At 57.6% G+C, this 51,360-nt stretch carries 43 protein-coding genes, 5 tRNA genes and 1 pseudogene; 20 read left to right on the plus strand and 29 right to left on the minus strand.

The window, feature by feature from the left end:
* Nucleotides 1–184: hypothetical protein (locus ACTQ40_RS07930; RefSeq protein WP_441563771.1), on the minus strand; the 184-nt coding region annotated here is incomplete at its 3' end.
* Nucleotides 185–807: 623 nt separating this feature from the next.
* Here ACTQ40_RS07930 and ACTQ40_RS07935 point away from each other — a divergent pair.
* The 5 genes from ACTQ40_RS07935 (at nucleotide 808) to ACTQ40_RS07955 (ending at nucleotide 3,983) form a co-directional block, all read left to right on the plus strand.
* Entirely contained in the window at nucleotides 808–2,034 is a 1,227-nt protein-coding gene (locus ACTQ40_RS07935) for a tyrosine-type recombinase/integrase (RefSeq protein WP_154516856.1), read from the plus strand.
* Between the two features lie 177 nt (nucleotides 2,035–2,211).
* Nucleotides 2,212–2,406, plus strand: a complete 195-nt coding sequence (locus ACTQ40_RS07940; protein ID WP_154516854.1) for a hypothetical protein — start codon at nucleotides 2,212–2,214, stop codon at nucleotides 2,404–2,406.
* 424 nt (nucleotides 2,407–2,830) lie between these two features.
* The gene (locus ACTQ40_RS07945; protein WP_441563773.1) at nucleotides 2,831–3,070 is read left to right on the plus strand and encodes a helix-turn-helix domain-containing protein; all 240 of its coding nucleotides are present in this window, start codon (nucleotides 2,831–2,833) and stop codon (nucleotides 3,068–3,070) included.
* Entirely contained in the window at nucleotides 3,070–3,492 is a 423-nt protein-coding gene (locus ACTQ40_RS07950) for a hypothetical protein (RefSeq protein ID WP_154516849.1), read from the plus strand. The genes ACTQ40_RS07945 and ACTQ40_RS07950 overlap by 1 nt, the downstream gene beginning before the upstream one ends.
* A gap of 2 nt (nucleotides 3,493–3,494) precedes the next feature.
* Nucleotides 3,495–3,983 carry a hypothetical protein gene (locus ACTQ40_RS07955; RefSeq protein WP_154516847.1) on the plus strand — a complete coding sequence of 163 codons (489 nt, stop codon included), beginning with the start codon at nucleotides 3,495–3,497 and terminating at the stop codon, nucleotides 3,981–3,983.
* A gap of 170 nt (nucleotides 3,984–4,153) precedes the next feature.
* Here ACTQ40_RS07955 and ACTQ40_RS07960 read toward each other — a convergent pair whose 3' ends face one another.
* The 4 genes from ACTQ40_RS07960 to istA form a co-directional block, all read right to left on the minus strand.
* Nucleotides 4,154–4,312, minus strand: a complete 159-nt coding sequence (locus tag ACTQ40_RS07960; RefSeq protein WP_441563774.1) for a hypothetical protein — start codon at nucleotides 4,310–4,312, stop codon at nucleotides 4,154–4,156.
* Between the two features lie 461 nt (nucleotides 4,313–4,773).
* A complete protein-coding gene (locus ACTQ40_RS07965) occupies nucleotides 4,774–6,261 on the minus strand; it encodes an ATP-binding cassette domain-containing protein (protein ID WP_154516842.1) in 1,488 nt (495 codons plus the stop codon).
* Nucleotides 6,262–6,609: 348 nt separating this feature from the next.
* A complete protein-coding gene (gene istB / locus ACTQ40_RS07970; protein WP_154516839.1) occupies nucleotides 6,610–7,386 on the minus strand; it encodes an IS21-like element helper ATPase IstB in 777 nt (258 codons plus the stop codon).
* On the minus strand, nucleotides 7,379–8,620 hold the full coding sequence (gene istA, locus ACTQ40_RS07975; protein ID WP_441547966.1) for an IS21 family transposase: 1,242 nt from the start codon (nucleotides 8,618–8,620) through the stop codon (nucleotides 7,379–7,381). The genes istB and istA overlap by 8 nt, the downstream gene beginning before the upstream one ends.
* Nucleotides 8,621–8,788: 168 nt before the next feature.
* On the opposite strand from istA, the gene ACTQ40_RS07980 reads away from it, so the two are divergent.
* Nucleotides 8,789–9,184, plus strand: a complete 396-nt coding sequence (locus ACTQ40_RS07980; protein ID WP_441563812.1) for a type I restriction endonuclease subunit R, EcoR124 family — start codon at nucleotides 8,789–8,791, stop codon at nucleotides 9,182–9,184.
* Nucleotides 9,185–10,546: 1,362 nt separating this feature from the next.
* Here the strand turns inward: ACTQ40_RS07980 and ACTQ40_RS07985 are convergent.
* From ACTQ40_RS07985 to ACTQ40_RS08030, 10 genes are all read right to left on the minus strand, one after another.
* Nucleotides 10,547–10,622: transfer RNA gene (locus ACTQ40_RS07985), tRNA-Lys, on the minus strand.
* Nucleotides 10,623–10,650: 28 nt separating this feature from the next.
* Nucleotides 10,651–11,931 (minus strand): aminopeptidase, encoded by a 1,281-nt coding sequence (locus ACTQ40_RS07990; RefSeq protein WP_441563776.1) that lies wholly within the window; start codon nucleotides 11,929–11,931, stop codon nucleotides 10,651–10,653.
* A 93-nt stretch (nucleotides 11,932–12,024) separates the two neighbouring features.
* Nucleotides 12,025–12,600: a hypothetical protein gene (locus ACTQ40_RS07995; RefSeq protein WP_441563777.1), complete on the minus strand. Its 576-nt coding sequence runs from the start codon at nucleotides 12,598–12,600 to the stop codon at nucleotides 12,025–12,027.
* The gene (locus tag ACTQ40_RS08000) at nucleotides 12,601–13,479 is read right to left on the minus strand and encodes a phosphoribosylaminoimidazolesuccinocarboxamide synthase (protein WP_154516897.1); all 879 of its coding nucleotides are present in this window, start codon (nucleotides 13,477–13,479) and stop codon (nucleotides 12,601–12,603) included.
* Between the two features lie 118 nt (nucleotides 13,480–13,597).
* Complete coding sequence (locus ACTQ40_RS08005; protein ID WP_441563778.1) at nucleotides 13,598–15,163, minus strand: sensor histidine kinase; 1,566 nt, start codon at nucleotides 15,161–15,163, stop codon at nucleotides 13,598–13,600.
* Nucleotides 15,164–15,174: 11 nt separating this feature from the next.
* Complete coding sequence (locus ACTQ40_RS08010) at nucleotides 15,175–15,897, minus strand: response regulator transcription factor (protein WP_006236208.1); 723 nt, start codon at nucleotides 15,895–15,897, stop codon at nucleotides 15,175–15,177.
* A 152-nt stretch (nucleotides 15,898–16,049) separates the two neighbouring features.
* Nucleotides 16,050–17,213, minus strand: coding sequence for a hypothetical protein (locus ACTQ40_RS08015; RefSeq protein WP_427794048.1), 1,164 nt, complete (start codon nucleotides 17,211–17,213; stop codon nucleotides 16,050–16,052).
* Between the two features lie 47 nt (nucleotides 17,214–17,260).
* On the minus strand, nucleotides 17,261–17,524 hold the full coding sequence (locus ACTQ40_RS08020) for a TIGR03905 family TSCPD domain-containing protein (RefSeq protein WP_441563780.1): 264 nt from the start codon (nucleotides 17,522–17,524) through the stop codon (nucleotides 17,261–17,263).
* A gap of 129 nt (nucleotides 17,525–17,653) precedes the next feature.
* The gene (gene purB, locus ACTQ40_RS08025; RefSeq protein WP_441563782.1) at nucleotides 17,654–19,000 is read right to left on the minus strand and encodes an adenylosuccinate lyase; all 1,347 of its coding nucleotides are present in this window, start codon (nucleotides 18,998–19,000) and stop codon (nucleotides 17,654–17,656) included.
* A 194-nt stretch (nucleotides 19,001–19,194) separates the two neighbouring features.
* Nucleotides 19,195–19,269, minus strand: a tRNA-Gly gene (locus ACTQ40_RS08030).
* A 298-nt stretch (nucleotides 19,270–19,567) separates the two neighbouring features.
* Between ACTQ40_RS08030 and ACTQ40_RS08035 the strand changes: the two genes are divergently transcribed.
* A complete protein-coding gene (locus ACTQ40_RS08035) occupies nucleotides 19,568–22,999 on the plus strand; it encodes a SpaA isopeptide-forming pilin-related protein (protein WP_441563784.1) in 3,432 nt (1,143 codons plus the stop codon).
* Nucleotides 23,000–23,061: 62 nt separating this feature from the next.
* On the opposite strand, the gene ACTQ40_RS08040 is transcribed toward ACTQ40_RS08035, so the two are convergent.
* A complete protein-coding gene (locus ACTQ40_RS08040) occupies nucleotides 23,062–23,280 on the minus strand; it encodes a hypothetical protein (RefSeq protein ID WP_427729007.1) in 219 nt (72 codons plus the stop codon).
* 20 nt (nucleotides 23,281–23,300) lie between these two features.
* Complete coding sequence (locus tag ACTQ40_RS08045) at nucleotides 23,301–26,411, minus strand: hypothetical protein (protein ID WP_441563786.1); 3,111 nt, start codon at nucleotides 26,409–26,411, stop codon at nucleotides 23,301–23,303.
* A gap of 198 nt (nucleotides 26,412–26,609) precedes the next feature.
* On the opposite strand from ACTQ40_RS08045, the gene ACTQ40_RS08050 reads away from it, so the two are divergent.
* Both ACTQ40_RS08050 and ACTQ40_RS08055 read left to right on the plus strand, forming a co-directional pair.
* Nucleotides 26,610–27,632, plus strand: coding sequence for a helix-turn-helix transcriptional regulator (locus ACTQ40_RS08050; protein ID WP_441563788.1), 1,023 nt, complete (start codon nucleotides 26,610–26,612; stop codon nucleotides 27,630–27,632).
* Nucleotides 27,619–28,536, plus strand: coding sequence for a helix-turn-helix transcriptional regulator (locus tag ACTQ40_RS08055; protein WP_441563790.1), 918 nt, complete (start codon nucleotides 27,619–27,621; stop codon nucleotides 28,534–28,536). The genes ACTQ40_RS08050 and ACTQ40_RS08055 overlap by 14 nt, the downstream gene beginning before the upstream one ends.
* Here the strand turns inward: ACTQ40_RS08055 and ACTQ40_RS08060 are convergent.
* Together ACTQ40_RS08060 and ACTQ40_RS08065 are read right to left on the minus strand one after the other, a co-directional pair.
* Nucleotides 28,533–31,427 (minus strand): helicase C-terminal domain-containing protein, encoded by a 2,895-nt coding sequence (locus ACTQ40_RS08060; protein ID WP_441563792.1) that lies wholly within the window; start codon nucleotides 31,425–31,427, stop codon nucleotides 28,533–28,535. The two genes, ACTQ40_RS08055 and ACTQ40_RS08060, sit on opposite strands and share 4 nt — an antisense overlap.
* Nucleotides 31,421–32,386 carry a D-alanine--D-alanine ligase family protein gene (locus ACTQ40_RS08065; protein ID WP_427748142.1) on the minus strand — a complete coding sequence of 322 codons (966 nt, stop codon included), beginning with the start codon at nucleotides 32,384–32,386 and terminating at the stop codon, nucleotides 31,421–31,423. Before ACTQ40_RS08065 ends, ACTQ40_RS08060 begins: the two co-directional genes overlap by 7 nt.
* 85 nt (nucleotides 32,387–32,471) lie before the next feature.
* On the opposite strand from ACTQ40_RS08065, the gene rlmN reads away from it, so the two are divergent.
* Entirely contained in the window at nucleotides 32,472–33,524 is a 1,053-nt protein-coding gene (rlmN, locus tag ACTQ40_RS08070; protein WP_154516799.1) for a 23S rRNA (adenine(2503)-C(2))-methyltransferase RlmN, read from the plus strand.
* A 192-nt stretch (nucleotides 33,525–33,716) separates the two neighbouring features.
* Here the strand turns inward: rlmN and ACTQ40_RS08075 are convergent, their stop codons facing one another.
* From ACTQ40_RS08075 to rpmH, 9 genes are all read right to left on the minus strand, one after another.
* Nucleotides 33,717–33,971 carry a hypothetical protein gene (locus ACTQ40_RS08075; RefSeq protein WP_441563794.1) on the minus strand — a complete coding sequence of 85 codons (255 nt, stop codon included), beginning with the start codon at nucleotides 33,969–33,971 and terminating at the stop codon, nucleotides 33,717–33,719.
* Nucleotides 33,961–34,839, minus strand: coding sequence for a ParB/RepB/Spo0J family partition protein (locus tag ACTQ40_RS08080; RefSeq protein ID WP_441563796.1), 879 nt, complete (start codon nucleotides 34,837–34,839; stop codon nucleotides 33,961–33,963). The genes ACTQ40_RS08075 and ACTQ40_RS08080 overlap by 11 nt, the downstream gene beginning before the upstream one ends.
* A gap of 19 nt (nucleotides 34,840–34,858) precedes the next feature.
* A complete protein-coding gene (locus ACTQ40_RS08085) occupies nucleotides 34,859–35,659 on the minus strand; it encodes a ParA family protein (protein ID WP_441563798.1) in 801 nt (266 codons plus the stop codon).
* Nucleotides 35,660–35,789: 130 nt separating this feature from the next.
* A complete protein-coding gene (gene rsmG / locus ACTQ40_RS08090; protein ID WP_441563800.1) occupies nucleotides 35,790–36,527 on the minus strand; it encodes a 16S rRNA (guanine(527)-N(7))-methyltransferase RsmG in 738 nt (245 codons plus the stop codon).
* Between the two features lie 96 nt (nucleotides 36,528–36,623).
* Nucleotides 36,624–37,193, minus strand: a complete 570-nt coding sequence (locus tag ACTQ40_RS08095) for a Jag family protein (protein WP_154516793.1) — start codon at nucleotides 37,191–37,193, stop codon at nucleotides 36,624–36,626.
* A gap of 44 nt (nucleotides 37,194–37,237) precedes the next feature.
* Nucleotides 37,238–38,008: a YidC/Oxa1 family membrane protein insertase gene (locus ACTQ40_RS08100; RefSeq protein WP_427717906.1), complete on the minus strand. Its 771-nt coding sequence runs from the start codon at nucleotides 38,006–38,008 to the stop codon at nucleotides 37,238–37,240.
* 29 nt (nucleotides 38,009–38,037) lie between these two features.
* Nucleotides 38,038–38,262, minus strand: a complete 225-nt coding sequence (gene yidD, locus ACTQ40_RS08105) for a membrane protein insertion efficiency factor YidD (RefSeq protein ID WP_154516787.1) — start codon at nucleotides 38,260–38,262, stop codon at nucleotides 38,038–38,040.
* The gene (gene rnpA / locus ACTQ40_RS08110; RefSeq protein ID WP_154516785.1) at nucleotides 38,259–38,597 is read right to left on the minus strand and encodes a ribonuclease P protein component; all 339 of its coding nucleotides are present in this window, start codon (nucleotides 38,595–38,597) and stop codon (nucleotides 38,259–38,261) included. Before rnpA ends, yidD begins: the two co-directional genes overlap by 4 nt.
* A gap of 20 nt (nucleotides 38,598–38,617) precedes the next feature.
* Nucleotides 38,618–38,752, minus strand: coding sequence for a 50S ribosomal protein L34 (gene rpmH / locus ACTQ40_RS08115; protein WP_019127408.1), 135 nt, complete (start codon nucleotides 38,750–38,752; stop codon nucleotides 38,618–38,620).
* Between the two features lie 345 nt (nucleotides 38,753–39,097).
* Here rpmH and ACTQ40_RS08120 point away from each other — a divergent pair, with 345 nt between their 5' ends.
* From ACTQ40_RS08120 to ACTQ40_RS08165, 10 genes are all read left to right on the plus strand, one after another.
* Complete coding sequence (locus ACTQ40_RS08120; protein ID WP_441563802.1) at nucleotides 39,098–40,474, plus strand: ATP-binding protein; 1,377 nt, start codon at nucleotides 39,098–39,100, stop codon at nucleotides 40,472–40,474.
* A gap of 15 nt (nucleotides 40,475–40,489) precedes the next feature.
* Nucleotides 40,490–42,151, plus strand: coding sequence for a DnaA ATPase domain-containing protein (locus tag ACTQ40_RS08125; RefSeq protein ID WP_441563804.1), 1,662 nt, complete (start codon nucleotides 40,490–40,492; stop codon nucleotides 42,149–42,151).
* 238 nt (nucleotides 42,152–42,389) lie between these two features.
* On the plus strand, nucleotides 42,390–43,493 hold the full coding sequence (dnaN, locus tag ACTQ40_RS08130) for a DNA polymerase III subunit beta (protein ID WP_427748154.1): 1,104 nt from the start codon (nucleotides 42,390–42,392) through the stop codon (nucleotides 43,491–43,493).
* 9 nt (nucleotides 43,494–43,502) lie between these two features.
* Entirely contained in the window at nucleotides 43,503–44,609 is a 1,107-nt protein-coding gene (gene recF / locus ACTQ40_RS08135) for a DNA replication/repair protein RecF (RefSeq protein ID WP_441563806.1), read from the plus strand.
* Nucleotides 44,596–45,159 (plus strand): DciA family protein, encoded by a 564-nt coding sequence (locus ACTQ40_RS08140; protein ID WP_441563808.1) that lies wholly within the window; start codon nucleotides 44,596–44,598, stop codon nucleotides 45,157–45,159. The genes recF and ACTQ40_RS08140 overlap by 14 nt, the downstream gene beginning before the upstream one ends.
* A 104-nt stretch (nucleotides 45,160–45,263) precedes the next feature.
* The gene (gene gyrB, locus ACTQ40_RS08145; protein WP_441563810.1) at nucleotides 45,264–47,294 is read left to right on the plus strand and encodes a DNA topoisomerase (ATP-hydrolyzing) subunit B; all 2,031 of its coding nucleotides are present in this window, start codon (nucleotides 45,264–45,266) and stop codon (nucleotides 47,292–47,294) included.
* Between the two features lie 185 nt (nucleotides 47,295–47,479).
* Nucleotides 47,480–50,191, plus strand: a complete 2,712-nt coding sequence (gyrA, locus tag ACTQ40_RS08150) for a DNA gyrase subunit A (RefSeq protein WP_441563814.1) — start codon at nucleotides 47,480–47,482, stop codon at nucleotides 50,189–50,191.
* A gap of 300 nt (nucleotides 50,192–50,491) precedes the next feature.
* Nucleotides 50,492–50,568: transfer RNA gene (locus ACTQ40_RS08155), tRNA-Ile, on the plus strand.
* A gap of 67 nt (nucleotides 50,569–50,635) precedes the next feature.
* Nucleotides 50,636–50,711, plus strand: a tRNA-Ala gene (locus ACTQ40_RS08160).
* A 4-nt stretch (nucleotides 50,712–50,715) separates the two neighbouring features.
* Nucleotides 50,716–50,792, plus strand: a tRNA-Ile gene (locus ACTQ40_RS08165).
* Nucleotides 50,793–51,178: 386 nt separating this feature from the next.
* Here ACTQ40_RS08165 and ACTQ40_RS08170 read toward each other — a convergent pair.
* Nucleotides 51,179–51,360: pseudogene (locus ACTQ40_RS08170) on the minus strand (IS30 family transposase); the annotation flags it as partial.

The raw sequence follows: 51,360 nt of genomic DNA on the forward strand, positions 1-51,360 counted from the left end.
TGCGACACATCTGGTGTGTCCATCCTCGCAGTATCCGGTTCTCAAGGTGCACGCCTGCGCCGGTTCCCGGTCCGACCGGGCCGCGCGGCAAGGAGATATATTGCCAGACCGGAGGGGCCCGCGGGGCGGGAATCACGCACTCCATATTTTGTTCACAAATAAATTGATCCTTCAGCTGTTCCACTGAAGTCATATCTGAAGCATCGGCTTCTGGTATTGGCGATGACCAGCTGGTTTATAGGTGTTGAGGTATCGGTCATCTCTGGTGCGCTACTTTACTCTAACGGCATCTGGTTTTGGTTTCCTGTCGGTAAAAGGCTGGTTTTGGCCGCCAGGCGTCCTTATATATAGAGAAGATCGGGTTCGAACCCGTGCACCGGCAACAAAAAAGCGGCCGGCATCCGCCAGTCGCTTTTCTATTCTATGGTGGGCCGTCAGGGGTTCGGGCCCGCTGCGCGGGCGGCCGCTTCGGCGCCTCCGCGCCTCGCGCGCTGCGCTGGCAAACGCTGACGCGTTTCCTCAGCTCCGCGCCCTTTCGGGTTCGAACCCGTGCACCGGCAACAAAAAAGCGGCCGGCATCCGCCAGTCGCTTTTCTATTCTATGGTGGGCCGTCAGGGGTTCGAACCCTGGACCTTGGGATTAAAAGCGGAATATCGTTTGATTTTAGAATTGAGCAGTGCTACCTTACACCCACTCTGACCTGCGGTTTCATTAGACTGAAGGGACTGCAAGGACAGGGCTATTCCAATCACAATCGGTACACCCCGCGGTACACGCGGGGGTACATCCGCAATCGTGGAGGCCCCGTGAAACCCAAGCGCTACTACACCTCGTCCTGTCTCATCCCGTACCGCTGCGGCGGATGGCGCGGACGTCTGAAATTCAAGAAACAAGACGGAACATATGGGCAGGTCAGCAAGGTCATGGCCGCCAAATCGAAACGTGCAGCTCAGGCCGAGTTGAAGGAATGGCGCGAAGAGATGGAAGATCTTGCACAGAAGAAACTTAAACTTGGCAGCATGGCCCATAAGACAGTGAAAGACCTGCTAGACGGCTATATCGACATGCTCAGTGCATCCGGCTCAATTGAGTCCTCAACCGTCTACGACTACCGCGGTGCCGCGCGACTCGTTGAGCGCAGAATCGGCGGTATTGAGTTCGATTCGCTGGATGTAACAGCAGCTCAAAACTGGATTAACTGGGCCGTTGAGGAGGGCTACAAGCCATCCACCATCCGCAAGAGCGTGACATTGCTCAAGGCCGCCTACCGCGACGCCGTCGGCAGGCTCCGCGTGATCGACTACTCCCCCGTTGACTGCGTTCGCGTGCCCAAGGCCCGTCACCGTGAGCCCAATGCGCTGGACGAGCGCGAGCGCGGACGGCTGCTCACATTCCTCTCCATTGCTCGCGACTGCCCCGAAAACGTGGGGATCTACCTCGCACTTCTCACAGGCATGAGGCGCGGAGAACTACTCGCTCTGAGATGGCGAAACGTTGACTTCGAGCAGAGGATACTCCACGTCAAAGCATCTATCGGCTTCGGCGAAAACGGCCATTACGAGAAAGAGCCAAAAAACGGCGGGAGCCGGAGGAGCATTCCCATGCCGGATGAAGTCGTGGGGATCCTTACACGCCGCTTAACTTCAGCACGCGCCGAGTGCTTTAAGGCAGGCGTGCCATTCGAGCAATCGATGTTCGTGTTGGGCGGCCCTGACGGCGAGTTCATGGCCCCCGAGCGCCTGTCGCGTCACTGGGCCGTCACGGTTCGACAGTTAGGGCTGGTGGGCTCGGAGGGCGAGCCGCCCAAGTTCCACGACCTGCGTCACACGTTCGCCACCGCAGCGATCCTCGCGGGGACGGACATCAAGTCCGTGTCCTCGCTCCTGGGCCACGCCAACGCTGCCATGACGCTCAACATCTACACGGGCGTCAACCCTCAAGCAAAGCGAACGGCAATGGATGCTGTGGCGGCAACGATGACGGCGGCACCGCCTGCGACTGAAATCTTGGAACTACGAGCGGTCGGAAAATAGGGCTATGCGGCGTCCAGATACTGTTTTTTTGGCCCGTAAAAACATGAGCCGTCCTTCGGTGCCGACCCTTCTTTTTCAAGGCCGAAAATCGGCTCTGATTTGAGCAAAAGACCAGCTAGACAGCTGTTTCTTATAGAGACTATTCAGACTATTCAGACAATGAAACGGAGGTGAACCATGCTCGAATTCAGGATAAGCGGCGAAACTGCCGAGGTCGGTTGCCTGGCAGACCAGCTGGAGAGGGCGGGCTATGTCGTCAGGCGCTCGAAGCCCTATCGCAACAGGGACGAGGAAGGTTGTCGGATCTATCTCGAACTGGATGAGGACAAGGTCATGGGCTGGATGCTTGCCAACCTTGAAAAGCATCCCTAGACGACCCCACACAATGCCCGCCTTTCGGCTAAGGCGAAAGGCGGGCCCGAGTACGGAAACCCACCGTTTAGAGCGGGACAGACTTAATCGGGCGAAATGACCGTAAGGGTAGGTTTTTGAAATACGCAAGAGTCGTACGCTGCCGTACAAAACTGCGTTTTGCCCGTCCGCGTACGCGCCGAAACCTACGGTTCGGCGCTTGTTAGGGCTCTGCCCTAAAACCCGGCGCCCTGCAGGGCGAAACCCTCGTTCTCATAACCACAGATTTAAGAAAGCAATATGCCCCATGCTCGGGCTTGTCACCATTTGGCACCGCGTGGCACCAAATGGGTCCGCACTGGGGTTACAAGCGACTTAGTCTTTTATTAACGGCAAAAGCCGTCCAGTCTTGTGAGCCCAGAACGGGCCAGAAAGGAGCGCGACTATGCGCAAATCAGAGCAGGCCATCGTTGAGCGGTTCCGCGCGGGGGGCTACACCTCGCTACCGCTACTTATCACACCGAGCACTGCTGAAGCCGCCGTTGGGATCAGCGCCAAACATCTAATCCGCATGGTCGAGCGCAGCGACATTCGCGGAGTGCAAATCGGCCGTTGCTGGAAGATCAATCGCGATGACCTGCTGAGCGTCTGCGGCCTGCGCGACAGTAATAAAGGCGCAGCATAATGACTCGTTCGATAAGTGATGACGAAGCAATCGAAGCGGCATGGGATGCGCAGCTGCCCTCGCTGCGAATTGAGCTGCCGATAACAAACACCCTCGAACTCAAACAACTGTATGCAGCTCGCGGTGACAGAACATACGCAGATATAGGCGTATGGCTCGCAATGTGCTCGCTCGCATCATCGACTTCAGGTCACTCATTGCCAGCAGACAACGAGCTGCTCGCATTGCAGCTTTATGGATCGCGCGGCAAATCGACCATCGCGGCCGAACATGTAAATGCGCTGGCCGCAGCAGGGCTCGTTTTTGTGGGCACTGACGGATTACTGTATTTACCAGCAATCGAGTCTGAATTTGTTAGGCACGGAAAAATGATCGTCGGCGGCACCCGTGGCGGGCGTCCTAAAAAGAAACGGAGGCGATAATCATGGATGAAGATCCGCCTAAAAAAGCAGCGCCGCCGGAAGTAGTAGCTCCGGCGGCGCCAAGCACCACGAAGAGTGCGATTAGCATTAAAAATACTATATCACGTGAACGGTTTACACAGCTCAGCGGCTCTGAACCACCACAAATCTGCGCCGCTGCAAGTGAAGCCGAATTATCGGCAAGAGCACGGCTCCGCGCCGACAAAAGCAATCGTTGGCTGTACCTCGTTGCACGGGGGAAACTCGAGTTAGAGCTCATGCTCGAGATACTGCGTTACGAGCGCATCGGTACCCGCAAGGGATACCCCATTTGTGGGCTCAAAAAGTCCAATCAGGACTTGGCCGCGTTCTTTGCCGTTGGAAACGACAGCATGTCCCGAACGAAGAACGCACTATTACGGCGCGGTCTAATCGACGCAGTCGATGGAGTCCTGCAACTGCGGTACGCTGCTGTCCTCAAAGCCGCCAAGGCTAAAGGTTGGAATCAATAAAGGACTCGGTAAAACAGAGGCTCCCACCCATTCCGAGCGGGAGCCTCTTCCCGAAGTGCTCCGGTCGTATTATCAAGAGCAGGGCGAAGCCGAATCGACCGAAGAGCGAAATGGCGCGGAGCAAATTCGCACCTGGTTCCATGAAGCCAGTCCATCTATCCGCTTCGGGCCTATTTCGTGGCGCCGCAGCCAGAGCAGCGGTAGCCGGTGAGGACCTGCTTGGTCCCGGTCTGTACCTGATATGTCTCCTGATGCGTCACTGCTTCATGGTGAACGGTTGTGTAATCATCCACGGTGTAGTACGAAACGGGCGTTCCAGCCATTGCCATTTTCTTGCAGTAAGCAGCAAGAGCGGCATTGTCGTAGAAAACCGTACCATCTGAACAGACAGCATGCGAGCCACTTAGAACCTGCTCGTCCCATGCGTCCTGGTCTACAACAGTTCGAGTGCGGGTCTCGTATACGGGGTCGTTGCGGTACTGCGCCTGCCACGTATGCTCATGGGACGGCTTGCCGGAGGAGCCGGAAGAGGGCTTGGAGTCGGATTTTGACGGCGCGGAGTCGGATTTTATTATGTAATGGCTTAGTGTTATTGAAGACTTACTTACTCACTGTAATCATGTTAGCACACCGACCAAGGGTTTCTATGAGTCCTTATTTGTTCCACCCTTTGGCAATAGTCGCTGTCGTCACGAGCAAGCCGCTTGCGACTACCCACGCGGAGTTAAACAATAATTGCAAACTGAAGCTGCAAATCCACCCGACAAGGCTCTTTTATAAAACCCATTGTTTAGACGACCAGCAATCTCATCAGGCTCTCACCTTGAATAGTTTCCCAGCCAATCTGCGTGACTGCCTCCGACAGCTGTCTATCATGCGTAACCAACAGTAACGCGCCAGAGAAACCGCTCAGCATCTCCTGCAGCGCCTCAATAGAACCCACATCAAGATGATTCGTCGGCTCGTCGAGTACGAGGAGGTTGGGATTCGTAACAAGCTGTTCAGCAAGCATGAGTTTGCGGAGTTCGCCAGGACTCAAATCGTCGCCATCGAGCAGTTTGTCAGGGTCGGAGTTCAACCGCGCCACGATGGAGAGGATGCGACCTTTCGTCTCCTGGTCCTGGTCTCGGAGATGCCTCAGTGCTCGCTCGCGTTCCTCTGGCCCGACGTCCTGGGGAACGTACGCAACTTTGACATTGTCGGGGACAGATTCGATGACGCTTCGTACCACCAGGCTCTTTCCCGTTCCGTTCGCACCGGTCAACACCACGTGATCCGTTGGCGAGATCCAGAGCTCCGGCACATCTATCGAGAACTCGCCAGCAGACAGTCGCGATGCCTCCAAGTGCGCCACGCAACTTGAGCGCGCAGCGACGCCGAACTCGCCGATACGATGGTCGTATCTTTTCGAGACGGTTTTCTCAGAAAGCTCTGCCTCGGCCTTTGCGAGCCGCCCGCTCATTTTGGACGAGAGCTTCCCTGCAACGCCGTCCTTTCCAGAGACTATGGCGCGTCCGATCTTCTCCCGAGCGTCGCTGTCTTTTTTGCTCAAGCCGCGCTTGCTTCGCTTGCCCTTCTGACGTGCCGCCTCTTCGCTCCTGCGCTGGGCTTCTGCCTTCAGGCGCTTAGCTTCACGAGAGGCTTGCTCGCGATCCCTCATCGCAGAGGCGCGTTCGCTCGCCGCCTGGTCGCTTGCCTTCGAGTACCCGCCGGGGCGCATGGTCCAACGCGTGCCCTCGCACATGAGGCTCTGGCCCACAAGGCCATCGAGCAGATCCCTATCGTGCGAGATGAGGATGCCGATGCCGCTGAAGGAGGCCAGCGCCTCCTTCACGATGTCGCGCGTGGCGGCATCGAGGTCGTTGGTCGGCTCATCCATGATGAGGACATCTGGCTGTGCATAGAGGGCGCACGCGATCTGGAACCGCTTCTGCTGACCGCCCGAGAGCGTGTCGTAGCGCCAGAACCAGTCGTCTTCGATGCGGAGCAGCGCCCTTGCCCGTTGCGCCTCCTTGCCCCAATCCGATGCGAGATCGAAGAGCTTGTCTGGCTCTTGGGTCGAGTCTTGCTCGCAATACGACGCGAACAGATTCGGGCTCACCGTCCCGGAATCGGGTGTAATAACGCGGGCGGCGATACGGGCGAGCGTGCTCTTCCCGCATCCGTTGTCGCCGATGATGCCCGTCCATCCCGATGGGAACGTGGCGCTGACGTCTTCGATGGCTGGCGATGCCGTACCGGGGTAGGTATAGCTGATGTGAGTGAGATTCAGTTGCATGGCGAGCTCCTTTGAGAGGAGGTCGCGCAGGGGTCAGGCACGCGATGTATGGATTTGGAACGAGAAGGCACTGAAGCGATGCGGCACCCTGAAGCGCGACCGGATGTACAGAATGGTCGTATGGGGTACCCGAAACGGGCATCGCTAGTTCTTCATCTAACCTGACCTAACTCGAAGCGGCGCTTGCCAAAGGCCCCGCTGGATGATTGATATCTAGGATTATAGCATGGTAATTGATAATGTCAATATAGTTTGTGCCACATTCACCAACATATCGCGCCGGTTGCACCAACATATATGCGCCATGTGCACCAACGCGTTTTCACCGGTTTCGGCGCGCCCGCCGACTCATTCCTCCCTCTTCTTCTCCGCGGGCAGGTCCTTAAGCCTGTAGGACCTGCCCGTGATCTTTATCATGCTGCAGTGGTGGCAGACCCTGTCGGCGATGGCGCTCGCCGCGACCTCGTCGCCGAACACCTTGGCCCAGCCCCCGATGCCCACGTTGGTGGTGATGATGGTGGACCGCTGCTCGTACCGGGTGCTGACCAGCTGGAACAGCAGGTCGGCGCCGCCCTCGTCGATGTTCAGGTAGCCCAGCTCGTCGATTATCAGCAGCTTCGAGTGGGCGTAGTACTTGAGCCTCTTCTTCAGGATCCCCCTGGACTGGGCGTCCCTCAGGTCGTCGACCAGGCGCGCGCAGTCCATGAACCGCACCTCCCTCCCGGCCCTCACCGCCTCGACGCCCAACGCGATCGCCAGGTGCGTCTTGCCGACCCCCGGGCTGCCCACGAGCAGGACGTTCTCGGCGCGATCGACGAACCGCAGGGTCGCCAGCTCCTCGACCTTCGGCCTCGGCACCGAGGGCTGGAACGACCAGTCGAAGTCCGCCAGGGACTTGACGTACGGGAAGCCCGATGACCTGAGCCTCTGCCTCAGGATACGCTGCTCCCTCGACCTCACCTCGGCGGAGGTCATCTCCGCCAGCGCCGACACGAACTCCATGTCGCCCTCCGAAACCATCCTCATGTAGTCGGGCAGCGATGCCGCCATCTGGTCCAGTTTCAGGGTGGCCAGGTTTCGCTGCGCCCTGACGTAGGGGCTCGCCTCCGCGATCGCGCTATCCATCGACTTCCCCCATTTCCTCCAGGAGCCTGAGGTTCTCCATGGCCGCCTCCCTGATGTCCGCGTCCGCGTAGCGGGATTTCCCCTCCAGCGCCTCCATGTAGTGCTCGTCTGTATAATTGAACCTGCCGGTGCCCTGCGACGCATCGTGGACGGCGACGAGCTCTCCGGCGACGGTGACCCTGATCTGCCCGCCCGGCATGGTGATCACCCTGGCCTTCTTCCCGATGCACCTGCGGGGCACGGACCACTCCCTGCCCGCGGCCCTGACCAGCATGGTCGGGGGCACCGTCTGGGTCCTGACGTCCCCGGCCATCTGCTCCAGCAGCGCCATGTTGCCCACCGGCCGCAGGTGCTCCTTCTCCCTCATGAACAGGACCGCCGGCGGCAGCCCCGTGGTCTCGTTCGGCTCCGCGTTGGACCTGGCCTCTATGTGGGCGATTATGCCGATGAGGTCGTCCTCGTCCTCGAAGTCGCCGTCGTAGACGGAGAGCCTGCCCAGGAAGCGGTTCGCGCTCTCGTCCTTGCCCTTCGTCTCCGGCGAGCCGGGCTTGCAGAGGTGCAGCTCGAACCCCGCCTCCCTGGCGAACCGCAGCACCCGCGGGCTCTTGACGCGCCTGCGCCCCTCGAAGCCGACTATCGCCGACATGTTGTCGGTGAGCCACTCCTCGGCGATGCCCCCGTAGAACGATATCGCGGAGATCCAGCATGCGAGCAGGTCGTCCCTGGTCCTTCCCCTCGTGTAGACGAACCTGTGCATCCTGGAGTACCCCAGGGTGGCGGAGAAGACGTTGAACTCGAACACCTCGCCGTGCCTGCTCACCATGCGCAGGTCCTCCTTCCAGTCGAACTGCAGCTGGCGGCCCATCGGGGTCTCGTATCGGGGATGGGCATCCTGCTCGGCCCCTCCGTCGAAGCGCACGTCGTGCTTGCGGCAGTAGTGCGTGAAGGCGTTGTAGCCGGGCAGGGACGGCCCCTTGCACCGATGCAGCAGGTACTCGTGCACCGCCTTCTTGGTGGCGCCGGGCATCGCGGCCTTCTGCGCGATCAGGTCGCCGTGCTTGTCGAAGCCGCTGGGGCGCCTGCACCTCCCGTCGTCGACATCCCCTCCCTCGTTCCAATACCGTGAGACGGTGTGGCGATCGAGGCCGTATCGCCTTCCGATCTCGCTGAAGTTGGGCTTCAGCCCGAGCTGCCTGTACATGTTCAGCTCGCCCATGATGTTCCTCTCTTCCAATCCCGCTCCTTCCCGCCAGACAGATATCGAGGCGGGAAGAGCATATTCCCATTGGTCAAATCGGCAGAAATACGTTGGTGCGATCGGCGCAACTGCGTTGGTGCGATTGGCGCTGTATGTTGGCATAACTGGCGGGATTTATATTGGCATTAACACAAGTCCGAGCTCATCGAGCGGTTCCTCGAGATCGCCGGCTTCGGGGAGGCGGACGCCCAGTTCGACATCGACCCGGCCGCGCCCGAGTCCGAGCGCCACGACGCCGTCGAGCGCAACTGGCGCAAGTTCGTGGCCGACTCCATGGAGGACGAGATATCCGGCATCATCGAGGCCGAGAGGCTGAAGGCCGAGCCGACGCGCGACCTCATGCACGAGGCGTTCGAGGTCGGCGGCGTGCCGCAGGAGGGCACCGCCGTGACGAGGGTCATGCCGCCCGGCTCGCGCTTCGGCGCGAAGGCCGAGGCGAGGGACAGACAACGCCACCGCGTGGCCGACCTGCTGTCCGGGTTCTACCGCAAGTACCGAAGCCTGACGGCCCACTACCCAATCGAGCTTCCCGAGGATTAGAAAGACAGCATGTAGGCCCTAATGATTCGCATTATCTCGAATCATTAGGGCCTATTCCTGAGTTCAAGAAATCATGACTATATTCTAGGAAGGACATCTGCCTTAATCAAAATGCTCTCCTGCAAACTAAAACGCTGCGGTATCGATCACCGCCAATCGCGGAAGAGCATGTCACCAAAGTGATAACAGAGTCGGACCCAGCGGAATCTGACTTCGCGCTAGCGTGCTCGGACAAAGAATTAAGCCAGGCCTTGAAGTCTGGCTCTCCAGCAAAGTCAAATCGTAGAAGCAAATCAAATTTTTTAGGCACTCTCAAGCCGAACAACGGCCTATAGCGAGTGGTATTGCCATTTGCGTTCGTGAATGTCACGGCTCCAATATTTGCAAAACAATCCGTCCGATAACAATTCTGGAGCTCGGTAAAGCCAAGGTTTCCATATCCCATGTTATGGGCGTACACGAGCATATTCGTACTTGATGGCGATGAGCCTTCAGCTAAAAACGGACACCCGGAGAATGACGGCAAGCGATCGAAACCGTGATTGAGGTAGAGCCCGTTAAGGTCACCCTGGCGGCATGAGACAACGGGCGTTGAGATCGAGGTCCTTTCGACCGTAAGCCAACCGGCATAGTCCGGGTTCTCATCTTTTAGAGACGCGCCGCCGTCTGCTTGCGCTTTCTGCTCAGCCGCATTTGCGACATGTTGCGAGCTCCTGCTTGATGCGACTGCACCAACGGCACAGACAATATGGACGCAAGGGCTTTTTCCTTCCAAAAAAACAGGGTTAGAAATTGACCTCATGTCAATTTCTAACCCTAGAAAGGATTGGCTTCATGTCAATAAAAATTGACTTCATGTCAATTTCGGTTGACCTCATGTCAATTTAAACCCACCCTCAAAAGGGGGCATCCAATTCCGCATATCCGCAGGTAAACAAGTTGCAAAATTGACATGAAGTCAATTCCCCTTTTATATAGATATATAAGTTATAGAAATAGGTGTGGGCTGCCGAATCGTCATGAAGCCCGCCCCACCACAGAGCCACTCGGTTGACCCTTCAATCCGCGCTCGAAGCTCGCGTTCAACGCCCTTCCAACAGCCTGGAGCTAGGCATGGAGCCCCTACGGCTATCGAAAGCGCGCAGAACGCTCGCACTCGCTCGGGCCGTCCCCTGCCCCCTCGGACGGATGGACGGACGCATCAACAATGATCCATCCGTCCGACCATCGGGACGCTATACCCCTCTACAGACAGCCCAGAATTATGGAATCCACGTGATTTGAGGGGTACCGTTTTGGGTACTCGTGGGGTACACAAAGAAAAAGGTCAGAGACAACACCGTCTCTGACCTGCGAAAACTATGGTGGGCCGTCAGGGGTTCGAACCCTGGACCTTGGGATTAAAAGTCCCCTGCTCTGCCAGCTGAGCTAACGGCCCGCGGATGGCATTGTACCACGGTCTGAGACTATTCCCAACTCCATTGGCCGTTCTGGAAAATCACAATTTCACGTCCATCAGGTGTAATGCCCGTAATATCGATGTCGTCCGTGCCAATCATAAAGTCAACGTGCGTGCTCGAAACGTTGACGCCATGCTCCAGAAGTTCCTCTTTGGACATGTCATACCCGCTTTCGATGCACTCGGGAAAACCGACACCCAACGCAAGGTGACAGCTGGCGTTCTCGTCATAGAGTGTGTCGTAGAATAGAATGCCGCTTTCACGAATCGGTGTGTTCTTGGAAATAAGCGCGACCTCGCCCAGATGAGCAGCACCTTCATCGGTTTCAATAATGCTCGCAAGCGTTGCCTTACCCACGCGAGCGTCATAGTCCACTACGCGGCCGTTCTCGAACTTAATCCAAAAATCGTCAACCTTATTGCCGTGGTGAATGAGCGGCATAGCCGAGTACACGATGCCGTCGGCGCGCATACGATCGGGCGAGGTGAAGACCTCCTCGGTGGGAATGTTGGGGAAGAAAGGGTGACCGTCGGGAGTTTTTCCCTTGCCGCCGGCCCACTCATGGCCTTTCGTCATTCCAATCGTCAGATCAGTTCCATTCGAAGCGGTGTAGTGCAGGCAATCAAATTGATTATCGTTTAGGAAGCGCAGGTTCTTTTCGAATGTGGCGTCATGGAGCTCCCAGTCGCTCTCCGGGTCCTGGCCATCAGCACGAGCGGTGTGCAGAATCGCATTCCACAGCTTATAGACTGCAACCTCATCGGCGTCTCCCGGGAATACCTCGCGCGCCCAAGCAGCGACCGGAGCGCCGGCGATGCACCACGGGTTAATGTTGTAGTCCAGTCCACGGCGGAAGACCTTACACTGCATGTTCCTCGCCTTAGAAGCTGCGGCAGGCTTAGCGGGATCGATGCCCTTGAGGGCAGCAGGGTCCGTGCCCTCAATAAAGATAAAGCAGGCTCCGTCCTGAGCCAACGAATCCAGCTGCATGCGCTTCCACTCGGGAGTCTGCTCAAAATAGCTTTTCTCGACATGCTCGTAGGTAAGCCTCGTCACGGCATCGTCAGCCCAGATGACCGTCACGTGACCGGCACCGGCGTCATAAGCCTCCGCAACCACCACGCGCGCAAATGACGCGCACTCGACGGGAGACTGAACGACGACCTCCTGACCGGGCTTAACGTTGACGCCCTTGCGGACAACGAGACGCGCATAATTTCTAATCTTGGGCTCCAGGGACTTCATACCCTCCAGAGCCTCTTCGACCGTCAGGGCAGCTCGAATCATGTGCCACTCCATCTATCTACAGGACAGTAAAAAGGCGCGCCGCAAAAAACGACGCGCCTTATATCTTAGCGATATCTATAGGTTGTAACGCTACTACTTCTTCTTGGAGGCCTTCTTGTCCTCATTGGCAGCCGAGCGCTCGATGATAGCGTTGAGCTTGTTATCGGACATGCCCTCGGCCTGCGCGCGATACATATTACGCAAGGGACGGATGCGCACGAAGTCGTAGATGAAGTCACCCAGAATGACGATGTAGGACAAAACAATGCCGGCCATCTGGACGGGGCTGGACACCATGCCAGCGGGAGCGAAGTACAGCGAAGACCAAATGGCCACGACGAGCACCATGCCGATAGTAAGCACGGCCCACCAGATGCGGCGGCGCTTGGTGTAGTCCTCATCCTGCTTGAGAAGGATACTCGACACCGTGTAGATGCGGTCCTCCTTGGCGCGCCGCTTAGCCTTGCGGGCGCGCTTCTCCTCTTTAGAGAGGCCCTCGAGGCTCTCGCCCTTCTCGATCTCCTTGCGGCGTGCCTTGGATGATGCCGGCACGACGCGAACAGAACTCGCTGCCTGACGAGCTGGCTTGGCGGATGCGGCGGACTTGCGCGCAACCCCGGTAACCTCGTGGGATTGCGTGCGCTTGTTCGTGGCGCTGCGGGTACTCACTTACGCGTTCTCCTTCATGCTTGTAAACTGGGAGCCCGTGATGATCTGGAAGGCCTCGCGATAGCGCTCGGACGTGCCATCGATGACCTCGGCGGGCAGATGCGGGGTCTCCCCCGTCATATCCCAGTTGGCCTTGAGCCAATTGCGGACGAATTGCTTGTCGTAGCTAGGCTGAATCTTACCCTCCTCGTAGCTGGCGGCAGGCCAGAAACGGCTGGAGTCGGGCGTGAGGCACTCGTCGATCAGCGTGACCTTGCCATCGATGACACCAAACTCAAACTTGGTGTCGGCAATGATGATGCCACGGGTCGCTGCATACTCGGCGGCAGCTTTGTAGATCTTAAGAGACAGATCTCGGATCTGCGTGGCGATGTCCTCGCCAACGATCTCGCAGCAACGCTCAAACGAGATATTCTCGTCGTGATCACCGATCTCGGCCTTCGTGGACGGGGTGAACAGCGGCTCGGGGAGCTTGGAGGCCTCGGTCAGGCCCTCAGGCAGCTGGATGCCGCAGACGGTGCCGTTCTCGTCGTAGGTCTTCTTGCCCGAACCGGTCAGATAGCCGCGGACGATGCACTCGATAGGAATCGTCTGGGCCTTCTTAACCAGCATGGCGCGGCCTGCGAGATAGTCACGATACTCGGCAAACTCCTTGGGGAAATCCGCCGGATCGATGGAGACGAGGTGATTGGGGACGATATCGGCAAACTTGTCGAACCAGAACGCCGAGATACGGTTGAGCACCTCTCCCTTAAACGGAATTTCGTCGGGAAGAATAAAGTCGAACGCAGAAATGCGATCGGTGGCGACCATCAACAGGTTTTCGCCGGCATCGTAGATATCACGAACCTTGCCACGGGAATCCGGACGACGCTCCATCGTTGTCACGTGAGTCACTCCTTACCTAAATACGATAGAAATGCGGGTTCTTTCCCGCACGTTTTCGCAAACTCGGAGCGGCAGGGACGCGGCCCCTCCTTCACCGAATAGCGAAAAGCTAGTGCTCCATTGTAGTAGATGCCGCGTCCGCCGTGTGCTCGCGGGGCAGATGAATCGTAAAAGTCGTACCCTTTCCAAGCTCCGACTCCACGGATATGTAGCCATGGTGACGCTCGACGATCTGTTTAGTTACGGCGAGGCCGACGCCCAGGCCGCCAGCTTCGCGGGCGCGGCTGGCATCGGCGCGCCAAAATCGTCCGAAGATACGCGACAGATCGTCCTTGGCAATACCGATACCGGTATCCGAAACGGCAATACTGACATGCTTGCGGTCACTGAGCACCGACACTACGACCCAACCGCCCTCGGGGGTGTAGCGCATGGCGTTGCTCATGAGGTTGATGACGCATTGCGTGATCATGTCGGGATCGGCCTCGACGACATCGTCGTGCCCCTGGGTTTCATCTGCAAAGCGAAGGCGAAGGTCACGGTCGGCAAACAGACGCTCCTGGCCGTTCACAATCGATCGCACGAACGGAACCATGTCCACCGGTTCGAGATTGAGCGGAGCCGTGCTGTTTTCCATACGCGATAGGTCGAGCATCTGCTGCACCAAACGAGCGAGGCGACGCGTCTCGGAAGCGACCGTCTCCAGATGCTCGTCGTCGGTGGGGTACACGCCGTCTTGCATGGCCTCGACCGTTGCAAGCATGGCCATGAGCGGTGTACGAAGCTCGTGTGCGACATCCGAGGTCAGGCGCTTTTCGTGCTTCATATCTTTCTCGAGCGAGGTGGCCATCTCGTCAAAGGTCTCACCCAGCTGATCGATTTCGTCATCGCCGCGCAAGCCCGTACGAGCAGACAGATCGCCGTCGCGAATTTGCTTGGCTGTGCTCGTAATACGATGAATCGGCTTGGTAAGCATGCGCGACACGAGCGATCCGATAACGACCGAGATGCAGATTGCAACAACCGCGGCAAGAACCATGGCGTTAAAGGTCTTCTCCCTAAATGCAGAATCTGCCTTAGTGAGCAGAGCGTCGGAGCCGATAGCCCATAGCTTTACCTGTCCGACATGCTCGCCAGAGGACGTAACGATTTCGACGTTGGCAACGCTATCGGAGTCGGTGGGCGCTGACGAGACCGGGCTATGCGAGGCCTTTTTACCGCTCGAGCTGCTCGACGGCAATTCGCTCTCGCGCACATCGGCGGTCGCACTTGCCGAAGGCCATGAGTCGTCATAAACGACAACGCCCTTTTTGTTGACGACCTGCATACCCAGGTCGTCGGACACCAAGCTCGATGTCGCGACCGTGCGCAGCTCGCCCGCAGTCCAATTGCCGTTTTCCTCATACGACGTCGCAAGCTTTTCGGCAGCAGAATTGGCGATCTCGACGATATTGGAGCGCGTGTAATCCGAAAAGACGGTGCCCCACACAACGGAGACAACGCCCACCAGCACCAATACCGTCATGAGCGATGTCAGGGCAAAAGCCAAAGCCATACGCGAGGGATAGCTCATCGCCGGCCGTGAATCGGAACGAGGCGTGTTCCAACTTGCCTTGGAACCCGCCTCGTTCTCCTGCTTGTGCTTTTGTCCGATTTCAAAGCGCGCAGGTGTCATATGTGATTTACCTATTTCTCGTCCGACTTATCGGTCTTGGCCGGAGCCTCGAAGCGATAACCGACGCCGTGAACGGTATAGAGCCACTTAGGCTTCTTGGGGTCGTCGCCCAGCTTGGCGCGAAGGTTCTTCACATGGCTGTCGATGGTGCGCTCGTAGCCCTCAAAGTCGTAGCCGAGCACCTTCTCGACCAGTTCCATACGGTTATAGACGCGACCGGGATGGCGAGCAAGCGTGGTGAGCAGCTTAAACTCGGAAGCGGTCAAATCGACTTCCTTGCCCTCGACCAAGATCTTGTGGCCCGAGATATCGATGACCAGATCGCCAAAGTCGAGTACCTCAACGGCGGGCTCGTCTGCCTGGTGAGCACGACGGAATAGGGCTCGAACGCGGGCGACGAGCTCGCGCGGCGAGAACGGCTTGATCAGGTAGTCGTCGGCACCAAGCTCGAGGCCGATGATGCGATCCTCGATCTCGCCCTTGGCGGTAAGCATGATGATGGGCACATCCGAGGTATCGCGGATAGTGCGGCAAACGCGCTCGCCGGGAATCTTGGGGAGCATAAGGTCGAGCACAACCAGGTCGAACTGGTGCTTCTCGAACTCCTCGATCGCAGACTGGCCATCGCCAACGCCAACAACCCAGTAGCCCTCGCGCTCGAGATAGGCAGCGACAGCGTCACGGATCGCCTTCTCGTCCTCGACCAGCAGAATCTTTTTTGCATCTGAAGCCATAACACGGCCCCCCTGTCTCAATTAGCTAAGAACAAGCCCATTTTAACGCACCCGAGCCCACCGGGCATCGCATGGGCGCGACAGCTCGGCGGGCGGTACTCACGGTTACAATGGGCTTATTCCCCCGTCGACGCCTTTTTAACCCCTCGGCGCTAAAGAGAGAACAGGCGAGCGGTAACCGTCTCGGGAATTCCTTGGCTATTGCGCACCGTGGCATAGGTTAAAAACGTATTCGATTTTCCCGCCGTAGCTGGATAATCGCCATATTCGAGAGCGCGGTCGGGCGACAGCAGCGAACCATAGGTTTTAGCGGAGGTATCGATCAGAAAATGCGACGCCTGAACCTTAACCAGATATTTGCCCTTCCTGCCGGCGGCGCACGCAAGCGGTTCGCGCGATAGAAATTGATACGGGCCGCCCTCGTTACCAATGTAGGTACCCATATTGCCCAGGCCGCCCACGCCGGCATAGGTCGCCTCAATGGAGAACACAAACGTATCGCCCATATATACGGCCTCGAAAGGTGACACCGACGAAGGAAGGACCAGCTGAGCCCTCTTGGTATTGTTGCCGTCCGTCAGGTCGATCGCCGTCATGCCGTAATAGACGCCCTCGTCATTGCGCACGCGGGGCGAGATAGTCAGGATGCCATCGCTCACGCGCGGTGCAGACGCAAAGCGGCCTGTCGACTTCCAGATTGCCTCCGCTTTAGATTCATCGAGCGAACGGCGGTAGCAATATGAATCGCTGCCGGTCTTATTGCCACCGGTCGAAGGCATCTTGTACCAGATGACCGACGAGTCAAAGGCGGTAAACAGCGGAGGGTCGTAATCCTCACCGCCGCGATCAAGCTCAACGGCATTACCAGTAAGCGCCGCGCCCGACAGGGTTTGCGCATAGAGCTTCCACGACGAATTCGCGTAGTTCATCTCAACCCACGCAAACACGCTATCGGTGGCGCGAACGTCGTAAAACGCATAACCGGAACCCTCGACAGGATCGTCAATCAACGTAGTGAGTGAGCCGTCCCCCATGTTGAACACGCCAAGCGTGTTGGCATGCAGCGCAGATGCGGGCGCCATCATCGCCGCAGCGTAACCGCCATCGCAGTAGTACAGCAGCGTCCCCAATGGCAACGTCCACGACGCCGTCGGCTTAAGATCAATGTCGACGGCCTCATACTCTTCGGTAATCGAGACGATCTTGGAATCATCTTTGATAACCTGCGGCTCACCGGCAGCATCATCGCTGGTGCCCGTTTTTTTCGAGCACCCCGCAAGCAGCGTGGCAGCACTCGCGGCAGCACCACCCAACACAAATCCTCGGCGCGTTACCCCATTCTTAACGCGATCAAAAATACTCATTAGGCAATCTCGGCACGCGCGGCCTCGATGGCACGCGTAAGCTGGTCGGCACAGGAGGTCTTTTTCATGCCGCACGTATTGCCGGCCAACACCTCAATCACGCGATCGGAAGAAACACCTTCGACCAATTTAGAGATGGCCTTGAGGTTGCCGTTGCAGCCGCCGGTAAACTCAACGCCCAGCACTTTGCTGCCGTCATCGGAAAGATTGAGGTGAATATTGCGAGTACACACGCCCTGGGGCTTGTAATCAAACGAAATCATGCGATCTCCTTCTCAGAATGTCATTCGAGACGACTATTATCCCCGTCTTTCCTTAAATGCAACGAGGCGCTTTACCGGCAACACACATTACCAGCAAAGCGCCCTAAAAAGCTAACGTTATGCCCGAACCTACTCGAAGTTCAGCTGCTCCAGACGATCGAAGACCGTATCGATGCGGGTGAGGAAGTCCCACGGATCAAAGATCTCGTCGAGCTTCTCCTGGCTGACGGTGCAGCGCGGATCGGCCTCGAGACGCTCCTTGAAGGTGGGGCCGGAAACGCAGTCCTGCACCTCATGCCAGGTCGCCATGGCGTTTTCCTGCACGATTGCGTAGGCGTCCTCACGGGTAATGCCCGTATCGACGAGGGCCAACAGAACCTTGGAGGAGAAGATGAGACCGCGGGTCTTGTTGAGGTTGGCCATCATGCGAGCCGGATACAGCTGGAGGCCATCGATAACACGGATAAGGCACTGGAACATGTGGTCAAGCGCGATAAAGCTATCGGCCTGGGCGACGCGCTCGGCAGAAGAGTGCGAAATGTCACGCTCATGCCACAGGGCGACGTTGTCGAAGGCGACCTGGGCGTTGGACTTCACGACGCGCGACAGGCCGCAGACCTTCTCCATGGTGATGGGGTTACGCTTGTGCGGCATGGCGGAGCTGCCCTTTTGACCCTTGCGGAACGGCTCCTCGGCCTCGAGTGTATCGGTCTTCTGCAGATTGCGAACCTCGGTAGCGATGCGCTCGCAGGTGGCCGCCGTGGTGGCAAGGACGCCGGCGAGGTAGGCATGATGGTCGCGGCTGATAACCTGCGTGGACAGCGGGTCGTGAACCAAACCCAGGTGCTCGCAGACATACTCCTCGACAAACGGCTCGATGGAGCTGTAGGTGCCAACGGCACCCGAGATGGCACCGAAGGCGACGTTCTTGCGAGCGTCCTCAAGGCGATCCAGATCGCGCTTGAGCTCCCAGGCCCAAGAGCCAAACTTCATACCAAAGGTCATAGGCTCGGCGTGGATGCCGTGAGTGCGACCGGCGCAGAGCGTGTTACGCTCCTCGAAAGCGCGACGTTTGCAGATCTCGCCGAGTTTCTTGACGTCCTCGATAATTAGGTCGCAGGCCTGGGTAAGCTGATAGCACAGGGCCGTATCGCCCAAGTCAGAGCTGGTCATGCCATAGTGAACCCAACGGCTGGGCTTAGGCTCGCCCTCGGGAACATCGGCGTCGATATACTCCTTCATATTGGTCAGGAAGGCAATGACGTCATGGCGCGTGACTTCTTCGATCTCGTCGACCTTCGCCTTCTCAAAGTTGGCGTGGTCGCGAATCCACTGAGCTTCTTCTTTAGAAATACCGATCTTGCCGAGCTCCGCCTGGGCCTCGCAGGCCAGAACCTCAATCTCCTGCCAAATGGCGTACTTGTTCTCGAGGGAGAAGATGTGTCCCATCTCCGGGCGGGTATAGCGATCGATCATAGCGGCTCCTTTTTGGTTATTGGCACGTTGGTCGTAACTCAACCATTGTACCGTGCGCAGGTGCAAGTATAGGCAGCAGGTATTAACCTAACATTTTGCCATTTGCCTAACGTTCACACCCTGTCGGGTTCGAGTCCCGGCGCTTTATTGAAAAAAGCACGACACCGTGATGGTGCCGTGCTTGTACTTTTAACTGGAGCGGGCAACGGGACTCGAACCCGCGAGTGTCAGCTTGGGAAGCTGATGCCTTACCACTTGGCGATGCCCGCATATGTGGGGGATAGTATAACGCGGTTGTCTTGTTTGATACAAGGGCACTAACCCTTGTTTTACGCATGGAAAATCATCTTCTTGTTGCTCGAATTGCGAAAACAGGGACTCGAGTAACCTGTTTTACACCGTCTTCTACCTGCTTTTTTGTTTGATTATCTAAAACCGGTCTCCATCTGTTGGGAACTTGGCAAGTTCTTGGTCAGCTCGCGGTACTTACCCGTATGACCCCCGGCGCTAATCTCATCCCACGCGCCGCAATCTCCCAGCGCGGCGCACAAAGGATAAGGAGCAGCCATGTCCAATGCACCCACGCACTCTGTCCACAGCGCAATCGCAACAGCACCGCTGCTCCTATTCCTCTTGTTGTTTCTAGCCTGCGCCACGCCTGGTACCGCCTGCGCCGTCGATGGAAACGATACGCTTAGTTTTCGCACCATCAGCGATATGTGCGGACCGTTTGGCATTGGCAAGTACGAGGCACAAGACGCCTCGATTTCTTACTGCATGAACCAAGACTGCCCCGGCCCCAGCAGCCCAGGAGGACCCTGGCGGACCTACAATCAGGGTTGGACATGGCTCGACAACGAGTTTGCCGCCGTCATCTGCCATGGATACCCCTCCGCCACATCATTTGGCGGCCATAACCTAACGGCCGAACGCGCCCGCGCCGCAACCCAGATTGCCGTGTGGATGCTCAAAGGAACCACGCGCCCCGATGGCTCTTTTGCGTATACAAACAACGCCGGCGTTGCCAAAAGCGGCAAGTTCGATCAAGACGCCGAGGTTGTCGCGGCGGCGCGCTGGCTCTACGACAACGCAAAAGCCGGAAATATTAAGGCCGACCCGCATCGCGCCAGACGCTATCACGGACCCGTCTCTAACGAAGGCCGGCACCAGGATATGCTCTACGTTTTGCCCACCATCAACGTATCCTTTGAGAAAAGATCTGCAGACACTGTCATTACCAGCGGGAACGATACGTATCAGTTAGGTGGGGCGACGTTTAACATCTTTGAGGAAAACACGGACAAACACGTCGGCAGCATCAAAATGGACGGCAACGGTCGTGCACGGGCAACACTTTTGCCCAACACGGCATACTACCTAATCGAAACCAAAGCGCCGACAGGCTATCTGTCCCGACGCGATCGCATTGCCTTTACCACCGGAAATAGCGGCGGACATGTCACAATCAACGAGCAGCCAGGTTCTATCACGCTGCGTGTCGTCAAAACCGATGCCGCCACGAATGCCGGAGCGCAGGCGGGAACCTCGCTCGCCAAAGCCGAATTTACCTGTGTCTCGCAATCTACCCCTGGGTGGACGCGCACCTTCACGACCGAAGGCGATGGCCAGGCGACCTTAAGCGGCATTCCCCTGGGAACCTTTACCCTCTACGAATCGAAAGCACCAGAGGGCTACCTGCTCCCCCATGACAGCTGGACCTATACGGTCGGCCCCAATCAACTAAACGACATGGGAGTCGTTGAGCTCGAACGCCGCATCCCCAATACTCATGTTGCGTTTGACCTCGAGATTTCCAAGTTCAAGGATTACGGGAACGGCGAGCAATCGGGATTAGAACAGCCAGCGGAAGGCGTCGTCTTTGAAATCGTCAGCAACAGCTCTAAGCAGGTCGTAGGCACATTGACGACAAATATCTATGGCTTCGCATCCACCAAAGACCAGCCCAAGGCCTGGTTTGGCGCGGGCACACGACCGGACGGCGTCCATGGAGCCATCCCCTACGATCGTGAGGGGTATACCGTTCGCGAGGTCCCGGAAACTGTTCCCACAGGCTTCAAGCGGGCAGAGGATTGGACCATCGCGCCCGAGCAGATCGCCGACGGAGCCAAGCTTCAGTACATAGTGGACAATCACACCCTTTCGACACATCTCCAAATCATCAAACGCGATGCCCAGACGGGAGCTTCCGTCCCCCTTGCCGGCTTTAGTTTTCAGCTGCTCAACAGCAACCGTGAACCCATCTCTCAAACATGCTGGTATCCGACGCACAACGTTATGAACACCTTTACCACCAATGCGACCGGCACCGTCACGTTGCCAGAATCGCTCAAGCCGGGCACATATTACGTACGAGAAGTCGCAGCCAAAGCGCCCTACCTTGTGGGCGACGAACTGAAGGTGACGATTCCTGCCGATGCGGATCTCACACCTATCGCCGCCGTCTCGTATTTCAACAGCGCGGCAACCGGAAGCATCGAGATCGTGAAGGCTGACGCAGTAGACGGCAGTGCCCTATCTGGTGCCAAGTTTGAAATTCGCGCTGCCGACGATATCGTTTGCCCCGATGGCCACATTGCCGCCCTTGCCGGTGAAGCCGTTGCCGCCGTCACAACCGATGAACAGGGTAAAGCTCGCGTAGACAACCTTTCGCTGGGTTGCGGAACGGCACGATACGAAGTCGTTGAAACCCAGTCTCCCGACGGCTATCTACTTGATCGGACAGCACATATCGTTGAGCTTGCTTATATCGACCAGAAGGTCCCCGTGGTCGAGTCGCAGATCGAATTGCCTAATGATTACACCAAGGTCGATTTCTCCAAGGTCGATATGACAGGCAAGCATGAAGTTAAAGGCGCCCGACTGGTCTTATGCGACGCCGATGGAACAGAGATTGATTCTTGGATATCATCCGAGCAGCCCCATCGCGTGGAGCACCTTGAACCCGGTTCTTATACCCTACGCGAAACAATGTCCCCGCGCTCCTATGACCTCGCTGAAGATGTATCCTTTGAAGTCGAGGATACGGGGAAGATCCAGGCCGTAACCATGACGGATGCACCGATTGAGATTAAGGGGAGCGTCGACAAGCGACAAGAAATCGCGCGGCCAACCGCAAAGGGAACAGTGGCGAACGGCGACGGTAAAAACCGGGCGGCGACGCAACCCGACAGTAAGGGCTCCTCTTCCTACACCATCGACGCTCAAAACGAATCGAGCACCTGGGTCGACGAGTTCACCGTCACCGACGATCTCGAATGTGCCAAAGACGGCACGGCCAAACTTGTCGCCATTAAAACCCCGATCACCGTCGGCGACTTAAACGGGCTCTGCAATGTTTGGTATCGAACGTCACCGGCAGACAAGTTGGGCATAAAGGAAAAGGCCAACGCCACACTTGACGATGAACACACCAACCCGTGGCTCGAGACAGCCGAGGTCAAAGAGCGGCTGGGCGAGGATGTGCGGATTGTCGATTACGACGGCTGGAGTCTTTGGAAAGCCAATGTCTCGACCACAGAGTCTTCCACCCTCGAAGTAAAGGACCTTACGCTTTCGGACGACGCTGTTATCACGGGGATTCGCTTTGAGTATGGCTCGGTTTCCGCAGACTTTACGACCCGGCGCGACAACGATTCTTGGAATCGCAATGGGCTTAAAGACGAGCATGACGACCTTGACGACGCGACGGCATCCCTCAAATCGGATTTACACGGAGCAATCATCCGGATGTGTGCAACCTCATCCTATACGCCCCAAACCGCACTCGCCAACAGTGCCCGTGTTGACCTTTGCCGCAACGGAGGAGGCGAAAAACTCGAGTCGCACGATAAAGATCGTGTTGTTCAAAAATGCGCCATTCCGCAGGATCTTCCAAATACGGGCAATGCACCCATCATCTCTTTTCTCACCGCATTATTGACCGCCGGTGGCACAGCAATTTGGCTCACTTGGCTAAGCTCGGCATCAAAAGAGGAATAGGTAGAAATAACGGGCGAGCCGATATGCCGGCTCGCCCGTTATCTGGCGTATGTAACCAAAGGCTATTCCGTAGACGCAGACCCGCCGTCAACAAGTTCCAGATCGCCATCCGAAATGCCGTCGGCACCCAAACTCTGCTCTTGCTCCACCTCTTCGCTCATCGTGGACCTGGGCGTCGACCCCTTAGCGCCCACGATATATGCGGCCCCCAGACCCATAGCGATGGCGATCAAAAACAGAACCACATAGACGGGCCAATGGCGTTTGATGTATGAAAACACGCTAACTCCTTAGAGGTCCGCTACGAACGGCGGATGACCTCGGTGACAACCTCGGACACCGTAGCGATGTTCGTCGGGTTGACGTTGTACGGCAAATCGTCTTCGGTGCGCGCGCAGGCAAGACGCGGGCCATCGACACCGGCAATTGTGAGGGCGCGACGGCTCGCCTCGAGCGCGGCATAGGCATCGGTCTTGGCATAGGGCATCTCAAACGCGCCACAATCAACGTGGAACGACTTGCACACCTTGCTGACCAGATTCATGATGCGGCGATCACCCTTGAGCAACTGTTGCTCGCCTTCGACCGTCACGACCGAAAGCCTACCGGCTCCAATGGACTCAAGATTGATAAAGAACACACCACGCAGCTTATCGCGATGGGCTTCGAGGAACGCCTTCATACCGGCGCCGTCACAATCCGAGGCACCCGTTGCCACAAACCAGATATCGTGACCAAGCAGCTCGTCATCACCCATGGAGGCAACAGCCGAAAGCATGTCCTCGGCAGAAGCGCCGTCAGAAGAGGTGGCACCGCCCTTCCAGCCGTTATCATCGTCCTCAAAGTTATCCCAAGAGCCGATACCGCGGCCAGACTTCTTGGCATCGTAGTCATCCTCGACGCCCAGCCAGTCGCTCATGCTGTTCTGCTCATTCTTCTTTTTGCGTCCGAACAAGCCGCCCAGACCGCGCTTCTGAGGCTTTGCCTCCTTGACGACGGGAGCCGAGATGGTTTCGATGGGCTGAGCGCCCGAAGAAACGGGCATGGAGGGGGCAACCGGCGCCGACGTGGGCTCGGGCCCCTGAGCCGTCGCGAAAGGATCGTCGGCCTGAGCCGAGGGGTCGGGGAGATCGAAGAGGGATGTGCGGGATGCGACGTTGGCCTGCTGCATCGAGGGCAGCGATGGATCGGGGACCGAGGCAAGCGGCGAAGAAGAAGGTGTGAGCACCGGAGCAGAAGCGGGATCGGGGATATTCATCTGCGGACGCGGTGCGGCCTTGGACGAAATCTGTGCCATGAGCGAATCAACCGTCTCGACCTGCGCCGATGCGGGGTTGGCAACCGTGGAGCCGGGATCGCTCGGGGCAGGCATGGTAAAGATCTGCGTAGAGTACGGCCTGGACTCATCGGCGTTAGAAATCACCGGTGTCTCTTCTTGCTCAACGACGACCGTCGCTTCGGCTTCAATCTCGTCGGCGGTGTTCGGCTCGGCGTCAACGTTCTCAACCTGCTCGGCATCGACACTCTCAGCCGGCTCGGCTTCGGGCGCCTCGATCTCATCTGCAGCATCCTGGGACTCATCGGAAACAGAAAGGGGCTCGGCGATGGCAGTACCCTGCTTCTCGAACGTTATCGTGGCATCGAACTTCGCGGCATCGAGCGTCTCGGTGGCGTCGATTGGCTGCTGGGCCTCGAAGGACGTCGTAGCCTCGGCGACCTCCGTCGCGGCAGGCTGCTCAGCCTCATGCTGTTCAAATTCCCGCGCCGCACGCTCACGCTCGGCCTCGGCAGCCTGCTGGTGGGCGATAGCCTCCTGCTCTGCCCCCTCGCGCGCAGCGGCACGCTTTTCCTCAAGGTCGTCGACAAGTTTTTTACCCTTAGCGAGCGCGCCCTTAAAGAAGCTTGAAGCGCTGGCTCCAATCGAAGAGAACGCAGATGCTATATCGGCATGGGGCGTCGCGACCGGTAGATCGGCCGAAAAATCGGTATCGCTCTCATAGGAAACGCGCTGCGGATACTCATCGTAATCGCTGGCGGAATCGTCGTACACATCCTGAACCACCGGAGCGGGTGCAGCGGTGTCCGGCTCGGGTGCAGGGCTGGGCTCGGGTTCCGTCTCGGGCTCGGTATCGACGACGGGCTCGTCGGCAGGCGCGGCGTCAGGTTCAACCGAAGCAGGCTCGGGATCGATCGTCGGCTCCTCGCCCTCTTCGTAATCAAGCGTGCACGACTCGGGAAGCATCCCCAGGGCACGAATGGCATCAGAACCAAAGCGAATATTACCGGCGGCATTGCGATACAGCTTAGGCTCGGGCTCGCTCGGCTCGGCGACAGCGGGCGCCCCAATCGACTCGACGGCATCCTCATCCGCGACCGGCTCGGCAGCAACCTCGGCTTCAGCCTGGGCCTCGGGAGCAATGACACCAATCAGGGTTTCGTCAGCTGAGGTACCCTCAAAGCCATCGATCTGTTCGTCAAAAACTTCGCCCTGCTCGGATTCGGGAGCGATCGGCTGGCCAAACTCGTCCTCGGTGTAGGAGGGCTCTTCATACTCGATGGTGTTGCCGTAGTCGTTTTGCTGCTGGGCAGCGGCATACTCAGCCGCCGCGCGCGCCATCTCCTCGGCACGACACTTTTGCTCACCAAAATAGTCATCAAACGGAATGTCGTTGGGGAACTCGTTTTCGCCCTGGTAAGGGGCAACGTTATCCATGACACCGAGCATCGCGGCTACAGAAGACTTATTGCAGACCGCACCGGACGTATAGGGAAGAACAAAACGGTTGGCAATGATATTGGCCGCGTTGGCGAGCGCCACAAGAGAGGCGAGGATCGCAACGATCCAAAGCAGAACCTTCAGAGCGCCGGGGAGCGGCAGAATACGCAGAATGGCGACGGCGGCGGGGACAATCGTGGCGACCGGCAGCATCTTGGCGATGAGCGCGCGATACGGCGCGTACGGTTCGCGAGCGAGGAGCTCGGCACGCGGAGAATCGTAATGGGCGACAACAACCACCGGACGGTTGCGCGGAGATGCAAGCGGACCTGTGGCCTTGTGATAGGCAATGACATTTTGACTCACGCCCGTCTTGCCCAGGCGAGAGATAACAGGGCGACCGGTACGCTCGAGCACATACAACACGGCACCGGCGATGGCCAGCAGAACACCGATTAAGCCGATGCTGCCGCCAATACCCATAAGCAGGGCACCGGCAAAAGACAGGATGCCTGTGACGGCAAATGCCAGCCTGCTCGGCGCAGGAGCGTTAAATTCCTGGACTTCGGGATCAAAGCCATGATTGCGGAAGATCTGGGCGATATCCTCGGCAGCCAAACGCTCTTCTTCGCTGCACGCCGGCGTGATGCCCGTGCCCTGCAGCAGGTGATTGATATAGTTCTGGGTGTTCGCCATGTGCGCTCCACATCCATAATCCGACAAATAGGCCCAATGCTTGCACATTAGAACCGTATATAGTCGAAAGTATACCCCGAGCGAACGCAATCGGCCGAAATCTGGGCATCTTAACGCACTGAGCGGACAAGGATATAGCCTAATCTCCATATCGGATTAAAATCATGGCATCAAATAACCTTCCCATGCGAGGATTCTATGACGGTAAGCGATATGACCGCGACAAACAAAACAAATGCGCCAGAACCCGGTTTCGACAAAACCGCCCAGCGTATCCTCAACCTTTTCTTTGTCCTCAACAGTTCCCCCGAGCCTCTAACAACCGAGCAGATTGTGCTGGATTCTGACCTAGGCTACGGATCGGGCAACGTCGACTCGGATAAGCGAAAGTTTCGCCGCGACCGCGACAAGCTACTCGAGCGGGGCATTGTGATCAAGGAAGTTCGCGCCGCGGGTGCCCAGGAGACCGAGGAGAGCGCCTGGACAATCGACCGTGAGCATACGTTTGCCGCGGGCGGCTTGATCACCGCAGACGATGCCGACATTCTGCTAAACGCTATCGATCAGACCCTCACCACGGGCTCTTCGGCCTTTGCGACCCCGCTCGCCGACATACGCTCCAAAATTTCCTATCTTACCGGCGAGACGAATACGGCCGAGCCCCCCGTTGTTCACTCGCCGACGGTCGATGCGGTATGGAGCGCGTTTGCCGACCGATGCGCGCTGCGTTTTTTGTATCAAAACGGACGGGGTGAGCAACGACAACGCACTGTTTGCGTCTACGGCATGTTCGAGCGTGAAGGAACAGCCTACTTTTGCGGCCTAGATGATGCCACCGGAAAAATCAGAACCTTTCGCTGCGATCGCATCGTTCGTGCGTGGCGCCCATCGCGGGCCTACGCCATTCCCGCAGACTTCAATCTCAACGATTACCTCTTCTTTGAATTCGATTTCTCCGATTGCCAACCCGTCACGGCAACTTTCTCGTTTGCTCCGCAGGCTCAATCCGACATGGTCCACGGCCTCACACGCGGGCGAGGCAGGCTCGAGCACGCCAAAGACGGCTGGACCTGGACCGTTGACGTTCGCGACCTGAATGCGGCGGCGTCATTTTGCATGGAACACAGCGTTGACGGTATGAGGCCCGTAGAGCCCAACGAACTCAAGCAGGCGTGGAACCGCCTCATCGAAAGGACAGTGAGCGCTCATGGCCGTGCGTAAGCTCACCAGCGAACAAAGGCTCTCGCGCTCCATTGACATTATGGAGGCACTCTATGCCGCCGGCGAGGCGGGCATGACGCGAGACGAAATCTGCAGTCGCTTCGATATCTCCGGAGCTTCGCTCGACGAGATCATCGGCATCATCTCGACGCTCGCAGACCGCGAATCGGGCGCGCGCATCATTTGCGAATGCCACGATGAACGTGTGGTTCTCATCGGCGATGCGGGCCGTGTGCTGCCGCTTCGCCTGAGTGCCGCCGAGGGCGCCGTACTCAACCATGAATTGGAGTCACTCGGAATCGAGGAGTGCGCGGCGGCGCGCATCCGGCGCGCACTCCTTCCGGCGGAACTCGGATACAACCAACGCGTTGACGATACCGTCGCCCGCGGATCTTATTGGCAGCAACTCTGCTGTGCAATCCAGGATGGCGTGCGATGCCTCGTCACCTACCGCTCCCTGGACGACCAGCATCCACGCAGGCGATTGATCGACCCCCTAAAGATCACGACCAACGGCGACCAAACGTACCTGATTGCCTGGGATGTCGAGGCAGACGGGCAGCGCTCCTACCGTATGGACAAGATCGAGGAGCTTCTGCTGACGGAAGACTCCGTCGTGCGTCACACGGCCGAAACCACGTCCCTGCACGATTCCCTTGCACAGGCAAGCCAGAGCGTTAAGCTCCTGATGCCGCTCGATATGGCAGAACGCGTGAGGTGGGCAGGTATCAGGTCAATTAAAGCCGATGGGGAGGGTACGGCAAGCGTGACCGTTTCCTATAGCTCCGAAAACTGGCTGTTTAGCCAGATTATCGCAGCGGGCGGAGCCATCCGCATCGCAGACGACCCCGCCCTTTCAAAGCGCCTATGTGATGCCGCTGAGGCACTGGCCTTCCGTTCTTAGCGATGGCGTTCGTGCGCTTGGCGCCATAACTGAAGATAGTGGCCGATCTGCGCCGTTTCGATGCGCTGATACGAGCTCGTAGGCAGCGATGTCAGAAATTTCTTGCCGTAACCCTTCGTCACCAGACGCGGGTCGGCCAAAATCAACACGCCGCAATCGGTCGATGAACGAATCAGGCGACCGGCCGCCTGCTTGACCTCGAGAACCGCCTCGGGCAGCGAGTAGCGTACCCAGGCGCGGTCCTCGCGCAGATTGCGCTCGCACGAGAGAGGATCGGTGGGGCTCGAGAATGGCAGCTTGGGGATAATGACGCATCTCAGCGTTTCGCCGCTGGCGTCGAAGCCCTCCCAAAAAGCCTTGAGAGCAAAGAGCGACGAGGTCGACTCGTTGATAAAGCGATCGCGCAAGCGACGGGGAGACGAATTGCGCTGCTGGCAATTGAGTTCCAGGCCGGCACGCGCCAGCTTGGGCTCAACCCGAGCGTACAGGTCTTCCATATCGCGGCGATTGGTGAACAGCGTGAGCACCGACCCGCCCATGGCAAGATGGGCATCGACCAGTACGCGCTCGAGCGCGGACAGATAGCCCTCGCGGTCGCGAGGGTCGGGAATGTCCCCCGCCACGACTACGGCCATGTTCGAATCGAAGTCATAGCTCGAATCCAGGTGCAGTGACGAGGATGCCGAAGCGCCAATGCGATCGAGGCCTACGGCATGGTTAAAGTGCTCAAAGCTCTTGGACACCGTCATGGTTGCCGAGGCAAAGATGGCCGTATGCACCTCGGGCAGCCACTCGTTCGCCAGGGCCTCGCCGATGTCGATGCGCTCGGCGGTCATGGATTCTCCGCCCGCACGTAGGCGGCGGTTGACCTGCAGCGAGTACACATAATGCTCGTCGGTGCCGTCAATGATGAGCTTGAGGTTCTCGGCCAGCTCGTGCAGACGGCGCGAAATATCGCCCAGGTCGACGACGACCTCGGGTTTATCGGCAGCGACAGCCTGCACCAGCGCGGCAACATTTTTATCCGCCTGCTCCAGGGCATCGATAGCAGCGCTGGCAGACTGCAAGAAGTCATGCCAGTCATCCGACTCGCGCAACTCGGGGCCAATCCACAGATTTGCGCTGTCGTAACCACCGCGGGCGCGACGGCCGAGCTCACGCACGCCGTCAAACACCTCGGCGAGTGCCATGCTCGCGCGTGCGACCGTAGACGTCGCCTTCGCGGTGAGCCCCAGATAAAGCGTGGAGCCTTCGGATGTCGCCAAATCACGAGATACCTGGCTCAATGCACCGGAGCTCGACCCGCCAAGGCGCTCAAATAGCACGCGAGATTCGTCTGCCGAGACCACGCGCGCCCACTGGCGGCGCGCCTCGCGCTCGATGGAATGGGCCTCGTCGATTACCCAGTGGCGGATGGGAGGCAAAATTCTCCCTTCGGCCGCAACGTTGCGAAACAGCAGGGAATGATTTGTGACCACGATATCGGCATGCGCCGCGCGACGACGGACACCGTGGACGAGGCATTTATCGGGGAAGAACGGACACAGGCGGCGAGCGCATTCGCGTGAGGCCGTCGTAAAGTCGGGACGGTTGACGCTGCGCCAGCGAATGCCGAGCGAATCGAGGTCACCATCGGCAGATTGGCACACATACGCCATGATCACCGCAACCGCTGTGAGCGTGTCGGCCGGATCGCGCTTGGTGGTAATCTCGGCCTGACTTCGGCTCATGCGCTCGAGTTTGCGCAGGCACGGATAGTGGTCATATCCCTTGAGCGCACAGAATGACAAGCCTCCGTCCAGCTGTTCGGCGAGTTTTGGCAGCTCGTGGTACATAAGCTGATCGGCAAGATTATTCGATTTGGTCGCAATGCCAACGGTAATGTTGTTTCGGCGGGCGGCCTCGGCAAAAGGCACGAGATACGCCATCGATTTACCGACGCCCGTACCGGCCTCTATCACGCGATGCGTATCCGTAACCAACGCGTCGCGTACCTCGAGCGCCATGGCAATCTGCTCGTCGCGCGGCTCATATGTGGGATACATGCGGCTGACTAGGCCACCAGGGGCATAATCCGCCTCAATCTCTTCGCGGCTCGGCATGCTAAGAACCGGCAGCTCGTCGGCATCCACGCGATCATCGGCGCGATCGGCCTTGAGCACGTCGGCGCGGGCGGCGGCAAGCGAGAAAATCGAGCCGGGGTTTTGACCTGCCAAAAACGAGAAAATGGGACGATAGGACCAAGGAACATCCGCGTGCATATCCGCCAGACGCGCCATAAGGCCCTGCGGCAAGTCCGTAAGGGCAACCAGCAGCACGCGCCACACCCCACACAGGGCATCGACATCGGCGTTTGCGCGGTGCGACACGGAGTCGCAGCCAAACAGATCGGCCATAAAGGACAACTTGTGCGATGCCAGGCGCGGCAGCGCGATACGGGACAGCGCCAGCGAATCGATCCAGATGTCGCTGACGTTGACACCGCCCTTGACCGATTCGATGAACGATCGGTCAAACGTGGCATTGTGCGCGATAACCGGGCACCCGCCCACAAAATCGGCGAGCGCAGCCACGGCCTCTACAGCCGAGGGGGCATCGGCCACATCGGCGTTTGTGATGCTTGTGAGCTCAGTGATTTCGGCAGGGATCAGCTGCTTGGGATGCACAAACGTATCAAAGCGGTCAACGACCTCGCGGCCCGAAAGACGGGCCGCGGAAATCTCGATAAGCTCGTTGTCCTGGACCGAAAGACCCGTGGTCTCGGTATCGAGGACGATAACATCCTCCTCGATAAGGCCAAACGATTGTGTGCGGGCACGATCGGCGAGCGTTGCATAGGATTCAATGACAAACTGCGGCGTTCCAGGAGATACAGCATCCTCGATTAGCATGCAATGCCCGCTCGACGGAGACCCATGCGAATCAGACTGTCACAGACCTGCGGGAAGGTCATGTCTTTGGTATGACGAATCTCGTCCGGATACAGCGACGTATCGGTCATACCGGGAATCGTATTGGTCTCGAGGATGACGGGGCCGTCCTCGCTCACGATAAAATCGCTGCGCGAAATGCCCAGGCAGCCGAGGGCTTTGTGGGCCGCACAGGCTAGTTCCTGGGCACGAGCATAGTTTTCGGGCGAAATCTGCGCCGGAATACGGTGGATATCCGTGGGATCGACGTACTTCACATCCAGGTCATAGAACTCGCAGTCCTCAGGCTTGCGAATCTCGACGATCGGCAGGGCGCGCACGTCATCCTCGCCGTAGACGCCTACGGTAATCTCGGTTCCCTCGATGCACTTTTCGACCAGCACCTTATCGCCGTACTCAAAGGCCTTGGCGATGGCGGCAGGCAGCTCAGAGGGCTCGTGTACCAGGGAGATACCGTAGCTGGAGCCGTTGACGGCGGGCTTTACAAAGCAACGCTCGCCGCAAATCTCAACGATGCGATCGATATCAACCTCGTCGCCCGCCTCAAGCGCCAAACCGGGGGCAATGGGGATGCCTGCCTTGGCATACAGAAGCTTTGAAACCTCTTTATCGGCGCCACACGCGCTGGCGAGCACACCCGACGCCGTATAGGGGATACCCAGCGTCTCCATGGCTCCCTGCATGGCGCCATCCTCGCCGCCGGCGCCGTGCATGGCGATAAACGCCACGTCAAAATCGCCAGTTGCCATAGTCACCATAAAATCATCGGCAGCCGTATCGAGCAGCTCCACCGAAGTGTAGCCAGCCTCCTTTAGGGCCACCACGACGTTCTTTCCCGAATTGAGCGAAATCTCGCGCTCGGCGGAATGGCCGCCCGCCAAGACCGCTACGTGCATGTTCTCTAGGCTTTTACCCGGCATGGGCAGACTCCTCCTCTATGATTTCTGCAGCTGATACCATATTGTAGCGATACCCCCTACGTTTCCCCAAAATCGAAAGGCTTCCATGAATCCCAGGACTAAATCTCAGGACATTCGCGACTTGAGCCAAAACGATATTCGCGAGCTCGTGGCCGAACTCGGCCAGCCCGCTTTCCGCGCGAAGCAGCTCATTGAATGGGTTTTTGAGAAGAACGTTTGTTCGTTTGACGATATGACCAACCTTCCCAAGGCTTTCCGCGAGCAGTTAAAGGAGGCATTTGCCTTCGACACGCCGACCGAGCTCACCAAGCAGGTGTCCAAGGACGGCTCTCGTAAATACCTACTCGAGTACCACGATGGCATTTCTGTCGAGACCGTCGGCATGCCCCGTCGCAACAAGCTCTCTGTCTGTGTATCCACCCAGGCCGGCTGCGGAATGGGCTGCGCTTTTTGCGCTACCGGCCTCAATGGCCTCAGGCGCTCGCTGACCGCCCAGGAAATCGTCGACCAGGTACTTCATGTTTCCAATGACTTTGGCGAGCGCGCGACAAGCGTAGTGTTCATGGGCCAGGGCGAGCCTTTTGCCAACTACGATGAGGTTCTTAAGGCGCTGCGCATCCTTAATGACCCCGACGGTATCGGCATTGGAGCGCGCCATCTCACCGTGTCTACCAGCGGTGTTATTCCTGGCATCCGTAAGTTTGCCGATATTCCCGAGCAGTTCACCCTAGCTGTCTCGCTGCACTCCGCTATCCAGTCCACACGCAATAAGCTCATGCCCGGTGTCAAGAAATACACACTCCTGCGCCTTCACGAGGCACTGCAGCTCTACACCGAGAAGACCGGCCGCCGTCCGACGTACGAATATGCCATGATCGAGGGCGTCAACGACACCAACCCCGAAATGCAGGCGCTCTGCGACTTCTGCGAGGGCACGCTGTGCCACGTCAACCTGATTCAGCTCAACGATATTGAGGGCAGCCCGCTCAAGCCGTCACCGATCCATAAGGTAGAAGACCTTCAACGCCGTCTTGAGTCCCGTGGTATCGAGACCACGATCCGCAACTCTCGTGGCAACGATATCGATGCGGCTTGTGGCCAACTCAAGCAGCGTTTCAAAGTTCAGAAGAACGCGTAGGGGAGACCAGCCTAAACGTTTCATGTGAAACATCAGAAAGCCCCGGTTGCTTAATTGCAACCGGGGCTGTTTCATATTCATCGATTATCTGCATCATACGATTGTCCGGCATTATTTAGGACGATATTAGGGATCCCTGTACTGGTGATCAGACAAGGAACCCTTCAGAATAGATGAGTCATTGTTAGGTACCTAAAAGCCTACATTTTCCCATTGATGATTAACCCAATCTTGGTTGATCTTGGGATTCTTAGTCACCTGAGCCGTACGCATGGCAACGTCCTCGGTCATAACATCCATTTTCTTTTTTGAGGTATCCACGATATCCTGCGCTCCGCGAAGTAAACGACCACGCAATTCATCATCTGTCGCAATCTTATAACCGGCAAAAGCGCCAACTGCAACAGTTGCAGCCAAAGCGACAGCAGTCAGAACTTTATTCCTCATCCTGACCTCCTTGATCAAACTGAATGATTTCGCCAAGAATGCGAGAGAGTTCCTCTTCATCCTTAAATTCAATCTCGATCTTGTTCTTGCCGCGCGAGCTCTTTACGCGAACGTTCGTGTTAAACACCTGACGCAGAACGCGTGCCGCCTTCTTAAAAGACTGAGGCGTTGCGGTTCGAGGCGTTTTTGGTGTCTCTCCGGCAGAAAACAACGGAGCAAGATTTTCTGTCGCGCGGACGGACAATCCTTCCGCAACAACCTTCTCAGCTAACTTAATGCGTGCATCTTCGTATGGAACCGCAAGAATTGCTCGAGCATGGCCAGCAGTCAGCTTACCTTCAAAGATCATCTGCTGAACAACCTCGGGAAGATCAAGCAGGCGCAGCGAATTGGTGATTGCAGAGCGAGACTTGCTAACAGCCTTCGACAATGCCTCTTGAGTCATACCACTCGCATCGATGAGCTGTCGATATCCCTTAGCCTCTTCGACGGGATTGAGATCAGAGCGTTGCAGATTTTCAATCAATGCAAGCGCAAGCATCTGTTCATCATCAACATCTTTTATGATGACAGGAACTTCCTCAAGTCCAGCGAGCTTAGAAGCCTGATAACGGCGCTCACCCGCGATAATCTCATAGCCATTACCGTGCTTGCGTACAAGAAGCGGCTGAAGAACACCATGCTCCTGAATCGACTCACTCAACTCTCGAAGCTCGGTCTCATTAAAATGAATTCTGGGTTGGTTGGGGTTTGGAACGATATCTTCGATTGGAAGTTTAGTTTTCGAAGCAATATTGGATGCGGACGTCGCAGATCCACCGGTCTCATATTCTGCTTCGGATACCAATGCATTGAGTCCGCGACCCAAACCGCCACGCTTCCTAGGACTAGGCACGCTTGATCACCTCTTTGGCAAGGTTCATATACGCCTTTGCACCCTTATTTTGCGGTGCATATGTAATTACCGGCTCACCGAACGACGGTGCTTCTGATATTTTAACCGTACGCGGAATCAAGGTCTTAAATGCCTTATCTCCAAAGTACGACTGCACTTCTTCGACAACCTGATTTGAGAGCGATGTTCGCGAATCATACATCGTCATAAGCACGCCATAGGTATCAAGGCTCTTATTTAGGCGTGTTTTGACCATCTTCATCGACTCAAGCAGCTTCGTGACACCTTCGAGTGCGTAATACTCACACTGAATCGGAATCAGAACACTGTCCGCCGCCGTTAACGCATTAATGGTCAACAAGCCAAGTGAAGGCGGACAGTCAATAAATATAAAGTCAAACTCATTCTTAACAGGCTCAAGCAGATCCTTCAAGCGTGTTTCTCGTGCAATTGCGCTTACAAGCTCAATTTCGGCACCTGCAAGCTGGATAGTAGCCGGAATTACAAACACCTTACTGCAATTTGTATCCAGAACAAGCGATTCTGCCGGAACATCATTCAGCAATGCATCATAGATGCAGTTATCGAGTTCTTCTTTTTCGATTCCAAAGCCGCTCGTGCTATTACCCTGTGGATCAAAATCGACAATCAGCGTCTTTCGACCCTGTTCACCCAGTGCTGCTGCAAGGTTTACTGCTGTGGTGGATTTACCCACACCACCCTTTTGATTGATGATTGCAATGATACGCGTGTCTTTTGCGCTCTTCGAACGCTTAACGTCGCGAAATCCCACGGTCCCTCCTGGTGTATTTTAAGCTGTTAAACGGAGGATGTTTCACGTGAAACATTCCGATTCATCATCTGTTATGTTTCACGTGAAACATAACAAGTAATTACTATCCATTATGTTTCACGTGAAACATCTAGGCAAGCGGATTCTTCTTCGCCATGCCATTAGCACGTGGAAGCGAAATAGCTGCCGGACGAGATTTTTTTAGAATGATAAACTCGCGATGACCCAAGCCATTTGGCAAATCTAAATCATCTGTCAAAAGTGTGGTGAACCCGCATATGCTAGCGGCAGTTAGACCAGACTGAAGTTCGACGTCTGACGGGTTTCCCTTAGTAATAACAAAGAGACCACTATCTATTAGAAATGGTGAAGCATACTCGACGAGAACTGGTAACGGTGCAAGTGCACGAGCAGTGACAACAGCAAACTGTTTCTTATGGCTTCGGGCATATTCTTCAAGACGATCATGAACCGCGTGAGCATGCTTGAGACCGAGAGCCTCAACAAATGAGTTGACGGCATCAACCTTCTTGCCAACCGAATCGATATAGGTAGCCCTACGTCCGCAAGCAATTGTCAAAGGGATACCAGGAAACCCAGCACCAGTACCCATGTCTAACAAAGCGCCTTCTGGAGCTATGTCTATATAGGGAAGCAACATAAGCGAATCAAGAATATGAAGAACAGCCGCATCTTCGATATTTAGGATGCGCGTAAGATTGGTGGTCTTATTAGCCTCCAAAACAAGATCAAGATGCTCAATACAGGAGCGTAGGGCATCATGGGAGACCTTCAAAGAATAGTCTTCGCAATACGAAATTAGATGACTAAGCATCTGGCTTGTCTGCTCATCGGTTAATACAAACAAGACAAACTCCTATCTGACAAAAATCAGTGTATCAAGAACTTTTGACAAAAAAAGGGGACGTGGAAACCACGCCCCCTTAAGATAAGCTCGTTTAGGTTATCGAGCAACAATCACAACATGACGATCGGGGTCAGAACCCTCAGAATGCGTGTCGACGGCATCGTTGCCGCGAAGAGCAATATGAACCAGACGGCGCTCGTAGGCATTCATGGGAGGAAGCGAAACGCTTTTGTGAGTGCGAACTGCCCGCTCGGCAGCAGACTGAGCCATAGAGGCAACCTTGTCCTGGCGGCGGCTCTTATATCCCTCGACGTCGACGACAACCGGATACCTAAAGCCAAGCTTGCGGCTCACCAACAGCGAGAACATAACCTGAAGGGCATCAAGGGTGCGACCATGACGACCAATTAGGACGGCAAGGTCGGGAGCCGTTACATCAAGAATCAGTTCGCCCTCGTCGCCCTCATACTCATCGATAGGAGAGTTGGCGGCGTCGAAATGCGAAAGGATGGAACGAAGAATAGAAATCGCAACATCGGCAATGGTGTCGAGCTCTTCATCCGTAAGCTCTTCACCAGCCTTGTAGCGCTGTGCAATCTCGAGATAATCGCCCGCGGCCTGCGGGGCAACCTCCTCAAGCATATCCTCGACGATCTCTTCAGACATAACGTACTCCAAAAGTTAGGTACCTAAATAAGATTACTATACCGCTATTTCTTCTTGTGCGGGCGCGGCTTCTTCTCGCGACGCGTGACCTCAACCTGCAGCGGGGCGTTCTTAAGACGCTCCTCCTCTTCGGCCTTAGCCTTCTCGATAACCTTCTGCGTCACAAAGATCTGCTGGATGACCTGCCAGGCAGAAGACACGTCGTAGTACAAAAGAACACCAACGGGCAGGCTCCAACCCATCCAGAGCATCATGACGGTCATGACGACGGCCATCATACGCATGCTCTGGGCCTGCTGACCAGTCTGATTGCGCGACATGTACAGCTGCGGAATCAGGGTCAGGACAGCAAACAGAATCAGGCAAACCAGCGCAGGCAGTGCGACCATAAAGCCATCGGCAAAAGAGGCACTCGGCGTGGTAGTCAGATCGGGCAGAATGTTGAAGAACGAGAAGGTGCCCTCGTTAAAGTAATGCGGCAGGTTGCGCAGAAGCGTAAACAGGGCGATGAGGATAGGCATCTGAATCAGAAGCGGCAGGCAGCCGGACAGCGGATTGAACTTGTTCTCGCTGTAGAACTTCTGCATCTCCTCGGCCTGACGTTGAGGATCGTCGGCGTAGCGCTCCTGGATCTCGAGCATCTTGGGCTGCAGCACCTGCATACGGGCCGTCGACTTGGTCGACTTGAGCATGAGCGGCGTCAGCAGCAGACGGACGATGACCACCAGGATAATGATGGACAGGCCCCAGTCGACCGCAAAGGTCTGGATGAGCTTGAGCAGCTCGAAAAGGATGTTAACGATCCAATCCCACATGTAATTTTTCCTCCGATAGCGAGTGCCCGCTAGGGCACAGGGTCATAACCGCCGACGTGCAGGGGATTGCAGCGAGCGATGCGCCTCACGGCAAGCCAGCAGCCTCTACAAACACCGTATTTCTCGATAGCCTGAACGGCGTAATGAGAACACGTTGGATAATAAATGCAGGCGTCAGGCAATAAGGGCGAAATAACCTGTTGATATATGCGAATAGGAGCGATGGCAACACGTCGCAAAACGTGATTGCTCATCGCTCCTCCCCGGCAACGCCGGCGCGTATCACAAGCGAACGCAATGCCTCGTTCATCTCCTCCGGCGACGAGATCCTCGTCTTGGGGGTCGCGAACAAGATGATGTCATAACCCGCAACGGGAAATCCGCAGCTGCGGGCGGCCTCGCGCATCACACGCTTAGAACGATTGCGCACAACTGCGCAACCGAGTCGTTTAGCACCAACGAAGGCGACCCTTCCAGAGTCGCCTTCGCCAACCGATTCACATATGGTCATTCGAATCAGAGGATGATTGAAACGACGCCCCTGACTGAACACATGCTCGAAATCTTGCCGAGACTTAATAGTCTTCATGCGAGATGTGTGTATCGCTGCTAGACAGTGAGACGCTTGCGGCCCTTGGCGCGGCGACGGGCGAGCACGGCACGACCACCCTTGGTGGCCATACGGGCACGGAAGCCATGGGTCTTGGCACGCTTACGCTTATTAGGCTGATACGTACGCTTCATCTTAAGTTCCTCCTGCTGCATTTCGAGTGTCCGCGAGGGCGCGGACGCAGATATAGACACGTGAGCTTGAAGATTGTAGGGAAATCAATGTTCAAATGTCAAGAAATCAAAGGTAAAAGGTTGCGCAGTTCACACGGTTCCGCCATAAGCCGGATGAGTTTTTGAGTATGACTCAAACTTTTCACGATATTTCACCGAGTTTTCGACAGGTCATGTTGGCAATGTTGAGAACTTTTCGCCCATTTTCCAAAGTTTTCAACATGTTTTGAAAACTTGTCGAAAGATGAGAAACATTGCGCGGTGAGCTACTATTTATCCGAAACCTTTTGAAAGATTGCGAGCGGCATGTCTGACGACTTTTACACCATGGTCGATTCCGGTGACCCGGCACCCGACAACGAGCACATCAACGGCGTACGCGAAGAGCGCGAAGAGGGCGAGCAGACATCGAAACAGACACCGAAAACCATGTATGCGGCGCGCATCGCCGTCTATGACGACATGCTTTCGACCCCGCGCGTGATCGTCATCGAGCCGCAAGACATCCGCACGTATCTGGAAGAGACGACTAACACCGTCTACCAGTGCATGAAAGAGCAAGGCGGACACATCTCACTCATGGTTATCCGCGAGATTGTCGAAAACTTTATCCACGCCCACTTTGCCGAGCCCATTATCTCGATCCTGGACGGCGGGGAAACTATCCGCTTTGCCGACCAAGGTCCGGGCATCGACGACAAAGAGCGCGCCTTCGACTTTGGCGTCACCAGCGCAAACAGCAAGATGAAGCGGTATATACGCGGCACCGGGGCAGGTTTTCCCATGGTGCAGGAATACCTGGAAAACGCCGGCGGGGCAGTCTCCATCGAAGATAACATGGGCAACGGCACCGTCGTCACGGTGAGCCTCGACCCCAAGCGCGTGCAGGAAATTGAGCGCGCGGGAGGGCGCGGGGCAGCCGTGCGCCCCGAGGCCCAGGGGTCGGAATACCCACTGCCGGGAGCATTTCCACAGCAAGCAATGATGACTCCGCAGCAAACCATGGCCGCGTCCCCACTACAACAGCCCATGGTTTCGCAGCAGATGCATCAACCCGGCATGCCGCCCATGCAGGACCCCCAGCCCGCGGGACAGACGACAACTCAAGGCTCGGCAGAGACCATGGTCCCGGCCGATTCGGATGCAGCCGCGATGCAGCAGGTGACGGGCATGCAAGGAGCTCGGCAGATGGGCTTCCAACCGTACCCGCAGGCATATCCGGGACAATATATGCCGCAGCAGGGATACTCCCAGCAATATATGCAACAGTATCCCCAGGGCTATCAGCAGCCGTATCAGCAGATGCCGCAGCCGTACCATCCCTGGGCCCAGCAGATGCCGCCGCAGCCATACCAACAGTGGCCGCAGAGTTTTCAACAGCCGATGCCAACCATGCAGAGTTCTCAACAACCAGCAGCTCAAATGATGTATCCTAATGCGGCGAATCAATACGCACAGCCGCAACCGGACGTATTTGTGAGCGAGCGCGGCAACGCGGCGCTGGGATATCTGGCTCAAAACCAAGAGTGCGGCGCCACCGACCTGGCGCGAGCATTTGGAAACTCCGCGCCCACGTGGTCACGCACACTCAATGACTTGGCGCAGGCCGGCTTGGTAATCAAACACGGTCAGAAATACCATCTGACCGAACTCGGCAGCGCTCGCGTGCGTGCCCAAAGTTAAGGAACGGGAGAGACAGTGGACGAGGAAGCAAGCATCATCCTGGAGGATGCCATCGCCTTTTGCCAGCGCGACGGCCAAGATGCACGCCTCATCAACATGTTGGGGCAATCGCGCGCCGTGAACCTGACCGAGGACACCTTGACCATCGAGGCACCGTCGCGCTTTGCCATTGCGCAGCTCAAAAAGCATCAGCCGACTATCGAGCACTACCTAGAAGAGATTGCCTTTGCGCCGATCGCGCTCAACATCGTGGCACCGCAGGGTCCCACGACAGGCGCCACAGGGGCGGCTCCGGAGACCAATGCGGGCGATGTTTCCCGTGAAACCATGCCCCACGCAACAGCCGTGCCGGTAGCAACCGCTCCCAGTGCTTCGCACATGCCCGTCGCGCACGACGCGGCGCCGTGCGAAGAACCGGGCATCGCGATCAAAAACACGCTGTCGGCCGACGATTTCCGCCGCATGATGAATCAGATGAAGGGCGTGGCACCCGCCAAGAGCGCAAAACCAGTCTCGACATCGCCTGTGAGCGTCCCCACGGCTGCGGCGCCGGGCGAGCAGAACGCCGATGGCGCACCCCTCGTGGCCAACTCAAAATTCACCTTCGAAAACTTTGTCTACGGCCCCGAAAACAGCCACGCCTATCGTTCGGCGCTTAAATTCGCCGCACTCGCAGACGAACGCGGTACTTGCACATCCCTGTTCATCTATGGCAAATCGGGCTTAGGCAAGACCCACTTGCTGCTCGCCATCAAAAACGAGCTCGCCGAGAAGTCGCCCGAGATCAAAGTGAAATACGCCAACTCACAGGCATACATCGATGATCTGATGACAGAATTCGACCGCCAAAAGAAGAGTAACGCTCCCATCATGCAGGCATACCACGGCGTGGACGTGCTCATCATCGATGACATCCAAAACATCATCGGCAAGCGCGCGAGCGTGGATTACTTTTTCCAGCTCATGGACGAGTTTATCCGCAACAACAAGAAGGTCGTGATTGCCGCAGACCGTGCGCCCAAGGATCTGAACATGGACGAGCGCCTGACCAGCCGCTTTAACGCCGGCATGCTCTGCTTGGTAGCAGAGCCCAGCTACGAGATGAAGTACAAGATTCTGCAGCGCTATTACGAGAACACGATCGCGGCGGCGCCCGAGGCGGGCGACGACTCGCTGCTGGCGGCCTACGGTGGCGACAACGGACATCTGACTGACGAGCACTTTAAACACATGGCGGAGGTATCGGGCACCAACATCCGTGAGCTCGAGAGCTTCTGCGAGCGCTGCGCCGGGGAGGCGGGCGACCGCGAGCGCGAGGGTAGCGAGCTGAGCTTCGACGACATCGATGCCATCGCCAGCCAGTACTTCGACACGTCGGCCAAAAAGATCAACGTGCAGACAGTTCAGTCTGTTATCGAGGAGCAGTACGGCGTGACGCATGAGGAGCTCATTGGTCCGCGCCGCAATGCCAATATCGCCAAGGCGCGCCATATCGCCATCTACCTAGCGATCGAGATGTGCGAGATGACAACCACCGCCGTGGGTGCGGAGTTTGGCAACCGCAACCACTCGACCGTCAGCACGAGCTACAAAAAAGTCCAGAAGATGATCCAGGAAGACCGGACCGTGACCGAGGACCTCAAATCGCTACGAGACAAAATTACACTGCGCTCGTAGGGAAATAGGCACACCTGTTGAAAACTTGTCGAAACCGCGGGCATAAGGTGTCTAAAACCCAGCCCGCTCCGATGAAAAGTTTTGCGCAGGTTTTGAACGTGGAAAACGACCCCTGTTGCACACAGGGAACTGTCGATTCTCTTTTTGGGTTTGACCTGCATGTTTGGGAGTAATCAACAGTTTCGTCAGTACTATTACTATTATTAAGATATTTATATCTATAGAAAGGTATTAAAAGATGAAGTTCACCGTCAGCCAGAGCTCGCTTACGCAAGCAATCGGCGTCGTCATGAAGGGTGTCGCTTCGGCATCCACCCTCCCTATTCTGTCGGGCGTGCTCATCAAGGCACAAGACGGCATCTTGGAATTCCAGACCTCTAACTACACTATCTCGATTCGTCACCGCATCGCGGCACATGTGGAAGAGGAAGGTGAGATGGTAATCCCCTGCAAGATGCTCTCCAACATCACCAAGACCCTTCCCGATGCCCCAGTTACCTTTGAGCTTTCGGAGCGCCAGGTGCTGATCGGTTGCGAGAAGAGTTCCTTCCGCCTGAATACGCTCGATGCCAACGATTTCCCCGAGTTCCCGGCCTATGCCATCGAGAGCGCCGTTGAGCTCCCGACCGACATTCTGTCCGAGATGGTCAGCCGCGTGTGGCGCGTCACCTCGACCGACAAGGCCCGCCCCATCCTGGGCGGTGTGCATATGAGAGTCGAAAACAACACCGTGCGCCTGGTGGCGACCGACTCCTTCCGTCTGGCCGTGTGCGATACGCAGGTGGAGACCTCGACGCTCGAGGGCTCCTTTGAGCTCAACGTGCCGGCCGATGCCTTCAACGACGCCCTGAGCATCATGGCGAGCCAGGCGACCATTATGATCGGTGCCACCGACACCCAGGTTGTCTTTGAAGCCGGCAACACCACCTACGTGTCGCGCCGCATAGAGGGTGTGTATCCCAACTACAAGCAGCTCATCCCCGATTCGTGCGTAACGAGCGTCAAGATCGACGTGGCGGCTTTTAATGCCGCCCTCAAGCGCGTGGCGGTCATCGCGAGCGCCAACCCCGCCGTCAAGTTTGAGATCGATGTCGAGAACGGCCAGATGGGCCTTTCCTCCATCTCCAATGACCAGGATCTGGCGCAGGAGACGATCGATGTCGAGGCCGAGGGCGAGTCGGGCACCATTGCCTTTAACTACCACTACATCTTTGGCTGTCTCAACGCCCTGTCCAAGGAGAAGGAGATCACGCTGGAGCTCAAGAGCTACTCGCAGGCCGGCATCTTTAAGTCCTACGACAAGATCAACTATCTGTACCTGGTCATGCCGGTGCGCATCTAGCGGCGCCCTATGGCCATGTTCGCCCGCGATCTTTCCGTCGCGCGCTACCGCAGCTTCGATAGCTATCGCCTGGAACTGGGCGATGGCGTGACGGTGCTCGCGGGGCCCAACGCGGCGGGAAAGACCAACCTCATAGAGGCGCTGCAGCTGCTAACGAGCGGCGCCTCGTTTAGGCATTCCACTGCCGTCGAGCTTGTGCACGACGGCACGGGTTTGTGCAAGGCCGAGCTTAGGCTCGAGGGCGATGGCCGCGTGCTGGACATGGGCCTATGCGTGGAGGACGGTAAGCGTTCGTTTAGCCGCAACGGCAAGCGATGTGCCGCCTCTGGCGTGCGCGGCGTGCTGCCGAGTGTTTTGTTCTGCCCCGATCATCTGGATATGGTTAAGCGTGGTGCCAGCGTGCGTCGCGCCGCGCTCGACGACTTTGGCGTGCAGCTGAGCGCCCGCTATGCCGATCTGGCAAGCGCCTACGGCCGCTGCGTGACGCAGCGCAACGCCCTGCTCAAAGAGACATGGTGCTGTCGCGAGATGCTCGGTGCGTGGAATGAGTCGATTGCCCGCGCCGGATCGGCCCTGCTGGTGCACCGCTTGGCCCTGCTCGATCGCTTGGACGCCCACGTGCGCAATGCCTACGGGCTGGTTGCGTCCGGGGAGGAGGCCGATGTGGCCTATGCGTCCACGTTGGGAGAGCTCCCCCAGACCGATGACCGCGAGGAGCTGAGGGGCTGGGCATACGAGCACATGCTCGCGGCGCTCGACGAGCGCGCCGACGAGGAAATCCGCCGCGGCGTGACACTCGTGGGTCCGCACCGCGACGAGATTGAGTTTTCGGTCGCCGGCCGTTCGGCTCGCTCGTTTGCCAGTCAGGGTCAGCAACGTACGTTGGTTCTGGCTTGGAAGGTGGCCGAGGTGGCCGTAGCCCGCGATATTCTGGGTACCGCCCCGCTGCTGCTTTTGGACGACGTGATGAGCGAGCTCGACGGCGATCGCCGCGCCGCTTTTTTGCAGCTGATCGGCGACGACATCCAGACAGTCATAACCACCACCAATTTGGGATACTTTACCGATGAGTTACTTGATCGAGCCAAGGTGGTGAGCATGGGTGAGGCATGCTAATTACGAGCGTGAGAACGGCACGGCTGCCTTCAGTGACTTTTTGGGTGCCGAGCGCCAGCGCATCTTGGCGTCGGCTACGCCCGAGCGTCGTGCGCAAATGGAGGCCGCCGAGGAATCGCGCGCGGTCTACCGTGCTTGGAACGCGGTGTGCTCGGGCACGCGCGAGGGCCGGCACGTGACGGGGCTGCGTTATTTTCCCGAGTCCAACGAGCTGCTGGTGTATCTCGATTCGCCCTCGTGGACACAGGAGATGACACTTTTGCGCGAGATAATCCGCGCACGCATGGAGCGTGCCGGCGCGCATGTGGATGGCCTGGTATTTAAGACGACCCGCCCCGGCCACACGCCGCCCGCGGCAAAAGAGCGCCTGCGCCCGGTCGCGCCCGAGCGCCCGCCCGCGCCGCATGCCGACCTGAATGAAGCCGAGCGCGCCGAGATCGAGCGCCAGGTGTCGCCCATCGAAGACCAAAAACTGCGTGAGGCCCTCCAGAACGCCATGAGGGCCAGTGCCGAGTGGGCCAAGGGCGTGCAAAGCAAAAAAGAGTCTTAAATCGCATCTGGTGGCCTTGTATAGGCAAATACCCTCGTCCCCGAGGGTATTTTTTACGATAAAATAGTAAGGCTATACAGATTTTCTTAACCGAAGGAGGACGTGTGGCAAACGAAAACGATTACGATGGCGGCGAAATTAAGATCCTCGAGGGTCTCGAAGCCGTCCGTAAGCGCCCGGGCATGTATATCGGCTCGACGAGCGCCAGCGGTCTGCACCACCTGGTGTGGGAGATCGTTGACAACTCCGTCGACGAGGCCATGGCCGGTTTCTGCACCGAGATTCAGGTGACGGTCCACGCCGACAACTCCATTACGGTCGTCGATAACGGGCGCGGCATCCCCGTCGACGAGCACCCTGTCAAAAAGATTCCGACGCTCGAGGTCGTCATGACGATCCTTCACGCCGGCGGTAAGTTCGATAACTCGGCCTATAAGGTTTCCGGCGGCCTGCACGGCGTGGGCATCTCCGTTGTCAACGCACTGTCCAAGCGTGTGGTCGTGCAGGTGCGCCGCGACGGCAATATCTACGAGATGGAATTCTCGCGCGGCAAGACCGTTAAGAAGATGGAGGTCGTGGGCGCCTCGGATTCGACGGGCACCACCGTCTCCTTCTGGCCCGACGACGAGATCTTCGAGACCTGCGTCTACGATTTCGATACACTGCACAATCGTCTGCAAGAGACGGCGTTTCTCAACAAGAACCTCAAGATCGTGCTGACTGACGAGCGTGAGGCGGCTCCCCGCGTGGAGGAGTTTTGCTACGAGGGCGGCATCATCGACTTCGTCAAGTTCCTCAACGACGGCAAGGACGTCCCCGAGGCCTTTAAGGAGCCCATCTACATTGAGGGCAAATCGGACCCGGATGCGCCCGTGGCCAAGATGGGCGAGGTCGAGGTGTCCCTGCAGTGGAACGCCGGTTATGGCGAGAACGTCATGTCGTTTGCCAACGACATCTACACCCCCGAGGGCGGCATGCACCTTGAGGGCTTCCGCACCGCCCTCACCCGCGTGATTAACGATTACGCCCGCAAGCAGAACCTGCTTAAGGAGAAAGAGGCCAACCTGAGCGGTGACGACGTGCGCGAGGGTCTCTCGGCCGTCATCTCGGTCAAGCTGCCCGATCCGCAGTTTGAGGGCCAGACCAAGGCCAAGCTCGGTAGTTCCTACATGCGCGCGCTTACGCTCAAGATTGTGACCGACGGTCTTGCCGACTACCTTGAGGAGCACCCCAAGCCCGCCCGCGAGATCGTCAAGAAGGCGCAGCAGGCCTGCAAGGCCCGCAACGCCGCCCGCAAGGCGCGCGAGGCGACCCGTCGCAAGAGCCTGCTCGAGACGGCGTCGCTGCCCGGCAAACTCGCCGACTGCTCGGTGCGCGATGCCGAGCTGACCGAGCTCTTTATCGTAGAGGGCGACTCGGCAGGCGGTTCGGCCAAGGACGGCCGCCGCCGAGACATCCAGGCGATTCTGCCCCTGCGCGGCAAGATTCTGAACGTCGAGCGCGTGGGCGACCATCGTGCGTTCTCGAGCGACACCATCCAGTCGTTGATCACCGCGATCGGTTGTGGCGTCACGACGAGCGCCGGCGACGGCGGCGACTTCGATATCACCAAGGCGCGCTACCACAAGATCATCATCATGACCGATGCAGATGTCGACGGTGCGCATATCCGCATCCTGCTGCTGACGTTCTTCTACAAGTACATGCGTCCGCTGATCGATGCTGGCTATGTCTATGTTGCCTGCCCGCCCATCTTTGGCATTAAGGTGCGCAACAAGATCCACTACGTGTATCCCAACGGCCGACAGCCCGAAGACGAGATTCTGCGCGACACCATTCAGAGCCTGGGCCTGAACCCCGACGACAACGACGAGGACGGCAAGGCCAAGGATGGCAAGATCAACAAGAAGCGCAAGGGCTATACCGTCCAGCGCTACAAGGGCCTGGGTGAGATGGACCCCAAGCAGCTTGCCTCGACGACGATGGACCCCAAGACCCGCATTTTGCAGCGCGTGACGATCGAGGATGCCGTGGTGGCGGACCGTGCCGTACGCGAGCTCATGGGTTCCGAGGTGGGCTATCGCCGCGAGTACATTGAAAAGCATGCGCATGATGCACGCTTCTTAGATGCCTAACCTGTTCGGCTTTCCCAGCCACCGCACCTTCGCCCTCAATCGTCGGTCGCGTACCCAAGTACGCTTCCCTCCTCTTTCGGGCGAATCTGCGGCACCTGGAAAAGCCGTCTCCGTGGTAGGGAACTAATGGACCACGCAAACCATGAGGAGGTAACGTGGCAGACGATATCAACAACAACGAGGGTATGGACGAGGCCGGCGACGCCGGTATGCCCGATGATCTGAAGCGCCTGCTCGCCCGCGCCGAGCAGGGCGAGGACGGCGATCCGGATTCCTACAACCCCGATGTCGAGGATGAAGAGGAAGAGGATGACGACGCCGAGCTCGAGGAAAGCTTTGGCGCGGTCGATCGCGGTGCCTCGGCCGGCGAGGACATCAACGGCGGCCAGCTCCAGATTTCGGAGTTTGGCCGCGAGATGAAGCAGTCGTTTATCGAGTACTCGATGTCGGTCATTACGGCACGCGCCCTGCCGGACGTGCGCGACGGCTTAAAGCCGGTGCACCGCCGCATCCTGTACGCCATGAACGAGAGCGGCATCTACCCCAACCGCCCGCACAAGAAGTCGGCCTGGACGGTCGGCGAAGTTATCGGTAAGTACCACCCCCACGGCGACTCCGCGGTCTATGAGACCATGGTTCGTCTGGCGCAGTGGTTCTCCATGCGCACGCCGCTTATCGACGGCCACGGCAACTTTGGCAACATCGACGGCGACGGTGCCGCAGCTATGCGTTACACCGAGAGCCGTCTGGCAAAGCCCGCCATGGAGCTGCTCCGCGACCTGCAGAAGGATACCGTCGACTGGCAGCCCAACTACGACGAGTCGCTCGCCGAGCCCGTGGTACTGCCCGCACGCTTCCCCAACCTGCTGGTTAACGGCAGCCAAGGCATCGCTGTAGGCATGGCCACCAATATCGCCCCGCATAATCTCACCGAGGCGATCGAGGCCACCTGCTACCTGATCGACAACCCCGACGCCACCGTCGATGAGCTCATGCAGATTATGCCCGGCCCGGACTTTCCCACCGGTGCCATCATCATGGGTAGCGCCGGCATTAGGCAGAGCTACGAGACCGGCCGCGGTTCCATCACCGTGCGCGCCAAGGCCCATGTGGAGTCCACCAAGACCGGCCGCAGCCGCCTGGTCTTTACCGAGATTCCCTACATGGTCAACAAGGGCACCCTTCAGGAGAAAATCGCCCAGCTCGTAAACGACAAGCGCATCGAGGGCATCTCGGACATGCGCGACGAGTCTAACCAAAAGGGCATCCGTCTGGTCATTGAGCTCAAGAAGGGCGTTATCCCGCAGGTCGTACTTAACAACCTGTATAAGTACACCTCGCTGCAGACCACCTTTGGTGCCAACAATCTGGCGCTCGTCAATGGCGTTCCTAAATGCCTGAGCCTGCGCGAGATGCTGCAACACTACATCGACCACCAGGTCGACGTAGTCACCCGCCGCACCCACTTTGACCTTAAAAAGGCCCAGGCCCGTGCACATATCCTTGAGGGCTACCTTATGGCCCTCGACCATATCGACGAGGTCATTAGCATCATCCGCTCCTCGCAGACCGATTCCGAGGCCAGCAGCCGCCTGATTGAGCGTTTTGGCTTTACCCCCGAGCAGACCACGGCCATCCTCGAGATGAAGCTGCGTCGCCTGACCGGCCTGGAGCGCGACAAGATCCAGGAAGAGCTGGACGGCCTGCGCCGTGCTATCGCCTACTACGAGGACCTGCTGACGCACGAGGAGAAGATTCTGGGCGTCATCAAGGAAGAGATGCGCGAGATCTCCAAGAAGTTTGGCGACAAGCGCCGTACCGAGATCAGCCAGGTCGAGAAGGATCTGGATGTCGAGGATCTCATCGCCGACGAGGACATGGTCGTGACCATCACCCACACCGGCTATGTGAAGCGTATCCCGGTGGCCGCTTACCGCGCCCAGAAGCGCGGCGGCAAGGGCGTGTCGGGCGTCAACCTTAAAGAGGACGACGTTATCGACGAGATGTTTATCGCGTCCACCCACGAGTATGTGCTGTTCTTCTCGAGCAAGGGCAAGGTCTACCGTCTGAAGGTGCACGAGCTGCCGGTTGGTACGCGCCAGGCGCGCGGCACCGCGATCGTCAACCTGCTTCCCTTTGAGGAGGGCGAGAAGATCGCGAGCGTCATTAGCTGTCGTGAGTTCCCCGCCGATGAGTACCTGATGTTTGCCACCAAGAACGGCATGGTCAAGAAGACCGTGATGAGCGCCTATGATCGCAGCCGCCGCGATGGACTCATCGCCATCAACCTGAGGGACGACGACGCGCTGCTCACCGTGCGCCGCGTACGCGAGGGCGACAAGATCATTATGGCCACCACTGCGGGCAAGGCGATCATGTTCCCCGAGGACCAGGTTCGCGCTACCGGCCGCGACACCAGCGGTGTCCGCGGCATTGGCATGAAGGACGGCGTGAGTGTCCTGGGCATGGAGGTCACCAACGGCGAGGGCGACCTGTTTGTCATTACCGAGTGCGGCTACGGCAAGCGCACGCCGGTCTCGGATTATCCGGAGCAAAACCGCGGCGGCCAGGGTGTCTACACCATCCAAATGACCGAGCGCAAGGGCAACCTTGCGGCCATGAAGGCGGTCGGCCCGCAGCATGAGCTGTTTATCGTGACGGAGGGCGCGACGGTCATTCGCGTCAAGACCGACGAGATCAGCCAGACCGGTCGAACCACGCAGGGTGTCAAGATGATGACCGTAAGCGATGACGACCGCGTGTGCGCCGTTGCCCGCATGACGGCCGCCGAAGAGAAGCCCGAGGGCGAAAGTACCGAGACCGCAGACGTCACCGAAGAGGCCCCAGTCGACCTAGGCGACGGCAACGACATGCCAGAGGATCTCCTAGACGAGTAAGAGGACCTAGCTGGTAAAAATCATCAGACCCCATATATCGGCGGTCGGCGCGCAGTGCGCCGACCGCTTTTTTGACAATCTTTGAACCCCACGCCGGCCCCGGCTGCCCGGCGGCATGCGAAGTCGATCGCGAGTTCCGCATGAGCCGGAGAGCACTTAATGTGCTCTCCGTGCGAGCAGGACTGTCCGAGCAGGCGACTTCTCATGCCGCCGGGCAGCCGGGGCCGACACCCTTCAAAGATTTTCAAAAAAGTTGTTGACGTGCGCGTAACGACTCGTCTAATATATCCCTTGCGCGATGGACCTGTAGCTCAGTTGGTTAGAGCGTCCGGCTGATAACCGGGAGGTCACAAGTTCGAATCTTGTCAGGTCCACCACTTTCTTTCGCAATAAACACCCCAGCGAGAGCCGAGTCGCCGCTGGGGTGTTTATTACTGTCTCCGTGGGGGTTTAGCTCAGCTGGGAGAGCGCGGGCTTTGCAAGCCTGAGGTCAGGGGTTCGATCCCCCTAACCTCCACCATGATGGACCTGTAGCTCAGTTGGTTAGAGCGTCCGGCTGATAACCGGGAGGTCACAAGTTCGAATCTTGTCAGGTCCACCATCTAAAACGTAAAGAGCCCCGGGGCATTGCCTCGGGGCTTTTTTCTTACCCGTTGGAGCAGTTAATTTGGGACGGGGCTTTTTTGGCTACCCTGTTCTGCGCAGCCTCAGTTTCTAGACCTGCCGCTGGGTAGCTAAAAAAGCCCCGTCCCAAATTAACGGTTGATTTCCGATCTCAGCCGAACACATTGAGCTGACGGCACGCTCCCGCAGTCAACCGAACGCCCCCGCGGCCCCTCTCGGGCCCCGGGGGCGGCATTTTCCCAGTTGAAGGAATGGTGGAGATGTGTTTCGATGGGTCCGGTGGCCATGCCCCGCCCGCCGCCCGGCACCTCTTCCCAGACTCAGCCGGACGGTCGGTCCGTCTATTCCGTTTTTTCTCCTAGGCTAGGCCAGCGGGGCATCGCCCCTCTCTGCGCGCGCCCTCTCGATGAGCCCCGGCGTCAGGTCGAGATCGCCGAGCGGCACGTCCCCCACGCCGTAGGCGTCCAGCAGCGCCGCCGCGTCCTCCCCGAGCATCGCCCTGAAGGCGCGCGCGGGCGTCGCGAAGCCGAGCGCGCCGCGGGGCT

It is taken from the genome of Collinsella sp. Sow4_D11, from assembly GCF_052116465.1.
GTDB lineage: Bacteria > Actinomycetota > Coriobacteriia > Coriobacteriales > Coriobacteriaceae > Collinsella.

Coding starts and splice junctions, on each gene's coding strand:
- ACTQ40_RS07940 (WP_154516854.1), top strand. CDS start 2,212: ATGCTCGAATTCAGGATAAGCGGCGAAACTGCCGAGGTCGGTTGCCTG.
- ACTQ40_RS07945 (WP_441563773.1), top strand. CDS start 2,831: ATGCGCAAATCAGAGCAGGCCATCGTTGAGCGGTTCCGCGCGGGGGGC.
- ACTQ40_RS07950 (WP_154516849.1), top strand. CDS start 3,070: ATGACTCGTTCGATAAGTGATGACGAAGCAATCGAAGCGGCATGGGAT.
- ACTQ40_RS07955 (WP_154516847.1), top strand. CDS start 3,495: ATGGATGAAGATCCGCCTAAAAAAGCAGCGCCGCCGGAAGTAGTAGCT.
- ACTQ40_RS07960 (WP_441563774.1), bottom strand. CDS start 4,312: ATGGCAATGGCTGGAACGCCCGTTTCGTACTACACCGTGGATGATTAC.
- ACTQ40_RS07965 (WP_154516842.1), bottom strand. CDS start 6,261: ATGCAACTGAATCTCACTCACATCAGCTATACCTACCCCGGTACGGCA.
- istB (WP_154516839.1), bottom strand. CDS start 7,386: ATGGATAGCGCGATCGCGGAGGCGAGCCCCTACGTCAGGGCGCAGCGA.
- ACTQ40_RS07990 (WP_441563776.1), bottom strand. CDS start 11,931: ATGATTCGAGCTGCCCTGACGGTCGAAGAGGCTCTGGAGGGTATGAAG.
- ACTQ40_RS08000 (WP_154516897.1), bottom strand. CDS start 13,479: ATGGAGCGTCGTCCGGATTCCCGTGGCAAGGTTCGTGATATCTACGAT.
- ACTQ40_RS08005 (WP_441563778.1), bottom strand. CDS start 15,163: ATGACACCTGCGCGCTTTGAAATCGGACAAAAGCACAAGCAGGAGAAC.
- ACTQ40_RS08010 (WP_006236208.1), bottom strand. CDS start 15,897: ATGGCTTCAGATGCAAAAAAGATTCTGCTGGTCGAGGACGAGAAGGCG.
- ACTQ40_RS08020 (WP_441563780.1), bottom strand. CDS start 17,524: ATGATTTCGTTTGATTACAAGCCCCAGGGCGTGTGTACTCGCAATATT.
- purB (WP_441563782.1), bottom strand. CDS start 19,000: ATGATCGATCGCTATACCCGCCCGGAGATGGGACACATCTTCTCCCTC.
- ACTQ40_RS08035 (WP_441563784.1), top strand. CDS start 19,568: ATGTCCAATGCACCCACGCACTCTGTCCACAGCGCAATCGCAACAGCA.
- ACTQ40_RS08045 (WP_441563786.1), bottom strand. CDS start 26,411: ATGGCGAACACCCAGAACTATATCAATCACCTGCTGCAGGGCACGGGC.
- ACTQ40_RS08050 (WP_441563788.1), top strand. CDS start 26,610: ATGACGGTAAGCGATATGACCGCGACAAACAAAACAAATGCGCCAGAA.
- ACTQ40_RS08055 (WP_441563790.1), top strand. CDS start 27,619: ATGGCCGTGCGTAAGCTCACCAGCGAACAAAGGCTCTCGCGCTCCATT.
- ACTQ40_RS08060 (WP_441563792.1), bottom strand. CDS start 31,427: ATGCTAATCGAGGATGCTGTATCTCCTGGAACGCCGCAGTTTGTCATT.
- ACTQ40_RS08065 (WP_427748142.1), bottom strand. CDS start 32,386: ATGCCGGGTAAAAGCCTAGAGAACATGCACGTAGCGGTCTTGGCGGGC.
- rlmN (WP_154516799.1), top strand. CDS start 32,472: ATGAATCCCAGGACTAAATCTCAGGACATTCGCGACTTGAGCCAAAAC.
- ACTQ40_RS08075 (WP_441563794.1), bottom strand. CDS start 33,971: ATGAGGAATAAAGTTCTGACTGCTGTCGCTTTGGCTGCAACTGTTGCA.
- ACTQ40_RS08095 (WP_154516793.1), bottom strand. CDS start 37,193: ATGTCTGAAGAGATCGTCGAGGATATGCTTGAGGAGGTTGCCCCGCAG.
- ACTQ40_RS08100 (WP_427717906.1), bottom strand. CDS start 38,008: ATGTGGGATTGGATCGTTAACATCCTTTTCGAGCTGCTCAAGCTCATC.
- yidD (WP_154516787.1), bottom strand. CDS start 38,262: ATGAGCAATCACGTTTTGCGACGTGTTGCCATCGCTCCTATTCGCATA.
- rnpA (WP_154516785.1), bottom strand. CDS start 38,597: ATGAAGACTATTAAGTCTCGGCAAGATTTCGAGCATGTGTTCAGTCAG.
- rpmH (WP_019127408.1), bottom strand. CDS start 38,752: ATGAAGCGTACGTATCAGCCTAATAAGCGTAAGCGTGCCAAGACCCAT.
- ACTQ40_RS08120 (WP_441563802.1), top strand. CDS start 39,098: ATGTCTGACGACTTTTACACCATGGTCGATTCCGGTGACCCGGCACCC.
- dnaN (WP_427748154.1), top strand. CDS start 42,390: ATGAAGTTCACCGTCAGCCAGAGCTCGCTTACGCAAGCAATCGGCGTC.
- recF (WP_441563806.1), top strand. CDS start 43,503: ATGGCCATGTTCGCCCGCGATCTTTCCGTCGCGCGCTACCGCAGCTTC.
- gyrA (WP_441563814.1), top strand. CDS start 47,480: ATGGACGAGGCCGGCGACGCCGGTATGCCCGATGATCTGAAGCGCCTG.